General features: G+C 61.5%; 51 protein-coding genes and 1 tRNA gene (1 of these 52 only partly in view). 22 read left to right on the top strand and 30 right to left on the bottom strand.

Annotated features, from left to right (window positions below; translation table 11 throughout):
- Positions 1-381 carry the 3' portion of an outer membrane protein gene (locus FEV51_RS03040; RefSeq protein ID WP_138615747.1) on the top strand. 285 nt of this gene lie to the left of the window's left edge, so 381 of the gene's 666 nt are visible here — the last part of the coding sequence; its start codon lies off the left edge, out of view; its stop codon occupies positions 379-381.
- 61 nt (positions 382-442) lie between these two features.
- Here the strand turns inward: FEV51_RS03040 and FEV51_RS03035 are convergent, their stop codons facing one another.
- The 3 genes from FEV51_RS03035 to FEV51_RS03025 are packed head-to-tail and all read right to left on the bottom strand — an operon-like array spanning position 443 to position 3,387.
- Positions 443-934 (bottom strand): invasion associated locus B family protein, encoded by a 492-nt coding sequence (locus FEV51_RS03035; RefSeq protein WP_138615745.1) that lies wholly within the window; start codon positions 932-934, stop codon positions 443-445.
- Entirely contained in the window at positions 927-1,406 is a 480-nt protein-coding gene (locus FEV51_RS03030) for a GreA/GreB family elongation factor (protein WP_138615743.1), read from the bottom strand. The genes FEV51_RS03035 and FEV51_RS03030 overlap by 8 nt, the downstream gene beginning before the upstream one ends.
- 22 nt (positions 1,407-1,428) lie before the next feature.
- Entirely contained in the window at positions 1,429-3,387 is a 1,959-nt protein-coding gene (locus tag FEV51_RS03025) for a lytic transglycosylase domain-containing protein (protein ID WP_138615741.1), read from the bottom strand.
- Positions 3,388-3,482: 95 nt separating this feature from the next.
- Here FEV51_RS03025 and dapA point away from each other — a divergent pair, with 95 nt between their 5' ends.
- Positions 3,483-4,364, top strand: coding sequence for a 4-hydroxy-tetrahydrodipicolinate synthase (gene dapA, locus FEV51_RS03020; RefSeq protein WP_138615739.1), 882 nt, complete (start codon positions 3,483-3,485; stop codon positions 4,362-4,364).
- On the opposite strand, the gene FEV51_RS03015 is transcribed toward dapA, so the two are convergent.
- On the bottom strand, positions 4,361-5,440 hold the full coding sequence (locus FEV51_RS03015) for a succinylglutamate desuccinylase/aspartoacylase family protein (protein WP_246034406.1): 1,080 nt from the start codon (positions 5,438-5,440) through the stop codon (positions 4,361-4,363). The genes dapA and FEV51_RS03015 overlap by 4 nt on opposite strands.
- Before the next feature lie 109 nt (positions 5,441-5,549).
- On the opposite strand from FEV51_RS03015, the gene smpB reads away from it, so the two are divergent.
- From smpB to alaS, 7 genes are all read left to right on the top strand, one after another.
- The gene (smpB, locus tag FEV51_RS03010; protein ID WP_138615737.1) at positions 5,550-6,032 is read left to right on the top strand and encodes an SsrA-binding protein SmpB; all 483 of its coding nucleotides are present in this window, start codon (positions 5,550-5,552) and stop codon (positions 6,030-6,032) included.
- 135 nt (positions 6,033-6,167) lie between these two features.
- The gene (locus tag FEV51_RS03005) at positions 6,168-6,779 is read left to right on the top strand and encodes a DUF2062 domain-containing protein (protein WP_246034405.1); all 612 of its coding nucleotides are present in this window, start codon (positions 6,168-6,170) and stop codon (positions 6,777-6,779) included.
- Positions 6,776-9,253, top strand: coding sequence for a response regulator (locus tag FEV51_RS03000; RefSeq protein ID WP_246034404.1), 2,478 nt, complete (start codon positions 6,776-6,778; stop codon positions 9,251-9,253). The genes FEV51_RS03005 and FEV51_RS03000 overlap by 4 nt, the downstream gene beginning before the upstream one ends.
- Positions 9,254-9,409: 156 nt before the next feature.
- Entirely contained in the window at positions 9,410-10,471 is a 1,062-nt protein-coding gene (gene recA / locus FEV51_RS02995; protein WP_138615735.1) for a recombinase RecA, read from the top strand.
- A 211-nt stretch (positions 10,472-10,682) separates the two neighbouring features.
- A complete protein-coding gene (locus FEV51_RS02990) occupies positions 10,683-11,309 on the top strand; it encodes a glutathione S-transferase family protein (RefSeq protein WP_138615733.1) in 627 nt (208 codons plus the stop codon).
- 4 nt (positions 11,310-11,313) lie between these two features.
- Positions 11,314-12,147, top strand: a complete 834-nt coding sequence (locus tag FEV51_RS02985) for a class I SAM-dependent methyltransferase (RefSeq protein WP_171033018.1) — start codon at positions 11,314-11,316, stop codon at positions 12,145-12,147.
- 72 nt (positions 12,148-12,219) lie between these two features.
- Positions 12,220-14,883: an alanine--tRNA ligase gene (gene alaS, locus FEV51_RS02980; RefSeq protein WP_138615730.1), complete on the top strand. Its 2,664-nt coding sequence runs from the start codon at positions 12,220-12,222 to the stop codon at positions 14,881-14,883.
- A 22-nt stretch (positions 14,884-14,905) separates the two neighbouring features.
- Here alaS and FEV51_RS13100 read toward each other — a convergent pair whose 3' ends face one another.
- Together FEV51_RS13100 and FEV51_RS02975 are read right to left on the bottom strand one after the other, a co-directional pair.
- Positions 14,906-15,070, bottom strand: a complete 165-nt coding sequence (locus FEV51_RS13100; protein ID WP_171033017.1) for a hypothetical protein — start codon at positions 15,068-15,070, stop codon at positions 14,906-14,908.
- A 53-nt stretch (positions 15,071-15,123) separates the two neighbouring features.
- Positions 15,124-16,881 (bottom strand): cation:proton antiporter domain-containing protein, encoded by a 1,758-nt coding sequence (locus FEV51_RS02975; RefSeq protein ID WP_138615728.1) that lies wholly within the window; start codon positions 16,879-16,881, stop codon positions 15,124-15,126.
- Between FEV51_RS02975 and FEV51_RS02970 the strand changes: the two genes are divergently transcribed.
- Entirely contained in the window at positions 16,880-18,154 is a 1,275-nt protein-coding gene (locus FEV51_RS02970) for an FAD-dependent oxidoreductase (protein ID WP_246034403.1), read from the top strand. The genes FEV51_RS02975 and FEV51_RS02970 overlap by 2 nt on opposite strands.
- Before the next feature lie 6 nt (positions 18,155-18,160).
- Here the strand turns inward: FEV51_RS02970 and FEV51_RS02965 are convergent, their stop codons facing one another.
- The 4 genes from FEV51_RS02965 to FEV51_RS02950 form a co-directional block, all read right to left on the bottom strand.
- The gene (locus FEV51_RS02965; protein ID WP_138615726.1) at positions 18,161-19,822 is read right to left on the bottom strand and encodes a carbon-nitrogen hydrolase family protein; all 1,662 of its coding nucleotides are present in this window, start codon (positions 19,820-19,822) and stop codon (positions 18,161-18,163) included.
- The gene (locus tag FEV51_RS02960; RefSeq protein WP_138615724.1) at positions 19,822-20,490 is read right to left on the bottom strand and encodes a hypothetical protein; all 669 of its coding nucleotides are present in this window, start codon (positions 20,488-20,490) and stop codon (positions 19,822-19,824) included. The genes FEV51_RS02965 and FEV51_RS02960 overlap by 1 nt, the downstream gene beginning before the upstream one ends.
- On the bottom strand, positions 20,487-21,707 hold the full coding sequence (locus tag FEV51_RS02955) for an NADP-dependent isocitrate dehydrogenase (RefSeq protein ID WP_138615722.1): 1,221 nt from the start codon (positions 21,705-21,707) through the stop codon (positions 20,487-20,489). The genes FEV51_RS02960 and FEV51_RS02955 overlap by 4 nt, the downstream gene beginning before the upstream one ends.
- Positions 21,708-21,776: 69 nt before the next feature.
- Positions 21,777-22,706, bottom strand: a complete 930-nt coding sequence (locus FEV51_RS02950; protein ID WP_138615721.1) for a M48 family metallopeptidase — start codon at positions 22,704-22,706, stop codon at positions 21,777-21,779.
- A 330-nt stretch (positions 22,707-23,036) separates the two neighbouring features.
- Here FEV51_RS02950 and FEV51_RS02945 point away from each other — a divergent pair, with 330 nt between their 5' ends.
- Positions 23,037-24,416 (top strand): exopolysaccharide biosynthesis polyprenyl glycosylphosphotransferase, encoded by a 1,380-nt coding sequence (locus tag FEV51_RS02945; protein WP_138615720.1) that lies wholly within the window; start codon positions 23,037-23,039, stop codon positions 24,414-24,416.
- An 85-nt stretch (positions 24,417-24,501) separates the two neighbouring features.
- Here FEV51_RS02945 and FEV51_RS02940 read toward each other — a convergent pair.
- Together FEV51_RS02940 and cpdR are read right to left on the bottom strand one after the other, a co-directional pair.
- Positions 24,502-24,576 (bottom strand) — tRNA-Val (locus tag FEV51_RS02940).
- Positions 24,577-24,672: 96 nt separating this feature from the next.
- A complete protein-coding gene (gene cpdR / locus FEV51_RS02935) occupies positions 24,673-25,062 on the bottom strand; it encodes a cell cycle two-component system response regulator CpdR (protein ID WP_138615719.1) in 390 nt (129 codons plus the stop codon).
- A 110-nt stretch (positions 25,063-25,172) separates the two neighbouring features.
- Here cpdR and FEV51_RS02930 point away from each other — a divergent pair, with 110 nt between their 5' ends.
- A complete protein-coding gene (locus FEV51_RS02930) occupies positions 25,173-26,126 on the top strand; it encodes an N-formylglutamate amidohydrolase (RefSeq protein WP_138615718.1) in 954 nt (317 codons plus the stop codon).
- 217 nt (positions 26,127-26,343) lie between these two features.
- Here FEV51_RS02930 and FEV51_RS02925 read toward each other — a convergent pair whose 3' ends face one another.
- Positions 26,344-27,147, bottom strand: coding sequence for a SapC family protein (locus FEV51_RS02925; RefSeq protein WP_138615717.1), 804 nt, complete (start codon positions 27,145-27,147; stop codon positions 26,344-26,346).
- Positions 27,148-27,229: 82 nt separating this feature from the next.
- Positions 27,230-28,678: an FAD-binding oxidoreductase gene (locus FEV51_RS02920; RefSeq protein ID WP_138615716.1), complete on the bottom strand. Its 1,449-nt coding sequence runs from the start codon at positions 28,676-28,678 to the stop codon at positions 27,230-27,232.
- Between the two features lie 165 nt (positions 28,679-28,843).
- Between FEV51_RS02920 and FEV51_RS02915 the strand changes: the two genes are divergently transcribed.
- From FEV51_RS02915 to FEV51_RS02905, 3 genes are all read left to right on the top strand, one after another.
- The gene (locus FEV51_RS02915) at positions 28,844-29,416 is read left to right on the top strand and encodes a hypothetical protein (RefSeq protein WP_138615715.1); all 573 of its coding nucleotides are present in this window, start codon (positions 28,844-28,846) and stop codon (positions 29,414-29,416) included.
- 166 nt (positions 29,417-29,582) lie between these two features.
- On the top strand, positions 29,583-31,055 hold the full coding sequence (locus tag FEV51_RS02910) for a DEAD/DEAH box helicase (RefSeq protein ID WP_138615714.1): 1,473 nt from the start codon (positions 29,583-29,585) through the stop codon (positions 31,053-31,055).
- A 49-nt stretch (positions 31,056-31,104) separates the two neighbouring features.
- Positions 31,105-31,926, top strand: coding sequence for a sterol desaturase family protein (locus FEV51_RS02905; protein ID WP_138615713.1), 822 nt, complete (start codon positions 31,105-31,107; stop codon positions 31,924-31,926).
- Here FEV51_RS02905 and FEV51_RS02900 read toward each other — a convergent pair.
- Entirely contained in the window at positions 31,923-34,232 is a 2,310-nt protein-coding gene (locus tag FEV51_RS02900; protein WP_138615712.1) for a UvrD-helicase domain-containing protein, read from the bottom strand. The two genes, FEV51_RS02905 and FEV51_RS02900, sit on opposite strands and share 4 nt — an antisense overlap.
- A 122-nt stretch (positions 34,233-34,354) precedes the next feature.
- On the opposite strand from FEV51_RS02900, the gene FEV51_RS02895 reads away from it, so the two are divergent.
- Together FEV51_RS02895 and FEV51_RS02890 are read left to right on the top strand one after the other, a co-directional pair.
- Positions 34,355-34,933 carry a hypothetical protein gene (locus tag FEV51_RS02895; protein WP_138615711.1) on the top strand — a complete coding sequence of 193 codons (579 nt, stop codon included), beginning with the start codon at positions 34,355-34,357 and terminating at the stop codon, positions 34,931-34,933.
- Between the two features lie 264 nt (positions 34,934-35,197).
- The gene (locus FEV51_RS02890) at positions 35,198-35,638 is read left to right on the top strand and encodes a hypothetical protein (RefSeq protein WP_138615710.1); all 441 of its coding nucleotides are present in this window, start codon (positions 35,198-35,200) and stop codon (positions 35,636-35,638) included.
- Between the two features lie 11 nt (positions 35,639-35,649).
- Here FEV51_RS02890 and rsmD read toward each other — a convergent pair whose 3' ends face one another.
- The 3 genes from rsmD to FEV51_RS02875 are packed head-to-tail and all read right to left on the bottom strand — an operon-like array spanning position 35,650 to position 38,150.
- Positions 35,650-36,204: a 16S rRNA (guanine(966)-N(2))-methyltransferase RsmD gene (gene rsmD / locus FEV51_RS02885; protein ID WP_138615709.1), complete on the bottom strand. Its 555-nt coding sequence runs from the start codon at positions 36,202-36,204 to the stop codon at positions 35,650-35,652.
- The gene (locus tag FEV51_RS02880) at positions 36,201-36,968 is read right to left on the bottom strand and encodes a pseudouridine synthase (RefSeq protein ID WP_138615708.1); all 768 of its coding nucleotides are present in this window, start codon (positions 36,966-36,968) and stop codon (positions 36,201-36,203) included. Before FEV51_RS02880 ends, rsmD begins: the two co-directional genes overlap by 4 nt.
- Before the next feature lie 18 nt (positions 36,969-36,986).
- On the bottom strand, positions 36,987-38,150 hold the full coding sequence (locus FEV51_RS02875; RefSeq protein ID WP_246034402.1) for an aromatic ring-hydroxylating oxygenase subunit alpha: 1,164 nt from the start codon (positions 38,148-38,150) through the stop codon (positions 36,987-36,989).
- 73 nt (positions 38,151-38,223) lie between these two features.
- On the opposite strand from FEV51_RS02875, the gene FEV51_RS02870 reads away from it, so the two are divergent.
- Complete coding sequence (locus FEV51_RS02870) at positions 38,224-39,975, top strand: AmpG family muropeptide MFS transporter (protein WP_138615707.1); 1,752 nt, start codon at positions 38,224-38,226, stop codon at positions 39,973-39,975.
- On the opposite strand, the gene FEV51_RS02865 is transcribed toward FEV51_RS02870, so the two are convergent.
- From FEV51_RS02865 to purB, 11 genes are all read right to left on the bottom strand, one after another.
- Positions 39,976-41,265 carry a bifunctional folylpolyglutamate synthase/dihydrofolate synthase gene (locus tag FEV51_RS02865; protein WP_138615706.1) on the bottom strand — a complete coding sequence of 430 codons (1,290 nt, stop codon included), beginning with the start codon at positions 41,263-41,265 and terminating at the stop codon, positions 39,976-39,978.
- A gap of 8 nt (positions 41,266-41,273) precedes the next feature.
- Entirely contained in the window at positions 41,274-42,122 is an 849-nt protein-coding gene (gene accD / locus FEV51_RS02860) for an acetyl-CoA carboxylase, carboxyltransferase subunit beta (RefSeq protein ID WP_138615705.1), read from the bottom strand.
- Positions 42,119-42,937 (bottom strand): tryptophan synthase subunit alpha, encoded by an 819-nt coding sequence (gene trpA / locus FEV51_RS02855; RefSeq protein WP_425466588.1) that lies wholly within the window; start codon positions 42,935-42,937, stop codon positions 42,119-42,121. Before trpA ends, accD begins: the two co-directional genes overlap by 4 nt.
- A gap of 186 nt (positions 42,938-43,123) precedes the next feature.
- Positions 43,124-43,513, bottom strand: coding sequence for an endonuclease domain-containing protein (locus FEV51_RS02850; RefSeq protein WP_246034401.1), 390 nt, complete (start codon positions 43,511-43,513; stop codon positions 43,124-43,126).
- An 81-nt stretch (positions 43,514-43,594) separates the two neighbouring features.
- Positions 43,595-43,960: a hypothetical protein gene (locus FEV51_RS02845; RefSeq protein ID WP_138615704.1), complete on the bottom strand. Its 366-nt coding sequence runs from the start codon at positions 43,958-43,960 to the stop codon at positions 43,595-43,597.
- Entirely contained in the window at positions 43,957-45,168 is a 1,212-nt protein-coding gene (gene trpB, locus FEV51_RS02840) for a tryptophan synthase subunit beta (protein WP_138615703.1), read from the bottom strand. The genes FEV51_RS02845 and trpB overlap by 4 nt, the downstream gene beginning before the upstream one ends.
- Positions 45,165-45,806: a phosphoribosylanthranilate isomerase gene (locus tag FEV51_RS02835; RefSeq protein ID WP_138615702.1), complete on the bottom strand. Its 642-nt coding sequence runs from the start codon at positions 45,804-45,806 to the stop codon at positions 45,165-45,167. Before FEV51_RS02835 ends, trpB begins: the two co-directional genes overlap by 4 nt.
- A 29-nt stretch (positions 45,807-45,835) precedes the next feature.
- A complete protein-coding gene (locus FEV51_RS02830; protein ID WP_138615701.1) occupies positions 45,836-46,630 on the bottom strand; it encodes an SIMPL domain-containing protein in 795 nt (264 codons plus the stop codon).
- 72 nt (positions 46,631-46,702) lie between these two features.
- The gene (gene pyrF, locus FEV51_RS02825; RefSeq protein WP_138615700.1) at positions 46,703-47,377 is read right to left on the bottom strand and encodes an orotidine-5'-phosphate decarboxylase; all 675 of its coding nucleotides are present in this window, start codon (positions 47,375-47,377) and stop codon (positions 46,703-46,705) included.
- Positions 47,374-47,751, bottom strand: coding sequence for a DUF1049 domain-containing protein (locus tag FEV51_RS02820; RefSeq protein WP_138615699.1), 378 nt, complete (start codon positions 47,749-47,751; stop codon positions 47,374-47,376). The genes pyrF and FEV51_RS02820 overlap by 4 nt, the downstream gene beginning before the upstream one ends.
- 57 nt (positions 47,752-47,808) lie before the next feature.
- Positions 47,809-49,128 carry an adenylosuccinate lyase gene (gene purB, locus FEV51_RS02815; protein WP_138615698.1) on the bottom strand — a complete coding sequence of 440 codons (1,320 nt, stop codon included), beginning with the start codon at positions 49,126-49,128 and terminating at the stop codon, positions 47,809-47,811.
- A gap of 158 nt (positions 49,129-49,286) precedes the next feature.
- Here purB and FEV51_RS02810 point away from each other — a divergent pair, with 158 nt between their 5' ends.
- A complete protein-coding gene (locus FEV51_RS02810; protein WP_138615697.1) occupies positions 49,287-52,106 on the top strand; it encodes a DUF3857 domain-containing protein in 2,820 nt (939 codons plus the stop codon).
- 31 nt (positions 52,107-52,137) lie between these two features.
- Here FEV51_RS02810 and radC read toward each other — a convergent pair whose 3' ends face one another.
- Complete coding sequence (gene radC, locus FEV51_RS02805; RefSeq protein ID WP_138615696.1) at positions 52,138-52,848, bottom strand: RadC family protein; 711 nt, start codon at positions 52,846-52,848, stop codon at positions 52,138-52,140.
- Positions 52,849-52,904: 56 nt separating this feature from the next.
- Here radC and FEV51_RS02800 point away from each other — a divergent pair, with 56 nt between their 5' ends.
- The 3 genes from FEV51_RS02800 to FEV51_RS02790 are packed head-to-tail and all read left to right on the top strand — an operon-like array spanning position 52,905 to position 56,805.
- Positions 52,905-56,129: an intermembrane phospholipid transport protein YdbH family protein gene (locus FEV51_RS02800; protein ID WP_246034400.1), complete on the top strand. Its 3,225-nt coding sequence runs from the start codon at positions 52,905-52,907 to the stop codon at positions 56,127-56,129.
- A 17-nt stretch (positions 56,130-56,146) separates the two neighbouring features.
- Positions 56,147-56,401: a YnbE family lipoprotein gene (locus tag FEV51_RS02795; protein ID WP_342773722.1), complete on the top strand. Its 255-nt coding sequence runs from the start codon at positions 56,147-56,149 to the stop codon at positions 56,399-56,401.
- A gap of 11 nt (positions 56,402-56,412) precedes the next feature.
- Positions 56,413-56,805 carry a YdbL family probable chaperone protein gene (locus tag FEV51_RS02790; protein WP_138616349.1) on the top strand — a complete coding sequence of 131 codons (393 nt, stop codon included), beginning with the start codon at positions 56,413-56,415 and terminating at the stop codon, positions 56,803-56,805.
- The last annotated feature ends 107 nt before the right edge of the window (positions 56,806-56,912 follow it).

The following is a 56,912-nucleotide window of genomic DNA, read 5'->3' as shown; positions in this document are numbered from 1 at the left end:
GAATTCAGCAATGGCGATTTCGAAGGCTTCGGCTTCGGCAGCGTTGATGCAGGCCGCGATCTCTACATCGGCGCGCGCGTCGGTGCCAAGGTTGCCCCTGACGTCCTGCTTTATGCCAAGGGCGGCTACACCAATGCCAAGCTGAACATTTTGACAAATGACGGCACGACCGAAACGCGCCGCGATTTCAAGCTGGACGGCTGGCGCGCCGGTGCGGGCCTGGAATATGCCATCAATCCGCGCACCTATGTGAATTTCGAATATCGTTATTCGAATTATCAGGACGGTGAAGTTGTATTCGCCAGCGGCGCAACCACGCCAGACTTCAACGTCGATCTCGACCGTCATCAGATCATGGCCGGTGTCGGCATGCGCTTCTAAGCGTTTGTTCTGAAGTCATTACAGGAGCCGGGGGCGCTTGAGTGCGCTTCCGGCTCTTGTGCTATCTGCTGCTTCGTGAACAGGCGACGGTGGCCGCATCCATCGCAGTAGCGGCTCCGCCCAGGCTATAGCTGTTGGTGAAGCGCCGCCCTGCGCTGTCAGTGGCGCTAAGCGCCATACTGGTAGCCGACCGCATGGCAGCGACAATTGCGGCATCCATGCGGCGATCGGCGGACCAGGCATCTGCACCGCCGCCTGTCAGGCGAAAACTCTGCCGACCGATTTGCAGACTGATCCGTGCGCCTTTGGCCAATTGCCGCGACAGGCGGAAATGGACTTGCCCGCGAATGCCGTGTTTCGGCCAGGTGGCGATGGTGGCGAAGGGTTCGAAGTCGCGCGCGGCGCGGCTCGCGGCGGGCATGGCGATGGCATAGCAGCGCGGCACAGTCGCATCGCGGAATGCGCCCCATCCGGAAAACACGCCAAGGCTGTCCTTGGCTGCCAAGGGTGCCGCAAGCGCAAGCAACATAACAACGGGCAGCATTTTACGCATAGGCGATTGCCACCAATTCCCATTCCTTCACGCCGCCGGGCAGACGCACGGTGCGCAGATCGCCCACCGCCGCGCCTTTCAGCGCGCGGGCCATTGGCGAAGACCAGCCAATCCGGCCCGCCACAACATCCTGTTCGTCATCACCCACCAGCGTCACGCTTTGCTGTGCATCATTCTCGTCAGCCAAAGTGACGGTCGCGCCGAAGAAGGCCAGGCTCTTGTCGGGTTGTTCCGCAGGCACCAAAACCCGTGACGATTTCATCCGCCGTGAGAGATGCGCCAGCTCGCGGTCGATCTCGCGCATCCGTTTACGGCCATACAGGTAATCGCCATTTTCGCTGCGGTCACCATTGCCCGCCGCCCAGCTGACGATTTCGCAAATCGCCGGGCGTTCGGTGCCCAGCAATTGGTCATAGCGCGCTTTCAGCGCTCTATAGCCAGCTGGCGTAATCGGATTGCTTGGCGCAGACATCTGCCTGCTGCTTTAGCGCATCTTACCGTAGGAAGTCACTCACCGTGCGCGGTTTGCCATAACGCACCTGCGATGGATTGAGCTGTTCGTAAACGGCGGCATTTTCGAGCACGCGCTGGACGTAATTCTTGGTCTCGTAGATCGGGATTTCCTCGATCCACCGCAGCCAGTCGATATTGCCCTGACGCGGATCGCCATTGGCGCGGATCCATTTGTTCACATTGCCCGGCCCGGCATTATACGCCGCGACGGCCAGCGGATAGGAGCCACCGTAATAGCTCATCATTCGCGCGAAATACCCATTGCCCAGCTGGATATTGTAGCTGGGCGAATCGATCAGGTTTGCGGACATATAGCTGATGCCCAACTTGCCAGCCTGTTCGCGCGCCGTGCCCGGCATCAACTGCATCAGGCCGGTCGCTCCGGCATGGCTGATGGCGTTTTCCGCGAACTGGCTTTCCTGCCGGGTGATCGCGTGAACCATCGTCCAGTCCGCGCCTGACGGCACCGGCATGGTGGGAAAGCCTTGGACGACAAAGCCATCCAGCCCGTCAGCGCCCGCTGCCTCGGCCACGTTAACGGCCAGATCGCGCCGACCAACCTGCCGCGCAAGCTCGGCCACCAATGCGTGTTCTTCCGGCGTATCGGCACTTTGCGCCAGCGCGCGGTAGAACTGGATGCCGGTGCGCCACGGCGCGCCGCGTGCCACTTCGCGAACCGCGGCGACCACTGGCTTGCGTTCGAATTCAGCGCGTAGCTCGGCGCTGGGGAGGGCGGGGGCACCGCCGCCGATTTGCGGCAGCGCACGGCCCAACTCCTTGTGAGCCAGCTGGCCATAGAAACGGTCGGGATAGCTTGCCGCCATCTCGAAATACCGCGCTGCGTCGGCAGCATTGCCCGAACGGCGTGCAGCCAGTCCGGCCCAGTAAAAACCCTTCGAGCGGGTTTGCGGAGTCTGCGCCGCAGCACCGTAGCGATAGAACAGGGGGGCAGCGCGATTGCCGTCACCAAGCTGCCACAGCGCTTTGGTGCCGCCCAGCCACATCAGCGACGTGTAATCATCGCGCAGCCGGTAGGCCATCTTGCTGACATCCGCGCCGGGCGCGAACAGATCGTCGACATTGGCGGCAATGCGTGAGGCAGGATCGGCGCCTGCACCCTTGGCGATCCTCAGTGCTTCACCAATGAAATCCTCGGGATCGAAAGCGGGTGCGGTAAAGCCGGGACGGTTGGCCAAGGCGTTGACTGCCTGCGCCAATTGCCCGCTGCTGCGGTAATATCGTGCGAGATTGTAGACATAGCCCGCATCGCTGCGCGCATCGCCGGGCACCGACAGGCCGGACTGCTGGGGTGAGCCGCCCTGAACCAGCGCCAGCCGCGCCATCGCCAATTGGCGCATAGCAGGGGAGACGTTGACGATCTGGCGTGCAGCGGCCTCGGTCTCGCTCTGCCACAGCAGCGCATCCATACGGGCGTCATGATCGGCAGGCGTCAGACGCGCGCCGAACAGGCCCTGTATATAGGCTTCTGCAGGGCCGCTCATGCTGCCGCCGCGCCACGCATCGCGCGCCACGTCAAAGGCATTGGGCCGCTGCATTGTGGCCAGCGCCAGCGCATAACGCGCCTTGGCACCGTTGGTGATCGGCGGGTTGCGTTCAAAAAATGAAACCAGTGCCTGCGGCGTTACCGCATCACGGTCCAGCGCAGCTTCGGCGCGGCGCTGCATTTTGTCTTCCTGCGGGAAGCCGGGATAGGTGGTGATGAAGCCGGCATATTCGGCAAAGGACAAATTGTCCCGGCCAATCAGATACTCCCAGCGACTGATGGCGCCAGCAATCTGCCCGGACTGGTTGGCCACCAGATTTCCCCGCGCCCGGTCCCAGCTTGCACCGTCCTGTGCTGCGGCAATGGAAGGGGTCGCCAGCGCGGTGCCGGCGAGGAGTGCGAAAGAAACTGCTGTTTTGAGGTCCATGCTGGACATAATGCCTTGCGGCTCCTTATCACGCGCTGAATGAAATCGTCCCGATCGCGCTGAAACGCGAATGCGATCATGGACCTAACGCAAGGCAACGGTAAATGTTCTCTGGCTCGATTCCGGCTCTGGTGACTCCTTTTCGCGATGGGACGTTGGACGAGGCTGCGTTCCGCCGATTGATCGATTGGCAGATCGAGCATGGCAGCAAGGGTCTGGTCGCCTGCGGGACGACGGGGGAGGCTTCCACCCTGTCCAATGCCGAACACCACCGGGTAATTGAAATCTGTGTTGAACAGGCCGCCGGGCGCGTGCCGGTAATTGCGGGCTGCGGGTCGAATGATACGCAGAACGCGCTGCTGCATATGCGGTTTTCCAGAAAGGCCGGTGCGGCAGCGGGCCTGTGTGTGGCGCCCTATTACAACCGTCCGGGCCAGGCCGGTCTGATTGCGCATTTCAGCCATCTGGCGGAAAATTCCGACCTGCCGATCATTCTGTATAATGTGCCGGGCCGTACAGTAACCGATATCGAACCCGAAACGGTGTGCGAACTGGCCACCAAATATCCGCACCGGATAGCCGGCATCAAGGATGCCAGCGGCGATCTGTCGCGGGTGGTCGACCACCGCATGGGCATTTCCAAAGATTTCTGCCAGTTGTCGGGGGACGATGAACTGGCGCTGCCCGCCAGTGCCGCAGGCGCCGTGGGGTGCATCTCGGTAACCGCCAATGTCGCCCCGGCGCTATGCTGCGAATTTCAGCAGGCCTGTGCCGACAATGATCTGGTCAAGGCGCGCAAGCTGAACGACCGGCTCTATCCGCTGCATTACGCCATGTTCGAAGATGCCAGCCCCGCGCCGGTGAAATACGCGCTGAGCCGCGTGCACGACTGGATGACCCCGCAGGTGCGCCTGCCGTTGGTCGAATGCTCCGACGCCGCTAAAAAGGCAGTGGACGAAGCGCTGGAGCACGCCGGGCTGGTTTAATGCACTTCGTCCTCGTCCAGGAGCGGCTCTGCGGGGAAGGGCGGGGCGCTGACGGAAATAGCCTCGATGATCGAACCGGCCTGCTTTCCCGCATTCTCGAAATTGGCGACCTCTGCCACATGGAACAGCGCATCGCCCTGATTGACTACCGGCAAGGTGGTGTGACCGATGATAATCCCGTCCAGCGGGCTGAGGACATCCATCAGGTCTTCGCCAAACAGCCCGCCGACTTGCGCCAACACATCACCGCGGTGAACGATATCGCCAGACCGGTGTCTGCGCCGTGACACACCCCCTCGCGGCGCGCGAACCCACAACGACCGGTTTGCTCGCAACGGAATCCCGATGTGAGACAACCCGTCATCCGCCGCAATCATCCCGATATGCGCCAGCACACGCAACACGCCCGCCGCACCGATCGCGATTGAATGGCGGTCGAACCGCAGCGCCTCACCCGCTTCGAGCAGCAGCATCGGGGTCTCGCGGTCAGCGGCCAGCGCGCGCATCGAACCGGGGCGCAGCGGACTTTCGATAATGATCGGCGCGCCAAACGCCATTGCCAGCTCGATCAGATAGGGGCTGCCCGATGCCACTCTGATCTGCGGCAGATTGTAACGGTGGATGGCTGCGGTGTGGATATCGATCCCCAAACTGCACCGGTCGATCACGTTCTCAAGGAAGCAATACGCCAGCTGCGAGGCCAGCGACCCGCCCGGATTGCCGGGGAAACTGCGATTGAGATCGCGGCGGTCGGGCAGATAGCGGCTGTGCTGGACAAAGCCGTAAATGTTGACCGCAGGCGCAAGGATGACCGTACCCGACAGGGTTTCGGGATGGAGCAACGCGGTCAACCGCTGGATCACAGCGGTGCCGATAATTTCATCGCCGTGGATCGCTCCACTGACGAAAATGCACGGGCCGCGTTGCTTGCCGTGGATCACTTGCAGCGCAAGATTGGCCGACAGACCGGACACGCTCTGGCTCACCGGAATGGCGATATTCTGGCGCGTACCGGCCGCAATCACCTCGCCAGAGATTTCGTACGGGTCGGGAGCGGAACTATCGGTTTGCATCATGCGACATTTGCACGTCAGCCCACCGCACACCATCGTGTTGCGTATTTGGCACCGCAATTTGTGCGCGGGCTTTCCATATCTCCCGCCAGCCCCTACATGGCGCGCCATCATGGCCCGGCCCAAACCTGTAACCTTCGACAAGCAGAAAACCGTCGCCGACAACCGGCGCGTGCGGTTCGACTATTTCGTCGACGAAGTGTTCGAGGCCGGTCTGGCGCTGCAGGGCACCGAGGTGAAGGCGCTGCGTGCGGGCGAGGCGAGCATCAAGGAAAGCTATGCCGAAGTGCGCGACGGGCAGGTGTGGCTGGTGAATGCCAATGTCCCGGAATACAGCCACGGCAACCGGATCAACCACGAACCGCGCCGTCCGCGCAAGCTTCTGTTGCATGAACGCGAGATCGAAAAACTGGTCGGCGCGGTCGAGCGCAAGGGCATGACGCTAGTGCCGCTATCGGTCTATTTCAACGCCACCGGGCGCGCTAAGGTCGAGCTGGCGCTGGCCAAGGGCAAGCAGAACCATGACAAGCGCGCGACCTCCAAGGATCGCGACTGGAAACGCGACAAGGCCCGGTTGATGCGCGAGAAAGGCTAAGCGCAAAAAGGTGCGCGCTGCACCCTTTACCGCAGCCGCCCCCATACCCACATCGACTGCCATGACCAGCTCGCCGCGAAACCCCTTGTCCCCCTTGCACTTGGCCCGCGTGCAGCGCATGGCTGGCGCGTTACGATGAGCGAGCGCAAACCCAAATCCTTCTGGCAAAATATGCTGCGTCCGCGGATGCCGACCCGTGCCGAAATGGCGAACAATCGCTATCTCGCCCCGATCGCGCCGCGGTTTCTCAGCCCTGAATTGTGGCGCTTCACCCGGCGCAGCGTCCCGCGCGGCGTGGCACTGGGCCTGTTCGCCGCGTTTATCGTGCCATTGGGGCAGATCTTTCTGGCGGCGTTTCTGGCACTTCCAGCGCGCGCCAATGTGCCGCTGTCGGCGCTGACCACCTTCATTACCAACCCCCTTACGCTGCCGTTCTGGTTGATTGTGGCCAATAGGGTCGGAGCCTTTGTGCTCAATATCGACGCTGCGGTTGGCGGGATTGCGGGCGAGCAGCTGGCACATGAAAACGGAATGCTGGCGTTCTGGTTCGAGACTGCCGGAGTGACTGCATTCGGTTTTGTTGTGCTGGCGGTGATCTCGGCGTCGATTGGCTATCTGGCGGCAGGGTTCATCTGGCGGTTTGTGGTGGCGCATAAGCGTGGCCGCCGTCTGGTGCGGATGGAGCGCCGCTTGAACGCGCGCATCGAAGATAGTCTGGAAGAAGGGCTGGACGAGGACCGCCCGTGATCGTCGAGCAGGACGACCCGATTTTGCGTCTGCCGCCGCTGCCGCTCTTGCTTGGGCTGCTGGGCGCATTTTTCCTTTCGGTTGGCCTGATCTGGGTGCTGGGCGGCACATCGGTGACCGCGCTGGCCTATGGCGGCGCGCTGCTTACTTTGCTGCTGACGATCCTGCTCGCCGCCCGCCTGCGCAGCACTCCCGAAGCCGATGGGGCCGCCGTCCCTGACTGGTCTGTCACCAGCGCCGCGATCGAGAATCGCCGCCGCGCTGTGGCAGTGACGGACAGAGCCAACCGCGTCACCTGTGCCAACACCACCTATGACAGCTGGTTTGCAGCCGATTGCGCGCCGACCGAACTGCCCTTTGATGATGCCGCCCGTCAGACGCTGATCGACGCATCGCGCGCCGCCTGGCGCGATGGCAGCGCCGATGCCGAGGCGCTGGCCAGTGTGACCGGGGACCGCCGCTATCGGATGTCGGTAGAGCGTGCGGGTCGGGGGGAGGATTACCTTGTCTGGCGGTTCTCCGAGATTGTTCAGGAGCGCAATTACGACGGTATGGCAGACCGCATCGCCGGGCCTGTCGGCGAATTGATGTCACGTGCTGGGGTTGAAGTGGCGCTGGTCGATCCCGAGGGGATCGTGCTGTCGGTAACTCCCGGACTGGCCGAACGCTCCAGCGGGCAAGCGGCGACATCGCTTATTGGACAGGAATTTGTCCAATTGCTGCGGTCGGATGACCGTGACCGCATTTTCTTCGCGCGCGAAGGGCAGCAGGGCACCCCGCAAACGCTGGTCCACGTCCCGCTTGAGGCACCGCGCGGGACCAAGCCGAGCGATGCCAACAAGGTGCTGTCAATGATGCTGCTGGTCGACAGCGGTGTTGGCATCGGCGGCGGCTGGGACGGCAGCGGCAAGGCCGCGATCCCGCAGCTGGAGGCACTGCTTTCCGCCCTGCCGCTGGGTCTGGCCCTGACCGACCGCGACGGGCGCTTCCAGTTCGCCAACAAGGCATTCCTGCGCGCGGTTGAGCGCGAGGATTCCGGCCTGCCGCAATTCCCCAGCGATCTGGTCGTGCGCGAAGACAAGGCGGCGATGGCTGACACCGTGCGCCGCTTTGCCAAGGGTGCCACGGTCAGCGGTGATATGGCGGTGCGGCTGGCGGGCGACAAAGAGGAGCCGGTTTCGATCGGCCTGGCCGGGGTGCGCGGGTTGGGTGATGCGGCAGTGTTGTTGTCGATCACCGATTCCACAGAGGAAAAGCGGCTGCGGCGGCAGGTTGCCCAGGCCACCAAGATGCAGGCCGTGGGCCAGCTGGCGGGCGGCGTTGCGCATGATTTCAACAACGTCCTCACCGCGATCATCGGCTATTGCGATCTCATGCTGCTCCGCCACACGCCGGGCGACAGCGACTATGATGATATTCAGCAGATCAAGGCCAACTCCAACCGCGCCGCCAGCCTGACACGGCAATTGCTGGCCTTCAGCCGCCAACAGACCTTGCGCCCCGTGGTGCTCCAACTGCCCGATGTGGTGAGCGAGGTCAGCCAGCTGCTCAAGCGGTTGATGGGTGACAAGGTCGAATTCTCGGTACGCCATGACCGCGAGCTTGGCCCGGTCCGCGCAGATCCTCAGCAGCTGGAACAGGTCATTATCAACCTCGCCGTGAACGCACGTGACGCGATGCAGGCGCATGCCACCAAGAGCGGCAAGGTCGACTGGAAAGGCCGCCTGACGCTCGCCACCCGCCGCGTGCTGGCGCGCGATGTGCGCAAGATGGGCATCGATATCATGCCTGCGAACGATTACACGGTGCTCATCGTGCAGGACACTGGCGGCGGGATCCCGGCGGAGCATCTCAACAAGATCTTCGAACCGTTCTTCACCACTAAGGAACAGGGCAAGGGCACCGGCCTGGGCCTCTCCACTGTCTATGGCATCGTAAAACAGTCGAACGGTTTCATCTTCGCCGACAACGTGCGCGGCCCAGATGGTGCACCGGCGGGGGCACGCTTTACGGTCTATCTGCCGGTCCACAAGGGCGCAATGCCCGCGATCCAGCGCAAGGAAGAACCCGAAGAAACCACCGCCAGCGAATGGTCGGTAGGCGGCAAGCTGCTGTTGGTAGAGGATGAAGACATGGTCCGCGCCGTTGCCGAACGCGCGCTGGTCAGGGCCGGTTACACCATAACCACCGCTGCCGATGGCGAGGAAGGGCTGGCGCATATCGCCAATGGCAAGATCGAGTTCGACCTGATTGTATCTGACGTGGTCATGCCCGCTATGGATGGTCCCGCAATGGCGCGCGCCATCCGCCGGGTGAAGCCGAAAATCCCGATCCTGTTCATGTCAGGTTATGCCGAAGAGCAGCTTAGGAACGACATCGACATCGACAATATGCACTTCATCCCCAAGCCCTTCAGCGTCCAGCAGATCAGCGCTAAGGTGGCAGAAGTGCTGGCTGAACAGCGCAAGGACTGAAGCGGTCCAAAGGGTCGGATGGCCATCTGACACCGCCATTATTCCACGCCTCAGAAATAATTTTGTTCTTCTCTTGTTCTTTTGGAACAAAGCCGATACATACTACCGCAGTTGAAGAGTTGAATGTGGCTCTGGTCAAGTCTAGGAGGTAATGTCATGGCGGCTAATCTGAAGCTGGTAGAAGGGAAAGCAGTGAGCGCAGACCGTCAAAAGGCACTCGATGCCGCACTTGCCCAAATCGATCGCGCATTTGGCAAGGGTTCGGCGATGAAGCTGGGCCAGAAAGAAGCCATGCAGGTCGAATCAATTTCGACCGGCTCGCTCGGTCTGGATATCGCGCTGGGCGTGGGCGGCTTGCCGAAAGGCCGCGTGATTGAGATTTACGGTCCGGAAAGCTCGGGCAAGACCACGCTGGCGCTGCACGTGCTGGCAGAAGCGCAGAAGAATGGCGGCACTGTCGCCTTCGTCGATGCTGAACACGCGCTTGATCCCGGTTATGCCAAGAAGCTGGGCGTCGATATCGACGAACTGATCGTGTCGCAGCCCGATACTGGTGAGCAGGCGCTCGAGATTGTCGACACATTGGTGCGTTCCAATGCAATTGATGTGCTGGTGATCGACTCGGTCGCCGCACTGGTGCCCCGCGCCGAGATCGAAGGCGAAATGGGTGACAGCCATGTCGGCCTGCAAGCGCGGCTGATGTCGCAATCGCTGCGCAAGCTGACCGGTTCGATTAACCGTTCGAAATGCATGGTGATCTTTATCAACCAGCTGCGCATGAAAATCGGCGTGATGTACGGCAATCCCGAAGTCACGACCGGCGGCAATGCACTCAAATTCTACGCTTCAGTCCGTCTCGATATCCGCCGCACTGGCCAGATCAAGGATCGTGACGAAGTTATCGGCAATTCGACCCGGGTCAAAGTGGTCAAGAACAAGGTCGCACCGCCGTTCAAGCAGGTCGAGTTCGACATCATGTATGGCAAAGGCATTTCCAAGATTGGCGAGATACTCGATCTGGGCGTGAAGGTCGGCGTAGTCGAAAAGTCGGGCAGCTGGTTCAGCTATGATAGCATCCGCATCGGCCAGGGCCGCGAAAACGCCAAGAGCTTCCTCGAAGAAAACACCGAACTTTGCGACAAGTTGGAAGCCGCCATTCGCGGCCGCACCGACGAGGTCGCCGAGGAGATGATGACCGGTCCAGACGCGGAAGACTGATCAGATCCTTCTCAAGCGGCGGCGTAGCTGGTCCATCCATCCCGGACCTCTGTCCCCAAACGCTGCCGAAAACCCGGAAAGCCGGTGCGCGCGTTATTATTCGCCGCACCGGCTTTTCCGCTTCTGGGCTCTGGCCGGTGTCGGGCCGCAAGCCTAGGTTCTCCGCGAATCGCATCCATTTTGCCAAATCTCACCTGCAAAGGCGCCGCGCATGACCATTACCGTCCACCACCTCAACAACAGCCGATCACAGCGTATCCTCTGGCTACTCGAAGAATTGGGCGCCGAGTATGAGATCAGCCATTACCAGCGCGATGCGACTACGAATCTTGCGCCGCCTGAGCTGGGCAAGGTTCACCCTCTGGGCAAGTCGCCGGTAATCGAAGACGGTGGCCGCATGATTGGAGAGAGCGCGGCAATCCTCCAATATCTGTGCGAACGGCATGGCGGCGCAGATTGGCTGTCGGCTCATGACAGCGAAGACTATCCCGGCTTTCTGGAATGGATGCATTACGGCGAAGGCAGTTTCATGACGCCTGTGCTGATCAAAATTTATCTCGGCACAGTGGGCGAGGCCGCAGCACCGGTGCTGGAGCGCAACGAAGCATCGCTGAAAAAGCATGTCCAGTTCATGGAGGACAGCCTCTCCGACGATCTCCATTTTGTCGGTAGTGACTGGACTGCAGCGGATGTGTTGATGAGCTTCCCCGCCGAAGTGGCGATCATGCAGGGGCATGGTGAAAATTGCCCGAAACTCGCGCGGTTTGTCGAAGCTGTCCACGCCCGCCCGGCATGGCAGCGCTCCCGCGAAAAGGGCGGAGCCTACTTCATCTGGTGACAGCATGACCGAGCAATCCGAATGGACTGGTCGCGTCGGCGCGAGCTGGGCGCATGAATGGCAGCGGACCGATCGCAGTTTCGGGCCGTTGACGGAACGCCTGCTCGCCACTGCTCAGGCGGAACCCTTCGCATATGCAGTCGATATCGGCTGTGGGGCTGGTGAGGTGACTTATCGCCTCGCGGCAGACGCACAATCAAGCCGCGTGCTGGGCTTGGATGTCAGCGAGGAATTGGTCGCAATTGCTCGGCAGCGGATTGGTGACCTGACCAACGCATCTGTCACGCTCGGCGATGCGGCAATGTGGCAGTCAGGCGATAGCGCGCCTCCCGATCTGCTCGTATCGCGTCACGGGGTGATGTTCTTCGCCGATCCCACCGCGGCGTTTGCACATATGCGATCACAGTGCAGCGCCGGTGCGCGGCTTGTATTCTCGTGCTTCCGGGAACGCGCAGCAAACCCCTGGGCGCTGGAGCTATCGGGGATCCTGCCAGCGGAAGAAAGCGCCGCTCCTGCCGATCCGAACGCTCCCGGCCCCTTCGCATTTGGTGATCGCGGGCATGTGTCCAAAGTTCTGATCGACGCAGGCTGGAGCGATATCGCATTCGAAGCTATCGATTACGCGATGGTAGGCGGGAATGGTAAAGACGCGCTGGAAGATGCGCTGTCCTATTTCCAGCGCATCGGCCCTGCTGCGCGTACGCTTGCCGAGCTTACAGGCGTTCCGCGTGACGCGGCTCTGGCGCATTTGCGCAGGCTGCTGGAAACCCATCACACCGGCGATATCGTATCTCTCGACGCATCTGCATGGATCGTGACGGCCCGCGCTCCTGCCTGATTGACTGGTCCGCTGTCTGTGTGCGGGCTTTCCGGCTTGTCGCTGCACGCCTGATTGCCTAACTGCGCATCCATGACTTCGACCAATGAAATTCGCCGCAGCTTTCTCGACTATTTTGCAGCCAATGCGCATGCCGAGGTGCCGTCTGCGCCGCTGGTGCCATATAGCGATCCGACGCTGATGTTCGTCAATGCGGGTATGGTGCCGTTCAAAAACGCCTTTACCGGCCTGGAAACGCCGCCCAGCGCGCGGGCGACCAGCAGCCAAAAATGCGTGCGGGCGGGCGGCAAGCACAATGATCTGGACAATGTCGGTTACACCGCGCGGCATCACACATTCTTCGAAATGCTCGGCAATTTCAGCTTTGGCGATTATTTCAAGGAACAGGCGATCACTCACGCCTGGACGCTGCTCACCAAGGAATGGGGCATTCCCGCCGACCGGCTGACCGCGACTGTCTATCACGACGATGACGAAGCGTTCGATCTGTGGCGCAAGATCGCTGGCCTGCCTGAAGAACGGATCATCCGCATCGCCACGGCGGACAATTTCTGGTCGATGGGGGACACCGGGCCATGCGGGCCGTGCTCGGAAATCTTTTACGATCACGGCGAGCATATCGCCGGAGGTCCTCCCGGCAGCCCGGATGAGGATGGCGACCGTTTTGTCGAGATCTGGAATCTGGTCTTCATGCAATTCGACCAGGCTGCCGACGGTACACGAGAAGCCTTGCCCAAGCCCTCGATCGATACCGGCATGGGCCTCGAACGTATCGCTGCGGTCCTCCAGGGTGTGCACAACAATTACGATACTGACACTTTCAAGGCGCTGATTGCTGCGAGTGAGAGCCTGACCGGCGCGGCCACCGATGACGAAAGCGTCGCGAGCCACCGTGTCATTGCCGACCATTTGCGCTCGACCAGTTTCCTGCTGGCCGATGGCGTGCTGCCGTCCAATGAGGGGCGCGGTTATGTGCTGCGCCGGATAATGCGCCGCGCCATGCGGCACGCGCATCTGCTCGGTGCGTCCGAGCCTTTGATGCACCGTCTGGTGCCGTCGCTGGTGACAGAAATGGGGCAGGCATTCCCTGAGTTGGTTCGCGGGCAGGCCCTGATCGAGGAAGTGCTGGAGCGCGAGGAGACACAGTTCCGCCGCACGTTGGACAAGGGCCTCCGCCTGCTCGACGATGCGACAGGCGGCATGGCCAGCGGCGGGACACTGGATGGCGAAACCGCGTTCAAACTCTACGACACATTCGGCTTCCCATACGACCTTACCGAGGACGCTCTGCGCGGACGCGGGATCGCGGTGGACCGGGCCGGTTTCGACGCTGCGATGGACAGGCAGAAAGCCGCCGCGCGCGCCGCTTGGAAGGGCTCTGGCGATGCCGCGAGCGACGGCGTTTGGTTCGACATTGCCGAACGCGAGGGTTCGACCGAGTTTACCGGCTATGCCTCCACCACTGGCGAAGCGCGTGTTATTGCGCTGGTCAAGGATGGCCAGCAGGTTGATCAGGCGGGTGAGGGCGAGGATGTCACTGTGCTCACCAACCAGACACCATTCTATGGCGAGAGCGGCGGGCAAACGGGCGATGCTGGCCGTATCTGGACCCCGGAAGGGTTGGAGATCGCAGTCGAAACCACGGGCAAACCGCTTGGCCGACTGCACACGCATAATTCGCGCATTACCAAGGGCAGCGTTAAGGTGGGTGACACCGTGCATCTGGCCATTGATGCCGACCGCCGCGATCATATCCGCGCGAACCATTCGGCGACGCATCTGATGCACGCGGCGCTGCGGCACCGTCTGGGTGAACATGTCACGCAAAAGGGCTCGCTGGTTTCAGACGACCGATTCCGCTTCGATTTCTCCCATCCCAAGCCGCTGACCAGTGAAGACATCGCTGCGGTCGAAGCTGAGGTGAACGCCGAAATCCGCGCCAATGAGCAGGTGTCGACGCGGCTGATGACGCCGGACGATGCCGTGGCCGCAGGCGCGCTGGCGCTGTTTGGCGAGAAATATGGTGATGAGGTCCGGGTGTTATCAATGGGCCGCAAAAGCGAGGCCGGACCGAATTATTCGGTCGAGCTGTGTGGCGGCACACACGTCAACGCGACTGGCGATATCGGGCTGTTCAAAATCATTTCCGAAAGCGCGGTATCGAGCGGCGTGCGCCGTATCGAAGCGCTGACGGGCGAAGCTGCGCGCCAGTGGCTGGGCACCCGCGATGAAGCGCTCAAGGCAATTGCCGGAACACTCAAGACCTCGCCTGAAGAGGCTGCGGCACGGGTTGCGGCGCTGGTCGATGAGCGCAAGCGACTCGACAAGGAATTGGCCGAGGCCAAGCGGGCGCTGGCGCTGGGCGGCGGCAGTTCTGCGGAAACCGCGTCCGCTGATGAGGACATCGGCGGCGTGGCGTTTTCGGGCCAAGTCATCCAGGGCCTCGACCCGCGCGAATTGCGCCCGCTGCTCGATGAAACGAAGCAGCGCATGGGATCAGGCATAGCAGCCATTTGTGCGGTGAATGACGGCAAGGCCGCGTTTGCTGCGGCGGTAACTGACGATCTGACGGAGCATTACAGTGCGGTGGATCTGGTGCGCGTCGGTGTTGCAGCATTGGGCGGTAAGGGCGGCGGCGGCCGGGCCGACATGGCGCAAGGCGGCGGACCCGATGGCAGCAAGGCAGCCGAGGCCATCGCAGCGGTCAGGGACGCGCTAGCGAAAGCTCCGGCCTAAGCTCTGGACTAAATTTCTGGCATCAACCGCGATGGTTGCTTGAATTGCGTGTTTCGGTCTCGCTACCACGCGCGATATTGTTGCCGCCGGTATCAGCAGGGCGCTGCACGTCGCCCTTTGGATCGTTCTTCACGTTCTGCGGCTTGAACTTTTCGGCATTCGAACGCGGGGTGGTTGGATCGGTCATGAAAGTCTCCTCTGCCCAACCAACGCACGGGCGCGGGGAAGGTTCAGAAAAGCTTACTCACCCGTACTGGTTCTGAGCTTGGGCTTGTAATCCAGCGCCCCGTCTTCCTCGATCTGGCCGCGAAATTCGTCACGCTTTTCGTGGATCGAAGCGATGACCGGCCCCATCGCCACGCCGATATCCACCAGCACCGCTTCTGATAGCTGTAGCGAGCTTTCGAGCGTTTCGGGCACGGCATGGCTGGCCCCGGCGCGGTAGAGTGCGGCGGCGTGGCTGACGTCGCGCGCACGGCCCACGATCAGCAGATCAGGGTGCTCCTTGCGCAGCTTGGTCACCAGCCGCTGTGCCAGCACTGGTTCGTCCATCGTCAGCACCACGGCCAGCGCATTGCCGATCCCCAGCCGATCCAGCGCATCACCGCGCACGGCATCGCCAAAAACTGCGCGGTAGCCCTTGCGCTTGGCGCTGCCGACCAGATCAGCGTCGGAATCGATCGCGACATAGGGCTTGTCATGCGCATCGAGCATTTGTGCGATCAGCCGCCCGACGCGGCCAGCACCGATGATGATGACGCGCGGCGTGTCTTCATTGCCTTGCTCCAACTCGGGCACCGGCTCCACCCGGCGCGCAACGGAGCGGCCCAGCAAGGCCAGAATTGGGGTGACTGTCAGGCCAATGGCCGTGACAATCTGCCAGAATTGCGCAGTGCCGGGCTGGATCACCATGGCCGAGCTGGCCGCAGTGAGCACGATTAGTGTGGTTTCCGAAGGGCTGGCCATCAGCACGCCGGTCTCGGTGGCGGTGCTTCGCCGCGCACCCATCCAGCGCAGCAGCATCCCGGTTACCAGCGCCTTGAACACCAGCACGCCGACAACTGCTCCCACGATCAACCAGAGATATTCCCAGATCGTGGCAAGGTCGATGCTCATGCCCACGGTGATCAGGAAAATACCCAGTGCGAGGCCTTTGAACGGTTCCATGATCGTCTCGACCTCGCCGTGGTACTCAGTCTCGGCGATCAGCAGGCCCGCGATCAGCGCGCCAACGATAGGCGACAGGCCGACAGCGGCAGTGGCCAGGCTGGCACCGATGACGACCAGCAAGGCAGCCGCCAGAAACAGCTCAGGGCTTTTGGTGCGCGCTGCCTGCACGAACAGGCGGGGCAGCAGCATTCGCCCGGCTATCAGCAGCACTGCAATCACCAGACCGCCTTGCCACAGCGTGGTCAGCAATCCGGTCCAGCCTTCGCCCTCCATATTGGGGGCCATGGCGCCCAGAACGAAGATAATCGGGACAATCATGATGTCCTCGAACAACAGCATCGACAGCGCCGCCCGCCCAACTGGACTGGTGGTGCCCGAAATGGGAAGCACGATCGCGGTGGAGGAGAAGGCCAGCGCAAAACCCAATGCCAGCGCGCCCGTCCAATACTGACCCATCATCGCCAGCACGATGGCCAGGGATGCGCCGATCAGCAGCAACTCCAGCGCGCCAAGCCCGAACACCAGCCGCCGCATCTGCCACAGTCGGTTAAAGCTCAGCTCCAGCCCAATGGTGAACAGTAGCAGGATGATGCCGAATTCGGCAAAGGGCTCCAACGCCTCGGGATCGGTGATGGTGATATGCGCCAGCCACGGCCGCTCGAACACCAGTTTGCCCAGCCCGAACGGGCCGACCGCAATGCCGATCAGGATAAAGCCGATAACGGGCGTGATGCGGAAGCGGGTGAAGATCGGAATCACCAAGCCCGCCGCGCCAAGAATGACGAGCGCGTCCGAAATTGCGGGTGAAGCGAGTTCTCCAGAAGCCATGGGCTGGGATGTATGCGGGACACGTGGCAATGTCACCCTCATGCAGGACGAGAATCGCGATGTAATTGTGGTTGGCGGCGGACCGGCGGGGATGATGGCCGGTTTACTGCTCGCGCGCGCCGGGGTGCGGGTGACGGTGCTGGAGAAACACAGCGATTTCCTGCGCGATTTTCGCGGGGACACTGTCCATCCTTCGACATTGGCGTTGTTCGCTCAACTGGGCCTGCTCGATGCGCTGCTAGAGATCGAGCACAGCCGGATCGAGCAGGTTTCGCTGCATGTTGCCGGGCGCGTGATGCGGATCGCCGATTTGCGCGGCTTGCCGGTGCCCGCTTCCTTTATCGCAATGATGCCGCAGTGGGATCTGCCCAATTTCATGGCGGCGAAGGCTGCGCGCTATCCGGGCTTTGATTTGCGCATGGCCAATGAAGCGGTGGGCGTGACGCTGGACGGGGCAGGGCGGGTCTGCGGCGTGCGGCTCGCGGACGGTAATGACTTGCGCGCCCGGCTGGTGATCGCAGCCGATGGGCGGCGTTCCGTCCTGCGCGATGATGCGCAGCTGCCCATTGAAGTGCTGGGCGCACCGATGGATGTGTTTTGGTTCCGGTTGAACAAGCCTGATCCGGCGATGGGAGGAGAGAGTTTTGGCGCGCTTGCGGCGGGCAAGTTCCTCGTGCTGATCGACCGGCAGAGCTATTTCCAATGTGCCTATGTTTTCCGCAAGGGAGGGGCTGAGACAGTGCGCGCGGCTGGCATGGCGGCGTTTCGCGCGGGGCTGACCGGTCTGGTGCCGCAGCTGGCGGGATCATTGGCCCAGCTTACCGATTGGGATCAGGTGAAGCTGCTGGACGTCGCGCTGGACCGGCTGACGCGGTGGCACCGGCCAGGTTTGTTGGCGATCGGCGATGCGGCGCACGCGATGAGCCCAATTGGCGGTGTCGGCATCAATATCGCGGTACAGGATGCGGTGGCGACGGCCAATGTGCTGGCCGCGCCGCTGGCGCGCGGGGAGAATGTCGATCCGCTGCTGGCGGAGGTGCAGCACCGGCGGTGGCGTGCGGTTACGCGGATGCAGGCCATCCAGAAATTTGCGCAGGACCGCGTAATCCAGCCGATGCTGGCGCGCCGCTCTCCCATCCGCAAGCCCCCGCTGCTGGTGCGGATCATCAATGCAGTGCCAGTTCTACGAAAAATTCCCGGCCGGGTGATCGGGCTGGGCTTCGACCGGCAGGTGATCGAAAGCCCCAACGCCTATCCTGAAATCCGTGACTGAACCCGGTCAGCCGCCGCCCGGTCCCGTGGGGCCAAGCGGCTCGCGGCGCGGGCGCGGTTTGCCCGGATGTTTACCCAGCTCGTCCCACTCGATCCGGTAAAGGTCAAAACGCCGGTCGGCCAGATTGCGCACAGTGCCTTCCGCGCGCGCCCATTGCAGATCGGCCAGATTGATATCGCTGATCGTCAACGTCTCGACATTTTCAGTTGCCTCGGCCGCAATACCGTCGCGTGCGAAGGGGAAGTCGCAGGGCGTCAGGATGCAGCTTTGGGCATATTGAATGTCCATATTGCCGACATTGGGAAGATTGCCGACATTGCCCGACATGACCACGAAGCACTGGTTTTCGATAGCCCGCGCCTGCGAGCAATAGCGCACGCGCAGATAGCCTTGGCGGCTGTCAGTGCAGAACGGCACGAAGATGATCCGCGCGCCTTCATCCGCCAGGCGGCGGCTGAGTTCGGGGAATTCGCTGTCGTAACAGATCTGCACACCAATCGGGCCGCAGTCAGTCTGGATCACTTCAACGCTATCGCCGCCCTTGATGTTCCACCAATACCGCTCGTTCGGAGTGGGGTGGATTTTCTCCTGCGCATGGATCGCGCCGTCACGCAGGCAGACATAGGCGACATTGTGGATGTCCCCGTCCTCCATCCGCGTGGGGTGCGACCCGGCGATGATGTTGATGTTGTAGCGCATCGCCATGTCGGAGATATCGGCGCGGAGGCGGGGAGTGTATTCCGAGAGGCGCTCGATAGCTTCGACCGGGGACAGCTCTTTCTCCTCGAAGCTAAGCAGCATCAGCGTGAACAGTTCAGGGAAGACTATGAAGTCTGCCTCGTAATCGCTTGCGACATCTACGAAATATCTGATCGCATGCATAAACTCTTCATAATCGGCAACCGCGCGGGCCTGTAGCTGGCAGGTTGCGACGCGCACCGATTCAACACCGCGTGGCAGGCGCTTTTTAACCGGCTGATCGCGCTCGACATAGGGATTGCGCCACACCATCAACACGGCATTGGCTTCGGATTTCTTATCCTCGGGCAGATAGCCATGCAGCACCCGGTCAGGCTCAAACCCATTGGCGAGCTGGAAGCGCAGCACCGGATCATGCAGCTTGCCGGCGACGACCTGCTCCAGGTAATCCTCGGGCCCTTCGACCTTGCGCTTGTTACGCCGGTAATGTGGCATCCGCCCGGCGAATATGATGCCGGTCAGCTCTCTCTCTTCGGCCAGAGCGCGGCGTTCTTCATACAGTCGCCGCCCGATGCGCACGCCGCGCACCTTGGGATCGACGCACATTTCATAGCCGTACAGCCAGTCGCCAGTGGGATCGTGCCGGCTGCCAAAGCCATTGCCGGTGATCTCGTCCCAGGTGTGATCCTGAAATGCCAGCGCCTCGGCCAACTGCATGGTCGCGCAATAACCCACGATTTGGTCATCAAGCAGCGCAACGAAGGATCCCTCGCGGAAATTGTTGATCTGTCCGCGAATCTCGCCGTGAGTATAGGCGGGCATATCGTCATAAACGCGGCGCACCAGCGCTGCGATGCCAGGAATATCCTTGGCCCGCGAGTTGCGGATTTCCAGCCGCCGCTGGCCGAATTTCTCTTCGGTTTTGCGGCGCGCAGGCTTCTTCGTGCGCGCTTGGTCAGACTTAGCCATTATTTATCCGTTTGGAAAAGCGCGTCTACAGAGCCACCATTTTGCGCAAGGGTATCAGCGGCGCGGCGACGTCCTTCATAATACGACAAGGCTGGATGGTACTGCCCTTCATTTGCAAGCTGGCGCGCCTGATCATCGCTGAGCGAGCTTTCCTGCGCTACGTAATCGCAATATCCCTCGACTTTCCAATCAGGTAACATCGCGCTTCCGACAATCCCATAGCGGCGCCGGATCATGCCATGCGTAAATTCATGGGCCAGAACGCCAGAAAGCGTGCGCTCTCCACCTATCGCGCGCCCGTTACGCACAATACCGCTTACCGGATCAGTGTGGTTGATCACCACCGCTTTTGTAACCCGCCGCGTGATCGCAAAGGAACCCTGCGAGAGGTTCGCGAGCCAGTACCACCGCCAGCCGCCACGTGTCACAAAGATGGGGCGACGTTCCGAACTGGCTGCTAATGGGCTTGCTGAAACCAATGCATTTGCCCGCGCGGTAACGCGGTCAAGCATTTCCGGATCAAGCGGCACGTCTGAACGCACATTCCCCAACTCGGTCTCTGCCGAGTGAGGGAATGCGAGAAGCTGCGGAGCGAACAGCGGTGACGCAAAAATCAGCGCTGGGATCGCCCATACAGGCGATCCCATGATGCGCCGAGGCTTGCTCACGCCCAGTTTGCCATCTCGGTTTCGAGATTGCCGACGATTGCTTCGAAGAACTGTTCGGTGGTCATCCAGTTCTGCTTCGGACCGATCAGCAGGGCGAGATCCTTGGTCATATTGCCCTTCTCGACCGTCTCGATGCAGACCCGTTCCAGCGTTTCGGCAAATTTCACCACGTCAGGCGTGTTGTCGAACTTGCCGCGATACATCAGCCCGCGTGTCCAGGCGAAAATGCTGGCGATCGGGTTGGTGCTGGTGGCTTTGCCCTGTTCATGCTGGCGGTAATGGCGCGTCACAGTGCCGTGCGCGGCCTCTGCTTCGACCGTTTTGCCATCGGGGGTCATTAACACCGAGGTCATCAGACCTAGCGAGCCGAAGCCCTGGGCGACGATGTCCGACTGAACATCGCCGTCATAGTTCTTGCAGGCCCAGACGAATTTACCGCTCCACTTGAGCGCGGCGGCGACCATGTCGTCGATCAGGCGGTGTTCGTAGGTGATCCCGGCCTTGTCGAACTTGGCCTTGTATTCGGCGTTGAAGATTTCCTCGAACAGATCCTTGAAGCGGCCATCGTATTTTTTAAGGATGGTGTTCTTGGTCGAGAGATACACCGGCCAGCCGCGGTCGAGGCCATATTGCAGGCTGGCGCGGGCGAAGTCGCGGATCGAATCATCGAGATTATACATCGCCATCGCGACGCCGGGGCTTTCAAACTCGAACACGTCGAGATCGATGTTCTTGCCGTCAGCGCCTTCGAAGACCAGCCGCAGCTTGCCGGCGCCGGGGATCAGCGTGTCGGTGGCGCGGTACTGGTCACCAAAGGCATGACGACCCACCACGATGGGGTCGGTCCAGCCGGGGACCAGACGCGGCACATTGTCGATCACGATGGGCTCTCGGAAAACCACGCCGCCCAGGATGTTGCGGATCGTGCCATTGGGGCTACGCCACATCTTCTTGAGGCCGAATTCCTCAACGCGCGCTTCATCAGGAGTGATGGTGGCGCATTTGACGCCCACACCGTGTTCCTTGATCGCATTGGCGGCATCGACGGTAATCTGGTCGTCGGTTTCGTCGCGCTTCTCGATCGACAGATCATAATATTTCAGATCGATATCGAGATACGGCAGGATCAGCCGTTCGCGAATCCACTGCCAGATGATTTTCGTCATTTCGTCGCCGTCGAGCTCTACGACGGGGTTCGCCACCTTGATCTTGGCCATCGGTATCCTGCTGTTGCTTTTGAAGTTGGGCGGGCTTTAGCAGAGCAGCGCTCAAGGGCAAGGCAGGGGCTAAGCTGCGGGCTTGATCGCGATATCTGCGCAGTCGGGAGGACCTGCGGCCGCCAGTTTCGTCAGCGCTCGATAGCGGACCTTGCTATTGCGATGGGTGAAGGTTGGCAGGAAGCCCAGAAGGCGGGTGGAATCGTAACGTAGCCAGAATTTGCTCGCCTGCGCGAGGTCGTAACCCGCGCAGACCGCCAGTTCAGCGCCCAGCCTGTCGGCCTCGTCTTCCTTGCGCTTGCGCCGGATTTGCAGCCGGTCATGCCGGTCCAGCAGCATGATATGCGCCAGTTCATGTCCGGCGATCAGCGCCAGCTCGTCATCATTCTGGGCAAACTCGACCATGCCTGTGGTCAGCGCCAGATTGCTTTGATCACTATAGGCGTCCACCTTATCGGAGACGGCCAGAATGCTGCGAGCAGCGCAGCGGGGTAGTGGAGTGATCGCCAGATCGATTGCATCGCCGCCGCGTTGCACGGATATCTGCGCTGGCTTGGCGATTGGCAGCCGGGTCAACAGTGCCTCAATCTGATCGGCGCGCGGGATGTCGACTGCGGGATCATACAGGCTCGCAATGGCTGCGCCGTTGATCGCGGCCAGATTATCGCCCGCTTCAAGGCCCGCCAGCTCACCTGGACTGCCCTTTGCCACCGCTGCGATTTGCAGAAGATCGGTCATATTCAGCGCCGCCGCGACCGCTGGCCGCTCGGCCTCGGGATAGGCAGAGATGCTGTCGAGTGCGAGGCCGAACCCGGCGGCAATGCGCGCGCATCGCTGCGGCGCGACGGTCGCCAGCCGCCAGTCAATTTCGGCGACGCGGACAAGCTGGCCGCGCAGGGTGACGGCCCAGTGCGGCTCATGCGCAGATACCAGTGTTGCGCCCGTTACGGCTGCCACCGACAGCAGTGCAAACAACAGATTTTTGATCCGAAAGGGCATCACTATCGCCTATTAGGGGAGCGCATGAGGTGCAAGCCAAGCCGCCTGCGTCGCGCCGTAGATTGCCGATAGCACCTTGATAAATACTGAATTTGCATGTGCTGCAAAAGCTACAATGAATTGCTCGCAACCAGCCCGAAAGGGAAAAACTGTTGATCAACCTGCCAGTGTGGTGCATTTCACAGCCTCGGCCGAAGCACAAAGGGTTGCCGAACAAGCGAATTGTTCAGTGCGGGTCCGGCTCATGTACATATTCGTGGTATAGAAGGACGGTAAGCGCTTTGCGCGGGATTGCATTCATGTTTCTCGACAAGCCAACCGAATGCACCGATGCTTGAACGTAGCACTAACCCGGTGACCGCTTACCGCCCGATGGCGATGTCGCTGGAAAAGCGGCGAATTGCGGTACACCTTGTGACGATGGCGGTTGATGCTGCGATTATCGTGGCGTCGTTCCAGCTCGCGGCGGCGCTGTATATCGGCGTGTTTCCGTCCAGCTTCGCCTTCTCGCAGACAAATATGTTCGTACCGATTTTTGCGGTGCTGGCGCTTTATAACAGCGCCTATTCGGTCGAGAGTCTGCTCAGTTTAAGACTGTCTGTCGCGCGCGTGGTATCCGCAGCACTTCTGACAGCGGCGATGCTGATTTTCATCACCTATTTCATGGATGCGACCGGCAGGCTGTCGCGGGGTTTGCTGACGCTGGGGATTACTGCGGCCTGCGCCATGATGACGCTGTTTCGCGGCATTTTGCATACCGATATTCTGTGGCGTGTAGTGCCCGACATCAACAGCGTGCTGGTGATACGAGATGGTGGGCCAGAGATCGAGATACCCAAGGCTATTGTGATCGATGTCGCGGATCATGATCTTGATGTCAGCGTTGACGATCCCGCATCGCTCAACCGCTTTGGCGAGCACGTCCAGAACGTGGATCGCGTGGTCGTCAGTTGCCCCGTTGAAAAGCGCGCTACATGGGCCTTTGTCATGCGGGCGGCTGGCGTCGATGGCGAAATCGTCTCGCATGCATTGCGCGAATTGCGTCCGATCGCACTGCGCCGTGATGGCAATTTCATCTCTCTGGTGGTGTCATCACGCCCGCTGGGCTTTCGCCAGCGCGTTATGAAGCGCGCGATGGATTTCGTACTGTCGGGCCTGGCGCTGGTGGTGCTCAGCCCGATTTTCCTGCTGATTGCCATTGCGATCAAGATCGACGATCCCGGCCCGGTGTTTTTCATCCAGCGCCGGATGGGCCGTGGCAATCGGTTTTTCGATATGCTGAAATTCCGTTCGATGAAGGTGCAGAAGCTGGATCATGAAGGCGCCCGCTCAGCGTCCAAGGACGATGACCGGATTACCCGCGTCGGAAAATTCCTGCGCAAGACCAGTCTGGATGAAATCCCGCAGCTGGTGAACGTCGTAATGGGCGATATGAGCCTTGTTGGCCCGCGCCCCCATGCGCTGGGTTCACTGGCTGGCGACCGGCTGTTCTGGGAGGTCGAGAGCAATTACTGGCGGCGGCATTCGCTGAAACCGGGTCTGACCGGGTTGGCGCAGATCCGCGGTTTGCGCGGCGCGACCGATGAAGAACAACATCTGACCAAGCGGCTGGATTCCGATCTGGAATATATCGCAAACTGGTCACCCTGGCGCGATTTATGGATCATGCTGATGACCGTGCGCGTGCTGGTTCACGACCGGGCATTCTGATCCCCGCCGGTGCTGGCGAAACTCACCAGTCCCAAAACGCAAAAAGCCCGCATTGCAGCGGGCTTTTTCGTGTCTGGCGGTCCGATGGTGGGCGTACCAAGGATTGAACTTGGGACCCCTACGATGTCAACATAGTGCTCTACCACTGAGCTATACGCCCACGCTATCGAACATGCCGCTTTCGGGCGACAGGCGCGCGCTTTAGCGAGGCCTTCGCGCCCATGCAAGCGGCTATAACCGAATTATCGAATACCCATTAAACCCGCGCGCTTATCCGGTCTTCGACGACCCGTTCAACTTCAAGCACGAGGTCGCGCAGGTGGAACGGTTTGGAGAGAACCTTGGCGTGCGGCTGTTCGCGGCTTGCCTTTAGCGTAACTGCAGCAAAGCCGGTGATGAACATCACCTTTGTGCCGGGGCTCAGCTCGTTACAGCGCTGGGCGAGTTCGATCCCGTCCATTTCGGGCATGACGATATCCGACAGCAGCAGATCATAGTGATTCGCTTCGAGCAACGGCACCGCAGCAGTCCCCCGATCCACCGCATCGACGGCATAGCCCGCGTTCTGCAGAGCGCGCTCCAGATAAGTGCGCATGGCATCATCATCTTCGGCAAGGAGGATTCGCGTTTTGTGAGTGTCGATCATGGCGCTGGCTCTATCGGATTGAGCTTAAGAAATCTTTGGCCAGTTTGGAGGCGTCCCCCTTTGGTGCAGGATTCTTTGACTTGGGTGCGCCGAACGCCCAGAATCGCGTGATGGCAAGCGATGAAAAAACGGTCGAATTGCAGGATTCGGCGGCCAGTACCGGGGGTAAGATCGCGAGCGGCGGAGCGCCAGCCTATCGGCTGTGGGGAGTCGACAAGGCGCCGCTACCCATTCTGATCGCGGTTCCGCACGCGGGTCGCGCCTATCCTGTGGCGGTGATTGGGGCGATGCGCGATCCTGCCAGATCGCGCTTGCGGCTTGAGGATCGCCATGTCGATGCGCTGGCCCGCGAGGTTGCAGCGCAGACTGGGGCGGCCTTGATTATGGCAGAGGCTCCGCGGGCGATGCTCGACCTCAACCGCGCCACCGATGATGTCGATTGGGGCATGATTGCCGGAGCGCGCGAACGTGAAGGACGGCATTCGGCGGCAAATCGCCGCGCCCGCAGCGGGTTGGGACTGGTGCCGCGCAGACTACCCGGATCGGGAGAAATCTGGCGCGGCCCCCTGCCGCGTGAAGAACTGAACAGCCGCATTGCCGGGATACACCGACCTTACCACACAGCATTGGGCACCGCGCTGGAGACATTGCGTGACCGTTGGGGCGCGGCCTTGCTGCTGGACCTGCATTCGATGCCGCCGTTGAAGGCACGTTTCCCGGATGAACATGCGCCGGAATTTGTGATCGGCGACCGGTTCGGAATTTCCTGCAACCCACTGCTGTCGGCGGCTTCGCTGCGCTTTTTTGCCGGAGCGGGCAGGGCGGCTGCGCACAATCGCCCCTATTCGGGCGGTTATGTCTTGGACCGTCACGGCGCCCCGGCACGCGGGATGCACGCTTTGCAACTGGAGGTCTGCCGCACGGCCTATCTGGATGCGCGGCTCGACGAGCCAAGCGCGCGCCTGCCTGGCGTGGCGCGGTTGCTGGTGACGCTGGTCAGGACGCTGGCAGACAATGTTGTCGCGCTGGCGCGGCAGGACGGCCTTTCGCAAGCCGCCGAATAATCCGCGCGTGCCATAAAAAACCACCTCGCGCTGGAAAGCACGAGGTGGCCAAGGTTCAGGGAGGATAACGCGCTCTCGCGCATTAACCGAACGGGCCATGAGGGCGGCACCGCCCGGCTCCTCCAAAGTAAGTCTCGCAGCCACGCTCTTCAAGGTGCGCAGGGGTGGCAGTTTGCGCCGGATCGGCGCAAATCCGCCACCTCTTGCCGCGAAAAGCTTAGGCGTCGGTGGCAGGGGCGTCTACGGCGGATGCCGCAGGGGCGGCCTGCGGTGCCTTGCCCTGCTGGACCTGACGACCAAAGATATTGCGCATCATGTCGAGCGAGAACAGGTGAGCGTGGATAAGCATCAGCAGGCCGTTCTGCTCCCACGTGCGCAGCTGGTCACCGCGCATTTCGCGCAGCTTTTCCTGATTGACCATCTTGAAGCCGCGATAGACGAAAGGCTGTTCGGTGCCGTCCTGCTGGATCGCAACCTCGCCGTCCATCAGCAGATCGTGCTTCTGCAGCTCTTCGATGAAGGTCTGGGTGCGGCGGCCAGCGTGTTCGAACTGCTCGCAGAATTCCAGGACGCTCTTGGTTGCGTCGGTGGTTTCACCGGCGTCATTGAACAGCGCATCGCCGTCCTTGAACTCGCCAACCGAATCGGCGGTCGGGTCAAAGCACAGTGACAGGTCTTCAGCGTCAGGCTTCAGCTTGGCGAGCATGAAGGGGTAACGGCGGATGTAGGCTGGCAAATAAGCCGCTTCAGGCATCTTGCCATCATCGTCGACAAAGGTGTTCACACCTTCGTTGAGGCCCATCAGCGCCAGCGGCAGCGGCTGTTCGCCTGACGAGAAAACGATCGGGAAATTGCGCTGCGCCTGAACGAATTCGTCAACGGTCAGCGGAATGGCGTGCTGCTTGGCCAGCCAAGGTGCCTTGTCGACCGACTTGGTGTGATACTTGGTGTGATCCTTGCTGTTGAGCGGCATCAGATCGTTGTAGAACAGGGGCAGGTTGGGCTGCGGCGCGCTGGCCATGAATTCTCTCCGAAAAATTAAGCGTCAGGAATGGTTTTGGCGGCCTGCCATCAGGGCACGCACGCGCTTGAAGTCGCGCGCTTTACGGGTTTGTGCCGTCAGGTGCAAGCGGCACCAGTTTGCCCGGATTGAGAAGACCTGAAGGATCAAGCGCGTGCTTGACGCTGCGCATCATGGCCAGCGCCACCGGATCGCCCAGCCGGCCCAATTCGTCGCGCTTCATCTGGCCAATCCCGTGCTCGGCGCTGATTGATCCGCCCCATTGGGTGACCAGATCGTGAACATAGGCACTGATCGCCTTGCCCTGCGTCTGCTCCCACTCACCGCGCTCGGCATGGGGCGGGGCCAGCACGTGAAAATGGACATTGCCATCGCCAAGATGGCCGAATGCGACGGCAGTCGTGCCGGGGAAGCGCGTCTCCACTTGCGGCGCGGCTGCGGTCACGAAATCCGCCATAGTTGCGACTGGCACCGAAATATCGTGCTGCATCGCTGGGCCAATTGCCCGTTCGGCAGGCGCGACACTGTCACGCAACAGCCAGAACGCCTCTGCCTGCGCCTCGTTCGCGGCGATAGTTGCGTCGTCCAGCAGGCCTTTCTCCAAGGCGCTGGACAAGACACGCTCGGCCAGGTCGGGCAGGGCATCGGCGCTGGTGACATCGCCGACCAGTTCGATCAGGGCGTGCCATGCGTGGTTGTCGGCCAGCGGGGAGCGGGCATCGGGCAAGTGGTCGAGGACAGAGGCAAGGCAGTGTGCGGGCATCACCTCAAACCCCTCAAGCGTATCGCCCGCAGTTGCCTGACAGTGCAGCAGCAATTGCCGCGCAACGGCGAGCGAGGGGAGACCTGCCCATAGCACCGCCCGTCCGCCAATCTCTGGCACCAAACGCAGCGTCGCCGCGGTGACGATGCCCAACGTCCCCTCCGATCCGATCAGCATTTGCTTTAGGTCGAACCCGCGATTGTCCTTTTTTAGAGGGGTCAGCGCGTCAAATACACTGCCATCGGCAATCACTGCCTCTATCCCCAGTACTTGAGCACGCATGGTGCCGTGGCGCAGGACCTGCGTACCACCGGCATTGGTGGAGATCAGCCCTCCGACAGTCGCCGATCCTTTGCCGCCCAAAGTCAGCGGAAAGCGCAGTCGCTGCGTCTCCGCCAGCTTATGCAAGGTCTGGAGAATGACACCCGCCTCGCAGGTGATCTGCTGAGCCTCGACATCGAACGTGCGGATCGCATCCATCCGGCGCAGTGACAGCACCACGGCCTCGCCGCTGTCATCCGGTGTGGCACCGCCCGACATTCCGCTGTTCCCACCCTGCGGCACAATTGGCACGCCATGTTCGCCGCACAGCCGTACAAAAGCGGCAACTTCAGCAGTGTTCGCAGGCGAGGCAAGACCCAGAGCGCGTCCGGTAAAACGCCCGCGCCAGTCGGTCAGCCAGGGCGTCACCAGATCGGCATCAGCTGTGAACCCGCGCGGGCCAAGCAGGCTTTGCGCTGCGGTGAGGAAAGTGTCGTGATCGGTCATTGCGGCATCATTGCCACAGCAGGTAGGGGAAACGCCACCACTTGCCATCACACGACAAGCAATTAAGCCAGTATTCAACCATGCAGGCACATTGGTGGCGCGAGAACCGGGCTGCCATAGCCCATATTCATGGCTCAGGAGCCGTTTCCGAACCTGCCAATGCCGATGCTTGCCACCCTTATCGCACCGCTCGCGCTCGTGCTGTCCCCTGCGGGACCTGCTGCTCCGGTGGCGGATGATGTGACGGCGCAGCAAGTGCGTGACGAAGATGGTGAGCGGACGCGTGGCGGCTTCTCGGAACAGGTTGCCGACTGGCTTGGCCTGCAGGGTATGGGCGAAGTGCCCACTGCGGGGCAGGTACGGATCGAACGGCGGGTCATCCTGAGGATCAGCCCCCGTCCGGGTCCGGCGCGGCGCAGCATGATGGCCGAATTGCCGCAACAGCCGATGCAGACGCGGATGGTTGAACAACCGATGGGCAAATGCATCAAGGCGGGCGACATTGTTGGCGTTTCCGATCGCGGCAACCGCCTGTTGATGTTTATGCGCGATCAGCGGATCGTCGCGGCGCAGCTGGAAAAAGCCTGCTCTCCGCGTGACTTCTATCGCGGGTTCTATCTGGAACCCAATGGCGACGGCAATCTGTGCGTTAAGCGTGATCGCCTGCTGTCGCGCGCTGGGGCCAAGTGTCAGGTTACCGCACTGCGCCGACTGGTTGCAGTGCAGCAGGCCCGCTGAGGCTGGTCCTTAACGAGCGACCTCCCCTCGGGGCCGAACCCGCTCTTTCCTTGACTTGAACAGCCAAACCGGCAAAGGCCGCGACGGTCGGCACGCGTCTCGCGTCGCTGGCAATTGCGCGTGCACTATTTGCTGCTGCATTAATCATAGGACAATACGAACGCATATGAGCTTCGCCGATCTCGGCCTATCCGAAGAACTGCTGCGGTCTGTGGCCGACGCCGGCTATACAGAGCCGACGGCCATCCAGGCGCAGGCCATCCCGCCCGTACTGATGATGAAGGACATCATCGGTATCGCGCAGACGGGAACCGGCAAAACCGCCAGCTTCGTGCTGCCGATGATCGACATTCTCAATCACGGCCGCCGCCGCGCGCGGATGCCGCGCAGCCTGATCCTTGAACCGACCCGCGAGCTGGCCGCTCAGGTGGCGGAAAATTTCGTTAAATATGGGCAGAACGCCGATCTGAAAATGGCGCTGCTGATCGGCGGCGTGCAGATGGGTGACCAGATCAAGGCACTGGACGAAGGCGTCGATGTGCTGATCGCCACGCCGGGCCGGCTGATGGATCTGTTCGAGCGTGGCAAGATCATGCTCAACGGCTGCGAATTGCTGGTGATCGATGAGGCTGACCGGATGCTCGACATGGGGTTCATTCCCGATATCGAGTTCATCTGCTCCAAGCTGCCTGAAGCGCGTCAGACGATGCTGTTTTCTGCAACGATGCCGCCGCCGATTGAAAAGCTTTCTCGCACTTTCCTCAACAATCCCAAGCGGATCGAGGTTAGCCGCGCGGCCAGCACCAATGCGGATATCACCGCGTTCAAGGTGCCGGTGAAAAGCCGTCAGAAGCGTGAAACCCTGCGCTGGCTGCTCAACAATGATCTGGTCGAAACCGCGATCATCTTCGCCAACCGCAAGACCACCGTGCGCGATTTGAACAAGACCCTGCAGAGCTACGGCTTCTCCAGCGCCGAAATTCACGGTGATATGGACCAGTCCAGCCGCATCAAGGAACTGGACCGGTTCAAGGACGGCGACGTCAATATTCTGGTCGCCAGCGATGTCGCGGCACGCGGTCTCGACGTCAAAGGCGTCAGCCATGTGTTCAATTACGACACGCCGTGGCATCCCGATGACTATGTCCACCGCATAGGCCGGACCGGCCGTGCCGGTGCCAAGGGGCGGGCATTTACTCTGGTGGCCGACGAAGACGCCGAAGCGATCGCCAATGTTGAAAAGCTGACCGGTGCAAAGATTCCCGTGTTTGGCAAAAAAGACGTACGGATCGAACTCAAGTCCGAAGAGCCGAAAGTTCAAAAGACCAGGAGCGCGGCGAAAGCCCAGCCCAAGGCAGAGCCCGATAGCGAACCCGCTGCCGAGCAGGATGCCAAGCCTCGGCGCGCAGCTGCCAAGCCGCGCAACAAACCGCAGCGTGAAGAAGCGCCAGCCCCAGTTGTAGAGGCGGAGGCCGAGAAACCACGCCCGCGCAGCCGCAAGGCTGAGGCTCCGGCTGCCAAGACCAGCCAACCCAAGCCCGAAAAAGCCAGCGCGCCACGCAAAACCGCGCGTGATGACGAAGACAAGGGTGATTGGAACGGCCCGGTGCCGGGTTTCCTTGGCGTTACGTTGGGCTGAGCCAACCGATTTAACGCATTTCTAACCATCCATCCGCCATTGCGGTGTGATGGAGATGTTCGCCGATCACGCAATGGGAATGCTGACAACAGTCGGCGTAATGGCGGTTGTCTTTGGCCTGTTGGCGCTCGCCATGAAACGCGCGGCCATCGTTCAGGCCATGCACGGTATGCGCGGCGAGTTTGCCACCAATCTTGGTATGGCAATTATCAACCTGATCCTGCTGGCTCCTTTGTTCACATTGTCTCAGGGCACGTTGCATGGCTTGCTGGGCGCGCCGGCATCCTTTGTGGCATTCTGGGACGGGATGAACGAATTGCTCGTGCTGGTTCTGGCCATCCTCGTTTATGATTTCGTCGCCTATTGGCGTCACCGGCTTGAGCATCACCCGCTGCTATGGCGCATTCATGCGACGCATCATGCCGATACGCAGCTGCATTGGCTGTCCTTACTCCGCAAACATCCGCTGGCGCACTTCCTTGCGATGGCGCTGGACCTGACGTTGCTACTGCTGCTGGGGTTCCCGGCATGGGCGGTGGGTCTGGCGAGCTTGATCCGCAGCTTCTGGGGTTATTTCATCCATGCTGATGTGCCGTGGACTTTGGGCCTCGCCGGACGCTGGCTGATGTCGCCAGCGGCGCACCGTTTGCATCATATTCGTGATGAGGAATTGATGGGTTCCAATTATGCCAACACGGTCACGCTGTGGGACCGATTGTTCGGCACCTATGTCGATCCCGCGCCTTATCTGGGCTGTGAAACCGGCATTGCCGAGGGAACGCGCGGGCTGCTGGGCGAGTTGGCCCGGCCGTGGGAAAAACGCTATCGCCGCAGCGCGAAAGCTGCCGCCGAGCACAAAGCCGTCGCTTAATCTGCCAGCTTTACGAAGCTGTCGATGACCCGCTTGGTCCCGGCGTGCTCGAAATTGATTTCCAGCTTGTTGCCTTCCTGACCGGTCACTGTGCCGTAACCGAATTTGTCATGAAACACGCGCGCGCCCAGCGCGATATCGCTGCGCGGTTTGGCAGCGAAGCTGGCGGCGCTACGGCCCGGTTCGGCAAGCCGCTTGGGCGTTGCATCATAGCCGGTGGAGACTGCGCGCTGCCAGCCGGGACCGCGCGTCTGGGTGCGCGCCGGTGCATCCCGCGCGACATGGGCGAAGGGATCGTCATGTTCGGACCAATTGGCCCGCCACAGGCTGGCCCCGCCGGTCATCGAGGTTTCACGGGCGATCATATCTTCGGGCAATTCTTCGACAAAGCGGCTGGGGATCGAACTGGTCCACTGGCCGTAAATCCGCCGGTTCGCAGCGTGGAGGATGGTGCAGCGCCGGCGCGCGCGGGTGATCGCGACGTAGGCGAGGCGGCGTTCCTCCTCCAGACTGGCCAGACCGCCTTCGTCCAGTGATCGCTGGCTGGGGAACACGCCTTCTTCCCAGCCGGGCAGGAAGACATTGTCGAACTCCAGCCCCTTGGCCGCGTGCATGGTCATGATCGTGACCTTCTCACCATCATCGCGCGCGTCATTGTCCATCACCAGACTGACGTGTTCGAGGAAGTCGGTGAGTGTGTCGTACTCCTCCATCGCGCGGGCGAGCTCTGACAGGTTTTCCAACCGTCCGGCGCTTTCGGGGCTACGATCTTTTTGCAGCATATCCTCATACCCGCTTTCGGCCAGCACCATGCGCATCAGATTGGCGGGCGTCTCTTGCTCCGCCGCCTCCCGCCAGTGGACAAACAGACCGAGCAGGCCGATCAGCGTGTTGCGCGCGCGCGCAGGCAATTCGTCGCTATCGGCCAGATCGAGAGAGGCTGCGGCCAGCGGCAATTGGGTGGTGCGCGCATGGCGGCTCATGGCGTCCAATGTCTTGGCACCCAAACCGCGCTTGGGCTGGTTGTAGATGCGTTCGAAAGCCAGATCATCCGCCGGCTGTTCAATCACGCGCAGATAGGCGAGGGCGTCGCGGATTTCTGCACGTTCATAAAAACGGAAGCCGCCGACAATCCGGTAATTCAGGCCGATCTGGATGAAGCGATCTTCAAATTCGCGAGTCTGGTATTGCGCGCGCACGAGGATGGCGACCTGGTCCAGCGGGGCGCCCTCGCGCTCCAGCCGCTCGATTTCCTCGCCGACGCGGCGCGCTTCCTCGGGTCCGTCCCACACCCCGACCACGCGGACCTTGTCCCCCGCAGGCAATTCGGTCCACAGCGTCTTGCCAATGCGTTCGCTATTGGCGTCGATCAGCCCGGAAGCAGCGGCGAGGATTTGCGGGGTGGAGCGATAATTCTGCTCCAGCTTGACCACCGCCGCACCGGGAAAATCCTTTTCAAACTTGAGGATATTGGCAACTTCTGCGCCGCGCCATGAATAGATCGACTGGTCATCATCGCCCACCACGCAGATGTTCTTACGCTCCTGAGCCAGCAGGCGGAGCCATAGATACTGCACCTGATTGGTGTCCTGATATTCGTCCACCAGGATATATTTGAAGCGCTGCTGATACTGCGCCAGCACATCGCGATGTTGCCGCAGGATGTTGAGCACGTGCAGCAACAGGTCGCCGAAATCACAGGCGTTCAGGGTCTTCAACCGCTCCTGATAAAGCTTGTAGAATTCCTGCCCCCGGCCATTGGCATAGGCTTCGTTTTCAGCCGCATCGAGATCGGCAGGGTTTAGCCCGCGATTTTTCCAGCGGTCGATCAATCCGGCAAGCTGGCGCGGCGGCCAGCGCTTTTCGTCAAGATCGTTGCCGACGATCAACTGCTTCAAAAGCCGCAATTGATCATCGGTATCGATGATTGTGAAGTTCGATTTAAGGCCGACCAGTTCGGCATGGCGGCGCAGCATTCGCGCGCCGATCGAATGGAAAGTGCCCAGCCACGGCATCCCTTCGACCGCATCGCCAATATGCCGCGCAACCCGGTTGCGCATCTCGCGTGCGGCCTTGTTCGTGAAGGTGACGCACAGGATTTCCGACGGCCACGCCCGGCGCGTTGCGATAAGATGTGCCAGCCTTGCGGTGAGCGCCGCTGTCTTTCCGGTCCCTGCTCCGGCCAGCATTAGCACCGGTCCCTCGGTGGTCAGGACCGCCTGTTTCTGCGGCGCGTTAAGACCCGCCGCATAGGGCGGAATTGTGCCATTTTCGGGCACTTGGGAGGGAGTGGAAAGCGGTCTCATGTAAGCAGGAACAGCTAGGGAACGCAGGGCACGAACGCAAGCCCTGCCGGGCGGGGCATCTGTGGAACCGTGTCGCGGGGTGCCGCGTTGTCAGGGCGATCACAATCGTGGAGACACCCAAGATGAGAAACCTTATCCTTGCTGGCGCTGCAGCGCTGGCTTTTACCGCCGCCCCCGCAATTGCGCAGGATGTTGCCGTTGATGCCAATGGCAATGTTTACGTGCTGACGACCGATCAGCAGACCATGTACGAGGGCTGGCCCGCCGAACGCCGCGTGATGTATGATGCATGGCCCTATGGAGTTCAGGAATATTACTGGACACTCGCTCCAACCGAAGTTGACGGCTGGTGGGTTCTGAATGACGAACAACGTGTGCGTATCTTCGAGATGACGCCGCAGCAGCGCACCGTGGCATGGTCGCAAATTGCGACTCAGATGGGTGCCGCACCGGCTCCAGCTTCGCGCCCTGCCACTGGCACCATGCCGCGCTTTGTGACTGGTGAGGTTGCCCAGACAACGCCTGCCGCCATGACGCCAGCGGGCGGTGAGTACCCGCCGTGCAAGGGCGATCAGCAAGACAATTGCATCAACCCGCGTGAAGCTGGTTTGAATTATGGCAATCGTCCGCTTAACTATTGGCCGGGCAAGCCCGCCAGCGAAATCGCAACGCCGTTGCCCGCGAAAAAGCCGGGTAGCTAAAATCTGACATCAGCCGCGCCGCCATTGTGTAGCGTAGCCGCTTGGAGAGGCAGGACCGCTAAAGTGGTCCTGCCTTTTCGCGTTATGCGCAATATATCGCCTTGCCGCATTTGATGCACAGCCGCCGACTGGACGTGAGACTGGCGCGGTGGCGGCGTGTCCAATGGGTTGATTAACGCGCGGCAATGGCGGACTGTCTGGGCGCTCCTGATGGGCCAGGAGTAGATCACGTTCGTCACGCATGTCGAATGCAAGGAGCATCACATGCGCAATACTTTCTGGTATATAATCGGTGGCCAACTCGCCACCATATCCATTCCCGCTATGGCGCAGGAACCGCCGCCGACCGAGGCGGAGGCGCCGCTGGCCGACGAAACAGTGCCAGCCATGATGACAGCTGAACAATCGGCCATATATGCCGGATGGACAGCTGAAAAAAGGGCAGAACATGATGGCTGGGCGGACGATATCCGGGCATATTTCTGGACGCTGCCCGCAGCGCGTCAGGACATTTTCTGGCGGCTCACACATAACGACAAATCAGCTTTGACCGCAATGGTGGACGCTGACCGGGTGGCCATCTGGGATATGCTCGAAAAGCGTATTGAGAGCCAATCAGCGGTTACGCCTCCAGCATCGGAGCCTACTGTGGTGGAGCCTATGGCCGAACCTGAGCCAGAACCAGCTCCGGAGCCTATGCGCTAACCTGCCAGCATTCAGTCCGCGTCGGGGGTTAGCCTTAGCAAAGTCAGCTTGGCCTTCCCGACGCGGCGTTCTGCCGCAGTGCTCAGGAGACGAATTTCGACATCTTCGTTGAATGCCGTTTCCAGCGCGATCCAAGTGGCGGGACCAATCCAGCCAAGCCGGATCAGCCGATCAAGCGCCACTGCGCCTGCTCCGGTTTGGTAAGGTGGATCGAGCAGAATCAGATCATGCACATTTCGGGCGGGGCCGAGGCTCATCACAGAGGCTTGCTGCACGGTGGTTTTGGCACGCGCGTCAAGCGTTTCAATATTGCTGCGGATGGCCTTCACTGCCGCCGCATCATGTTCGACAAACAGGCAGGACGCCGCACCGCGCGACAGTGCCTCCAACCCCAGTGCGCCCGAACCGGCAAACAGATCCGCTACGCTCAGCCCTTCAAAGCTGCCCAAGCGGCTGGTCAGCATATTGAACAGCGTTTCTCGCGTGCGGTCGGCGGTTGGCCGCGTGGCTTCCCCGGCAGGCGCAGTCAGTTTCCGCCCGCGCCAGTCGCCCGCAGTCACTCTCATTTGCGTTTGCCGCCCAGCAATTGCTTGCGAAACAGCTCGACGTCATTCTGTTTGATCTCGGCAGCGCGACCGCGCGGCAGATCGGCCAGTTCGAACGGCCCATAGGCGAGCCGCATCAGGCGGTTTACCTGCAAGTCGAGATGTTCGAGCACCCGGCGGACCTCGCGGTTCTTGCCTTCGGTGATGGTCATTTCGATCCAGCGATTGCGGCCAGTCGAGCGGTCCAGATCAGCCTCGATCTTGCCATAACGGATGCCGTCGATGGTGATGCCTTCGATCAGTTCGTCAAGCTGCGCCTGCGTGACATCGCCAAAGGCGCGCGCGCGGTATTTTCGCGGAATGCCCGATGACGGCAGCTCCATCGCCCGTTTCAGCTCGCCATCATTGGTCAGCAGCAACAGCCCTTCAGTGTTGTAGTCGAGCCGGCCGACCGGCATCACGCGGCCCGCATCCTTGGGCAGGGCGTTGCGCAGCGCATCATAGATCGTCGCGCGCCCCTTGGGGTCGCGTTCGGCGGTCAGCAGGCCAGACGGCTTGTGGAACGCGAACAGCCGTGCCGCAGCCGGTTTGCCCACCTGCTTGCCGTCAACGGTCACGCCTTTGAGGCCGGTCATCTTGAAGGCGGGCGTGTCGAGCACCTTGCCATCCACGGCCACACGGCCATCGGCAATCATCCGCTCAACCTCGCGGCGGCTGGCTACGCCCGCACGCGCGAGCAGCTTGGCGATCCGGTCGCCTTCTTCGGGAAGTTTGTTGTCGGGCATGGCCGCGCGGTTAGGCTCTCAATTGGCGGCGCGCAAGGCTTCCGCGACGGTCTTGTGATAGTGGCTGATGCCGCTCTCCAGCGTGCCCAGCGTCAGCTGCGGCACCGCGCCGGTGGCCAAGCCCTGTTGGCCCAGCTCCGCCGCGCGGAAATCCTCGCCGGCAAAAACGCCGCCATCCAGCAGCGCCCAGCTGCGTTCCCAATGATCGCGCGCCTTGTCGGTGGCGGGTTGTTCGGGGATCAGCATGAAGTCTTCCACCAGCGTGTGGTCATGCGCCTGCGGCATCAGCACCATCAGATTGATATAGTCAGGGCTGGGGATAATCAGCGCCCCTGGCAGGGTCTGATAAGCAAATGTGATGACCCGCCGCAGCGCCGCCATATCGGTGAGGTCGACCCCGTCCATCTCCTCCAGCCGTCCGACTGCAGAGCGGTGATGAAGCCCGATCATATCGCCGCTGGTCACACCGTCCTTGAAGAACGGTCCGATCGTCTGCGCGTGCAGGCGCGTGACGTGATAGCTTTCAAGAAAAGCATCCATGATCAGCTTCCAATTGGCCGCCACATCATGCGTCTTGCGGCGAAACAGCACACCGTCGCCCATACCCAGCGCATCGAAATCCGCGCCCAGAGTCTCGGCGTCAGAAAAGTCAGTGGGGCGCTGCTCCGGGCAGAACCAGATCAGACCGCCAGTTTCCTTTGATGGCAATTCCACCAATCCCATTGCGCCCTTGTCCAGACCGGGAAAGGCATCAGGGCGGGGCAGGGCAAGCAAGCGGCCATCCACCGCATAGGTCCACGCGTGATAGGGGCAGACCAGCTTCTTGGTGCATTGCACCTCGCTCCCCTCGACCAGACGGGTGCCGCGATGGCGACAGACGTTGAGGAAGACATGCGCCGCCCCATCCGCATCGCGCGTGATCAGCAGCGGGCGTCCGGTGACATCGTGAGGGACCGCCATCCCCGCCTCTGGCAGCAACACCGACGGCGCAAGGATTTGCGGCATGCGGTCGAATATCGCCGCCTTTTCGTGCGCGAACCAGTCAGGGTCAGTATAAGCTGATGCGGGCACCTGAGAGACCATATCGGCGGGCTTGGAACCGCCTGCCGCGACCTTGCGCGCCAGCGCCAGCTGGCCTGCTGTCGGACGCTTGCTCGCCGAAGAGACGTGGGCAGTGCTCATGATCGCTGTTCCTCTCACCCCTTGCAGCCGCTAGTGTCGCAAAAAACAGCGATAAACGGAAGGACGCCAGCTTATGGCCGAAGCGGTTGCAGAACAGAAGAAATCAGCATGGCGCACATTGGGATTGGCGCTGACCAACCGCAAGTCGGGCTTTATGCTGCTGTTCGGCTTTGCCCAGGGCCTGCCCCCGGCGCTGTTCCTCGGCACACTCTATGCATGGCTGTCCGAAGCTGAAGTCGATCTTGAGACTATGGGCGTCTTCTCGCTGGTCGGGCTCGCTTATGCCTTCCAGTTCCTATGGTCGCCGCTGCTCGACAAAGTCGACCTTCCCGGCCTCCGCAGGCTTGGGAAACGCAAGCAGTGGATCGCGCCGATGCAGCTGATCGTCGGCATCGCATTGCTGATCATGAGCTTCCTCGACCCCAAGAGCGCGCTTGGCTGGTTCAGCCTGCTGGCGGCAATCGGCGCGTTCGCCAGTGCCACTCAGGACATCGCCATCAATGCCTGGCGCATCGATGTCGCGGACGAGACTGCCACGCTGGATATTCTCTCGACCATTACTCAGATGGGCTTTCGCCTCGCTGCGCTGATCGGCGGCGCGCTGGGTCTGATCATTGCTGAACGGATCGGCTGGCCGCAGACTTATGTCATCATGGGCGCAATCATGTTGGCCATCGGCATAGCAAGTCTGTTTGCCCCCGATGCCGATGTGGAGAAACGCTCCGCCGCAACGGTAGCGGCAAACGACGAAGAGGTTGCCGAGCTCTACAATGCTGGTGAAGTTACCGAGAAAGTCCGCATTCGCGCGCTGATCGCTGTGGGCGTACTCTGGGCCTGGGCCATCGTCACGGTGGTTGTCTTCATGGTTCGCTCCATGACTGCGCTGCCCGATGACCGTCCTGATGTGACATTGTTTACCGCGACTTACGGTCCTCTGATCGTCATCGCGACAGTTGTGCTGCCGGCATTCATTGCGGCCTGGGTCGCCAAGCAAAAGCGTGACGGCACCAACGTCATTATCGCCGCGCCGGGCGTAGGTGCCGGGCACAAGGTGAAGTTCAGCGATCATCTATACCGCGCGCTGGTGTTGCCGCTGGTCGAGTTTGTCGGCCGCATGGGCTGGTCGCTGGTGCTGATCCTGGCGCTGGTTCTGACCTATCGCATTTGCGATTCAATCTGGGGCGTCTTCGCCTATCCATTTTACCTTGGAGAGCTGGAATACACCGGCGACCAGGTGGCATTCGCATCGAAATTCTTCGGGGTGTTCGCGATTCTTCTGGGCCTTGCGCTTGGCGGGTGGATCATCACGAAGTTCGGCCGCATGTTCACGCTGACGCTGGGGGCAACGCTGGCAGCGGCGACGAACCTGCTCTACGCCGATCTCGCAGTGGGCGGCGCCGCCATGCAGGCGGGCAGCGACTTTGTTGGCTTCACTGCGCTGGTGAATTTCATCGCAGGCATTTTCCAGATGACCGACATTGATGGACTGGCGCGTCTGACGTTCACGATCTTCTGGGAGAACCTGGCCATCGGCATCGCCGGAGCGGCTTATATCGCATGGCTCAGCTCCATCGTGGCGAAGGAATACGCCGCCGTGCAATATGCGCTGCTCGCGTCGCTCACGCTGCTGATCGGCACGATCGGGCGCGGCGCGCTGGGCCAGATGATCGAGGATCGCGGCTATTATTTCGTCTTCATCTTCACCACGATGATTGGCGCGGTGGCGGTGGGGCTGTGCATCCTTGAATGGATCCGCGAATCGCGCGGCAAGGCGAAGGCGGGGATTGTCGCACCGGAGGCTGGCGAGGTCATGCGCGCCGATTGATCAGCCGGGAATTTCGTTGTTGAGGCGCAAGACCTCACCCGCGAGATAGAGCGAGCCGGCGATTAGCACCGGCAGGCTGTCGTCGGGCAGCGAGGCCAGGGCATTGGCGACATCGCCAGCCTCTCGCGCGCGCTCTCCAAAGGTGCTGGCGGGGTGCCAGTCGTGGCTAGGTACAGGCACTATTGTGAGGGTTGCGATGGATTTCGCGAGAGGCGCGGTCAGCGATGCCGGGTCCTTGGCCTCGAGCATTCCGAGGATGAGATGTAGCCGCTGACCGGCAAAATGTCCGGCCAGCATCGCGCCCGCGCTGGCATTGTGGCCGCCATCGAGCCAGACCTCGCGGTCTCCCACCAGCGGACCGGGGGCGAGCAATTGCAATCGACCGGGCCAGCGCGCGTCGCGGATACCCTGCGCCATTGCTTCGGGCGTGACGGTAATCTGGTCCTGATGCCGCAGCAGCGCGGCCGCCAGCGCGGCATTCTCCGTCTGATGCGCGCCGGTGAGGGTGGGCAGCGGCAGCACCAGTGCTCCATCCCGGTCCTGATAATTTAATCCGCTGACATTCACGCTGGCGTGCCAGTCGCGGCCCCGCATCGCCAGCGGTGCGCCAGCGGCGTGAGCCGCGCGTTCAATCTCCAGCGATGGACCTTCAGGATATGAAAATGTCACCAGCGGGCTGCCCGATTTCGCGATACCAGCCTTCTCGAAAGCGATGCGGGAGAGTGGCTCTGTCGGCACGCCTTCTTCGGGTACCAGCAGGAACCGTTCGTGGTCGATCCCCAGCGCAGCAATGGCGCAGGCGGCGGGTTGCGTGATGACATTGGTCGCATCAAACCGCCCACCAAGCCCGACCTCGACCACGCAGGCATCCGCCGGAACGCGGGCGAATTCGCAGAATGCGGCGGCCATTGTGACTTCGAAAAAACTGGGTGCCAAATCCTCGCCCGCGTCCAGAACCTCGGCCAACAGCAGTGCCAGCCGCTCGTCGGAAATCAGCGCGCCAGCGACCCGAATGCGTTCGTTATAGCGCACCAGATGCGGGCTGGTGGTGGTGTGGACGCGGTGGCCGCTGGCCTCCAGCATTGCCCGGAGGAAGGCGCAGGTGGACCCCTTGCCATTGGTCCCCGCGACATGGAAAACCGGCGGTAGTCGCAGCTGCGGATCGCCCAGCCGGGCCAGCAATGCGCGGATCGTCGTCAGCCCCAACCGCCCGTCCGGAACGCTCAGCGCGCCCAGCCGGTCAAGCTGGCGCTGCACCGCAGGACTGTCGGAGCGGGCAAAGTCCCGCATCGTGTGGGTCAGGCCGCCTGCTTGGGTGAGAGATAGTCGGTCACCGTGGCCAGCATATCGCGCAAATCATGGCGGTGCACCACCATGTCGACCATGCCGTGCTTGCGCAGATATTCGGCGCGCTGGAAGCCATCGGGAAGCTGTTCGCGAATGGTGTCCTGGATCACCCGCTGTCCGGCAAAGCCGATCAGCGCGCCCGGTTCGGCAATGTGGATGTCGCCCAGCATGGCATAGCTGGCGGTCACGCCGCCAGTGGTCGGATCGGTCAGCACCACGATATAAGGCAGGCCCGCCTCGTGCAGCCGCCGCGTCATCACGGTTGCCTTGGGCATCTGCATCAGGCTGAGGATACCTTCCTGCATCCGCGCGCCGCCCGCTGCGGTGACCACGATATAGGGACAGCGGCGGGTCAGCGCGCGTTCGGCGCCCTGACAAAAGGCGGTGCCCACGGCCATGCCCATGCTGCCGCCCATAAAGCCGAAATCCTGCACGCCGATCACTGCCGGCCTGCCGTCAATCGCGCCAGAGCCCACCAGAAACGCATCGCGGTGCGGGTTCTTGGCGCGCGCCTGTTTCAGGCGGTCGGTGTATTTCTTGGTATCGCGGAACTTGAGCGGGTCTTCCTTGACCTCGGGGACCGGCAGCACCTCGAACCCATCGTCCAGCAGCATCGCCAGCCGCGCATCCGCGCCGATGCGGCCATGATGATCACAGCGCGGGCAGACGGACTGGTTTTCGTGATACTCCTGCCCGAACACCATCTGCTGGCAGCTGGGGCATTTGACCCACAGATTCTCATCCGTCGCGCGCTTGGGCAGGAAACGGAGATTGTTACGGACTTTGGTGAACCAGTTCATGTTGAAGCCTTTGCCGCCGAATGCACCGCCTTGGCAAGACTCTCGGTGAGTTCGCGAAGATGGCGCGGAGCGTCCTTGCCATGCTTGCCAACCAGCTCGACCAGTGCGGAGCCGACGACCACGCCGTCCGCAACTCTGGCAATCTCGCCCGCCTGATCGGGAGTGCGCACGCCGAAACCGACGGCCACGGGCAAATCCGTGGCAGCCTTGAGCCGTGCCACCGCCTCCGCAATAGAGCCCTGTGCCGCCTGTTGCAGGCCGGTGATCCCGGCAACCGAAACGTAATAGAGAAACCCGCCCGACCCTTCGAGAACCTGCGGCAGGCGCCGCGCATCAGTGGTCGGCGTGGCCAGCCGGATCGGCGCCACCCCGGCCGCGCGCAATTGCGGGCCAAGCGCGTCGTCCTCCTCAGGCGGAATATCCACGCAGATCACGCCATCGACGCCAGCGGATTTGCACTGATCCGCAAACCAGTCCGCCCCGCGCCGCACCATCGGATTGGCATAGCCCATCAGCACCAGCGGGGTGTCAGGATGGCGCGTGCGAAAGGCGGAGGCGATGGCGAACACATAGGCAGTGGTCGTCCCCGCGCCAAGGCTGCGCAAATTCGCCGCCTGGATCGCCGGACCATCGGCCATCGGGTCGGTGAAGGGCATCCCCAATTCGATCACGTCCGCGCCGCCCGCGACCAGCGCGTCGAGGTTGGCCGCGGTGTCGCCATCCCCTGCGGTAAGAAAGCAGATGAGGGCGGGGTGCGGTTTGCCGAAGGTTGAGGAGAGGCGATTCGAAGCGGTCATGGCGGGATTATCGTTCATCTAACTCTGCTTGAAGCTGAGACATGGACCGGGTGTTACACAGTTCAAGGGTAAAAAATCCGGGCAGGGCGAGCGAAGGCGATTTGGCGCGTAAAGAGAAGTGAGGCATCGTCATTTCGTCACTATCGCACGGGCGAAGCGCTGTAGGACAGGGGGACTTGGCGAAACCGGAGGAGAGGCGGGTTATCAGGCCCTCTCCCCTTCAGGGGAGAGGGTTGGGAGAGGGGAATATCCCATATCCACAACAACCTCCGTCAAGCGCTCTAACACGCCATCCATATTCCCGATGACATCGGAATTCATAAACCTGACCACCCTGTATCCCTGATCTTCCAGATGTCGGCTTCTCGCAGCGTCATAGGTATCGCGCCCTGTGTGCGTATCGCCATCCAGTTCCACGACAAGTTTGGGATCGTTCGATGCAAAATCGGCGATAAACTTTCCGATCACCTTCTGGCGGCGAAACTTGATCCCGCAGAAACGACCAGCCCGCAACTCCAGCCACATCCGCATCTCCGATTCCTGCAGATCCTTGCGCATGGCTTGGGCGTGCTTCAGCGAGGCGTGGTCACGCATCCCCCTCTCCTCCCGCCGCTGCGCGGCTCCTTCCTCTCCCCTGAAGGTGAGAGGGTAAGAACAAGGCGGCGAAGAGGCGGGTCATACGTTCACATGCTCCGTGAATACGCCAATGAGGCCGATCAAAATTGAACCTCCTGCCGTAAACAGAGCCGCGTCAGTCATTGATATGTCCGCGCCAAAAATTGCGTCGATACTTAGAGTGAGTGGGAAGATCAGCAAGCCCAAAAAGAAATAAAGAAGACCACGCTTAGGGTTGAAATCAAACAGTTTGCTCGCCGGATCGGGTGGTGCACGCAATTGCCAAAGCGACCACCCCAAGATGCCAAGGATTGGCAACCAGACGAACCAAGGCGTCTCAAAGTTGTCGCCGAGAACCCACGTTTGGAACAATAGCAAAACTGAACACAGACCTATTGCAATGAACGCGAGCCTTGTTTTGGTCAAATCTCCACTCCCAGCTTTTCAGCCACGGTGAAAATATCCTTGTCGCCGCGCCCGCACAAATTGGCGAGGATAATCGCGTCGCGGTCCATGTCCTTCGCTCGCTTCGCAACAGCCGCAATCGCGTGGCTGGGTTCCAGCGCGGGGATGATGCCTTCGGTGCGGCAAAGCAGCTGGAAGCCTTCCAGTGCCTCGTCATCGGTCACGGCGGTGTATTCGACTCGGCCGGTGTCTTTCAGCCAGGCGTGTTCGGGGCCGATGCCGGGATAGTCGAGGCCCGCGCTGATCGAGTGGCCTTCGGAGATCTGGCCGTCTTCGTCTTGCAGCAGATAGGTTTTGTTGCCGTGCAGCACACCGGGTGATCCGCCCAGCAGGCTGGCGGCATGTTCCTTGTCCAGCCCGTGGCCTGCCGCTTCCACGCCGAGCATTTTAACATCCGCATCGTCGAGGAAGGGGTGGAACAGGCCCAGCGCATTCGACCCGCCGCCGATACAGGCGACCAGCAGATCGGGCAGGCGGCCAGTGCGTCCGAGCATTTGCGCGCGCGCTTCGATGCCGATCACGCTCTGGAAATCGCGCACCATTTCGGGATAGGGGTGCGGCCCGGCGGCGGTGCCGATGATGTAAAAGGTGTCGTGGACATTCGCGACCCAGTCGCGCATCCCTTCGTTCATCGCATCTTTCAACGTGGCGGCGCCGCTGGTTACCGGCACCACTTCTGCACCCAGCAGCTTCATACGGAACACATTGGGTGCCTGCCGCGCCACATCGGTCGCGCCCATATAGATCACGCAGGGCAGGCCGAAGCGCGCGCAGACGGTGGCGGTTGCCACGCCGTGCTGGCCCGCGCCAGTTTCCGCAATGATGCGCGTCTTGCCCATCCGCATCGCCAGCAGGATCTGGCCAATGCAATTGTTGATCTTGTGCGCGCCGGTGTGGTTCAATTCGTCACGCTTGAACCAGACCTGCGCCCCTCCGAGAGCCTCGGTCAGCCGCTCCGCAAAATAGAGCGGGCTGGGGCGGCCAACATAATGTTCAAGCAGGTCGTCAAATTGCGCCTTGAACGCGGGATCGGCCTGCGCCGCGCGGTATTCGCGCTCAAGATCGAGCACCAGAGGCATCAACGTTTCGGCGACATAACGCCCGCCGTAATCGCCGAAATGGCCGCGATCATCTGGCTGGTTGCGGAAGGAATTGGGGTTCTGGGTCATGGCCGCGCGGCTTTGCAGAAGGCTGCGATTCTGTCCACGTCCTTGACACCGGGAGCACTTTCGACGCCCGAAGACGTGTCGACCAGCGCTGCGCCGGTCTGGGCGATGGCGTCTGCAACATTGTTCGGTGTCAGGCCCCCTGCCAGACCCCAGCGTGCTTTACCGCGATAGCCTGACAGCAGCGACCAGTCGAACCGCAGTCCCATTCCGCCGGGTAAAGCCGCATCTTTTGGCGTCTTGGCGTCGAACAAAATGAGGTCGGCGATATCATCATATTGACGCGCGCGTTCGACATCGGCGGGTGAAGCGATCGGCAGCGCTTTCCAAACTGTCAGGCCGAAGCGGGCCTTCAACTGCGCGGCGCGCTCTGGCGTTTCCTCACCGTGCAATTGCAGCGCATCAAGCTGTGTCGCGTTCACTGCATCAGCAATCAAGCTGTCGTCGGCATCCACAAACAGCCCCACTTTGCCGATCCGTCCTGTGGCGCGTTCTGCCAGTGCGCGCGCATCACCCAGTGCAAGATTGCGCGGGGAGGGCGCAAAGAACACCAGCCCGGCATGGTCCGCACGCGCGCCAATTGCGGCGTCGAGCGCGGCGGGATCGCTGATCCCGCAGATCTTGATCTCAGGTGAGTTCATCGGGTGTGACTAGGGCAGCTGGAGCGCGATCAGGGCGCAAGTTCGTACTGGATCGAGACATTGGCAGACATCTGCATCTCGCCCGGCTGTATCGGTGCGGGCGGTGGTGGCGGTGCGGCCATTCTTGCGGACTCGCCAAACATTTGTGGCGGGCGACCATAATAACCGCCGCTCTCGCTGATCGACACCACACGAACTATGCGCAGGCCCGCAGCACTGGCATACAGTTCGGCCTTGGCGCGCGCGCTGCGTACGGCGTCACGGCGCGCTTCATTCAGGGCAGGCTCGGGGTCGTCCATCTGGAACGCCGGGCCATTGATTTGATTGGCCCCGGCAGTTGCCAGCGTGTCGATCACCTTGCCATAATCGCCCAGCTTGCGCTGACGGACTGACACAGTGTTGTTAGCGGTATAGCTGATAATCCGGGGAACACGGTTTTCTGGCGACGGGGCGATATAGGGCTGTCCGCTGGCACGCGCGGCCATCATCGCGTCACGTTCGGGATTGGCATAGACCGGGCTGATCGACAGATTGCTGGTCTGGATATCACGCTCCGCAATCCCGGCGCGTTTGAGCGAGGCGATAACCTGCGACATCTTGCGTGAGTTTTCGCCCAGCGCCTCGGCAGCGCTCGCACCCTGCGTGGTAACACCGGCGCTGAACACTGCCAGTTCGGGTTCGCGCAGCGTCTTGCCCTCGCCATTGACGGTCAGCAGCGTGTGCCCGGCGGTGATTTCCGTGCCCGCAACATTCTGCGCGGCCAGCGGGGCGAGCGGCAGTGCGGCGGCAATACCGGCCAGCAACAGTGGGAGTGCTTTTCTCACAGTGATTTCTCCAGATGTCAGGATTTCAAAACCCGCAAGCGGCGGCAATCGTTCCGCCGCATTGGCGCGGTGTCAGAGCGTTCCCTCGATCGCGCGCGCGGCGGCGGCTGGATCCTCGGCGCGGCTGATCGGGCGGCCGATAACCAGCACGCTGGCCCCGTCATCGCGTGCCTGACGCGGAGTGACAACGCGCTTCTGGTCGCCTGCCGCACTGCCCGCAGGGCGCAGGCCCGGCACGACGAAGAAACCGTCGCGCCATTGCTTGTGCACGGCCTTTACCTCGTGACCCGAGCAAACGATCCCATCCAGCCCGGCATCCTTCGACAATTCGGCCAGCCGCATCACATGGTCATGCGCGGTTCCCTTGATCCCGGTACGCTCCAGGTCGCGGTCATCCATACTGGTCAGCATGGTAACGCCGACCACCTTGGTGTGTTCTGCCGCAGCGGCCTTGGCGTCTTCCAGCATCGCGCGGCCACCGCTGGCGTGAACGGTGACAATCGCCGGTTCCAGCACATGGATCGCCTGCATCGCAGCGGCCACGGTATTGGGAATGTCGTAAAGCTTGAGGTCGAGGAAAATCGGCAGTCCCAGCTGGCCAATCATGTGAACCCCGTGCGCGCCGTGGGCACAGAAGAATTCGAGACCCAGCTTTATCCCGCCAATGTGCGCCCTGGCCTTCTCTGCCAGCGCCAGCCCGTCACGAAGGTGGGGCACGTCGATTGCGAGATAAATCGGATTGGTCATAGGGGCCGGGTAGGTTCCGGATCGATAGGATTGGCCGGCTCAGGCGGCAGATCGCGCGGCGATACCGGTGCTGGTGGCGGGGTTTCCGTAGCGGTGCCGGGGGTAACCGGCTTGCTGGCGGCGGGCGCGCTCATCTTGGTGGTGGCGGTTTCCAGCGCGGTGATGCGCCGCGTCAGGCGCCACTTGCTGCCGCGGTGCAGCAGCCACATCGGGACCAGCCCCAGCAGGAAGGCGACCACGACCAACGCGGGCAGTTTGGTTTCCAGTACCAGATCCGACCAGATCTGCACTTCGACCGGTTTCCAGTTGAAGAACGAGAATGCCACCAGGGCGAACAGCAACACGGCCCATAAGATTGTGCGGACGATCTGCATTTGGTGCGTTTCCCCTGTTGTCTGTCCTGACTTGCTAGGCGCGCAAACGCGCTGCGTCTAGCGCGGGTTGCCGAATACGCGGGCGAAGATCGTGTCGACGTGCTTGAAGTGATATTCGAGATCGAAGCGGTCTTCCAGTTCGGCATCAGACAGCGCGGCGGTCACTTCCGCGTCCTGTTTCAGCAAATCGAGCAGCATCATGCGGCCATCCGATTCCCACACCTTCATGGCGTTGCGCTGGACCAGCCGATAGGCGTCCTCGCGGCTCACCCCGTTCTGAGTCAGTGCCAGTAACACCCGCTGTGAATGGATCAGGCCGCCCATGCGGTCCATGTTCGCCTTCATGCGGTCGGGATAGATCAGCAGTTTGTCGACCACGCCGGTCAGCCGCGCCAATGCAAAGTCGAGTGTGACAGTCGCATCGGGGCCGATGAAACGCTCGACAGAAGAATGCGAGATATCGCGTTCATGCCACAGCGCCACATTCTCCAGCGCGGGCATAGCATAGGCGCGGATCATGCGCGCCTGACCGGTCAGGTTTTCGGTCAGGATCGGGTTGCGTTTGTGCGGCATCGCGCTCGAACCCTTTTGCCCGGGGGAGAAATATTCCTCAGCTTCCAGCACCTCGGTGCGCTGGAGGTGGCGCACTTCGACAGCGACCCGCTCGATGCACCCGGCGATCACTGCCAGCGTGGCGAAATACATGGCGTGGCGGTCACGCGGGATGACCTGGGTCGAGACAGGCTCAATTGTCAGGCCGAGCTTTTCGGCGACGTGGGCCTCAACCTCAGGGGCAATATTGGCAAAAGTACCGACCGCGCCAGAAATTGCGCAGGTCGCGATTTCTGCGCGTGCAGCCAGCAGGCGGGTCTTGCACCGGTCGAACTCGGCGTAGGCCTGCGCCAGCTTCAGTCCGAAAGTTACCGGCTCGGCATGGATGCCGTGGCTGCGGCCAATGGTGGGCGTGTATTTGTGCTCTTCCGCACGGCGTTTGATCGCTGCCAACAATGCGTCGAGATCGGCAAGCAGCAAATCGCTGGCGCGCGCCAGTTGAACCGCCAGCGTGGTGTCCAGCACATCGGAGCTGGTCATGCCCTGATGCATGAAGCGTGCCTGCTCGCCGACATTCTCCGCCACCCACGTCAGGAAGGCGATCACGTCATGCTTGGTCACAGCTTCAATCGCGTCGATGGCATCGACATCGATTTTTGGATTGGTCGCCCACCAGTCCCACAGCGCCTTGGCGGCGCTTTTCGGTACGACGCCCAGCTCGCCAAGCTTTTCAGTGGCGTGCGCTTCGATCTCGAACCAGATGCGATATTTCGCTTCCGGTTCCCACAGGGCGGTCATTTCGGGGCGGGCGTAGCGGGGGACCATGTTCGGGGACTCCGGCGAAAAGCGGCAGGGCAAGGTGTGCCCGCGCCGCTAGGCAAGCTGCGGCAAAGTTGCAACCATGCAGGCTGGGCGCGGTCTAAATTCGGCTATTGTCGCAAATGTCATAGCTCACTGGACGAAGCTGCGATAAGCTGTTCCTTATGAGCGATAAAATTACAAAGCGTATCTCGGTACCGGCCTTCGCCATTGGCATTTCAATGTTGGCCCTGTGGGCAAACCCGGCGGTTGCTGGCGATACTGTTCTGTATGGCAGTCCGCCGAGCTGGGTTGAGCCGGCGAAGCTTACCAAAAGCGATGTCAAGGACGGACCCGCTGACCTGCTGTATGATTGGCAGCACCGGCTCGAAAATGGCGTGGTCTCCACTTACGAAGACACGGCGATCCGCCTCGATGATCCCGATTCGCTCATGGAAGCGGGCACGGTGACGGTCAATTGGCTGCCCGACAAAGGCGATCTGACCATCCACCGTATCGAAATCCTGCGTGGTGACGAGACGATTGATCTGCTCGCCGCCGGGGAGCAATTCGATGTGCTGCGCCGTGAGGAAGGGCTTGAGAACCGTCTGCTAGACGGACGGCTGACCGCGACACTTGCCGTGCCCGGCCTGAAAATTGGCGACGTCCTGCGCGTCACGCACAGCACGACCATTGCCGATCAGGCGCTGGGCTCGGAAATGCAGGCGCTGCAATATCTGCCGTCCGATCCGTGGCGGGTGGGTTTCTCGCGCGCTATCGTCAGCTGGCCCGAAGGTGAAGACGTGTTCTGGCGCGCTGAAGAGCGTGCCGGGGTCGAAGCGCCGGAACTGGTCAACGGCTACCGCCGCATCGAAGTCACCTTGCCGCTCGCCAAGGCCAAGGAAATGCCCAAGGATGCACCCTCGCGCTTCCTGCGCACGCCGATGCTGCGCGTGGGCACCTATGCCGATTGGCAGGAACTTTCGCGCACGATGCACCCGCATTACGATGCCGCGGCAACATTGTCCCAGGGCAGCGACGTCAAGACCGAAGCTGCAAAGATCATGCGGGCGACGTCCGATCCGCTTGAACGCGCTGCCCGTGCGATCCGGCTGGTGCAGGATGATGTCAGCTATTTGCTGAACGGTCTGGATGGCGGCAATTACCTGCCGCAGGACGCCGACGAGACTTGGGAAAAACGCTATGGCGATTGCAAGGCCAAATCGGTCCTGCTGCTGTCGCTGCTGCGCGAGATGGGAATTGCAGCTGTCCCGGTTCTGGTGACCACCAAGGGCGGCGATGCCTTGCCCGAATTGCTGCCGGTCCCGGGCAATTTCGATCACATGATCGTGCGCGCGCAAATCGGCGGGGTCGATTACTGGCTCGACGGCACCAGCGCCGCCACGCGGATTACCAATCTGGGCGAGGTTCCGGCGTTCTATCACGCCTTGCCGCTGACTGCTGCGGGTTCGGATCTGGTCCCCATGACCCAGCGCGAGCAGCCTTATCCCGATATGGTGATGGAGCTTGAAGCGGATTACTCTGCGGGTGTCGATCTGGCGGGCCTGATGACGCTCGGCATGAAAATTTATGGTCCCAGAGGCGCCTCGCTGCGTCAGGTCGCCGCTGCCGATGATGACGAAGCACTGCGCAACATTGCCAAGTCGATCACCTCTGGTGGGGATGGGATGAGCGTCGTAAGTTCGGTGTCCATTGATTATGACGAGGACGCAGGAGCGGCGTCGATTGTCATCAAAGGGGTCAGCGACAGCGAATTCAGCTGGGAAGATGGCCGTTACGTTCTTGAAAACGACAGTGGCAGCGACTTGCAATTTTCAGCCGACCGCGCACGGCGTGACTGGCGCGAAATTCCTGTCAGCACCCAGGGTCCGGGACGCAATCTGGTAAAGGGTGTCGTTGTCCTGCCCAAGGATGTCGATGGCTTTACGCTGACCGGAAAAACCGAAGTTGCGGGCGGTTTTGGTAATGTGAAACTGACCGGCTATTCCAAGCTGGTCGGCAACAGGCTGATGTCGCGGGCCGAGGTAATTAATCTGCTTGGCGAAATCGCTCCGGCAGAATTGCCAGAGGTGAAGCGGGCTGCGCGGCGATTGGCCGCTACTCCGGCGCGGTTGGTTGCCCCGGTTGATATTCCGCTGCGCTGGGACCTTGCGCCCAAGGATTTGCGGAAACGTACCAAGCCGGTGCTGGACGCCTTTGCCAAGGCCATCGATTTTGCCGATGCCGACGATCAGCAGCCGCTCAAGCAACGGGCGTATTTCCTGTCGCGAATTTATGAGCGCGAGGCGGCACTGGCCGATTTCAACAAGCTGCTGGATGAAGTCCCGTCCTCAGGCCTTTATCTGTGGCGCGCGTCGGTGCTGGAATCGCTGGGCCGCAATGAGGCTGCGATTGCCGATATTTCAGCCTCTTATGACCTTGAGCCAGAGAACGATACTGCGTTCCAGCTGGCGCAAATGATGGCCTATTCCGGCCGCACTGACGAGGCGATGGATCTGCTCGAAGAACTGGTCGTCGGTGATGAAGAGCGGGCTGGCTATGCTGACAGCTATGCCACTGTCGCCGGATTGAGCGGCGACACTTCTGCGGCCATCGAACTGCTTGAGGATGAGGTTGCCGCCAAGCCGCAAGACGCCTCGCTGCTGAATTCCGATTGCTGGTTCCGCGGATTGTTCGGAGTGGCGCTGGAAGATGCGCTGGAACGCTGCACGCGCGCTGTCGAGAATTCAGGCGGCAGTACTGCTGCCGCGCTCGATAGCCGCGCGATGGTGCGTTACCGGCTGGGCGATGCGGCTGCTGCGATTGCGGATCTTGATGCCGCGCTGGCTTTGTCTCCCGGACTTTCGGCATCGCGCTATTTGCGCGGGATCATCCTGCTCGAACAGGGCGACGCAAAGGGCAAGCGCGAGATTGAAACGGCGCTGCGCATTTCTCCCGAGCTTGCCGATCGCTATGCCCGTCACGGGGTGAAGCCGAAAATGTGACCGATCTGGGCCGGGAGGATTGGGGCGGGGGTTAGATCAGCCCCTTGGCCCGCAGCGACACATGGCTGCCACGCCCAACGATCACGTGATCGTGAACAGTGACATCCAGCAAACGGCCAGCCTCGGCAATTCGCTTGGTGATGGCGATATCGGCGCGGCTGGGTTCGGGGTTGCCGCTGGGGTGGTTGTGCACCAGAATCAGCGCAGTCGCGCCCAGATCGAAAGCTTTGCGGATGACCTCGCGCGGGTGGATCGCCGCCTCGTCGATGGAGCCATCCCCCACGTGATGGTCGTCGATCAGCCGGTTGCGCGCATCCAGATACAGCACACGCACCCGTTCGCGCGTCAGATGCCCCATATCGATGGTCAGATAGTCGATTAGTGCCTGCCAGCTGCCCAGAACAGGTTTGTCCTCCACCGCCCCGCGCGCCATCCGCCGGGCCGCCAGCGCCACGCTTTTCAGCGCCGCTGCACCCGCTTCGCCCATGCCCTTAACCTGCATCAAAGCATCAGGCTCAGCATTCAGAACCGCGGCAAGCGAGCCGAAATGTGCAATCAGCGCCTTGGCAATCGGCTTGGTATCGCCTTGCCGCATTCCGGCGAAGAGCAGGAATTCCAGCAGCTCATAATCGGCCAGTGCCTCCGCGCCGCCGGTCAGCAGGCGGTGGCGCAAACGCTCGCGATGGCCCGCGCCGGAATGGGCGAGCGGGTTTTTGTCAGGCTGTGGCAACCAAATCCCCATTAGGTGGGTTCCAAGGCATTGCATTGCCTTTGCATTGCAATTCGCACAAGTGTTGGATGATGGACGGGGTCACGAACGAACCAGATGGTGTGGACGAGGGCGAATATCGCTCCGCCCGTTCGCGCTGGCGCCGCAAGCGCTGGCTGGTGCCCGGCGTGTTGGCGTTGGTGCTGGCGGGATTGCTGGCCTTTGCCTGGTTCACGCGTGAGAGCATCGCTGACGATTTCGTCGCCGACCAGCTCGAAGCATACGACCTCCCCGCAACTTACCAGATCCAGCGGATTGGCCCACGCACGCAAATCCTGTCAGATGTGCAAATTGGCTCTGCCGATGCTCCGGACTTCACTGCCAAGCGTGTGATCGTGCGGCTGCGGCACCGCTTCGGCGTGCCCTCGATTGACAAGGTCACGCTGGTCGAGCCGCGCCTCTATGGCCGCTATCGCAATGGGCAGCTCAGCTTCGGCTCGCTCGACAAGGTGATTTTTGCCGACAGCGGCGGCCCGCCGGGGCTGCCCGCAATCAATCTGGCGATCCGCGACGGGCGCGGGCTGATCGATACGGATTTCGGACCTGTCGGCTTGAAGCTGGCAGGTGCCGGGCTGCTGCGGGACGGTTTTGCCGGGATCATCGCCGCCAATGCGCCTGCGCTGGCCTTCGCCGATTGCGCCGCTGAGCGTGTGACGGCTTATGGCAAAGTATCGACCAGTGACGGGAAACCGAAATTTACCGGGCCGCTGCGGCTGGGCGCGCTGACTTGCAAGGAGCAAGGCATCCAGCTTGCCGATTTCGACATGGAGATGGAAGCCAGCGCGAATGCCGAGCTTGCCAATCCTGCTTTGGTAGCGCGGATCGACGGCGGCGCGATGCGCTATGGCGACAACAAGGCCGGGGCGCTGCGCGGAACGGTGCGCGCGCAGATGCGCGATGCGTTGGTCACGGCACGCTACACGCTTGCTGCGCGCAGCGTAGAGACACCGCAGGCACTGGCCGCAGTGATGACCGCCGAGGGCGTGCTTCGCGGGCGTGACGGGTTTGAACGGATCGAGGTCGAGAGCGCGATCGAGGGCAATGGCTTGCGGCTTGGCCCTCAGCTGGTGGCATCGATCAATTCCTTGTCGCGCAGCGGGCAGGGCACCCTGGTTGCACCAATCGTCAGCCAGATCGCGGCGGCCTTGCAGCAAGAAACCCGCGGCAGTGCGTTGGAAGCCGATGTGCGGTTGCGCAAAACCGGCGACGCGCTGAGCCTGCTCGCCCCCCGCGCCGAATTGCGCGGTGGCAGCGGCGCCCGCATTCTGACGCTGTCGCGCGTGGAACTCACCAGCGAAGGCAACGCACCTGCGCGCATCGCCGGGAATATCGCTACTGGCGGCCCCGGCATCCCGAAAATCAATGGCCGGATGGAACGCAGCGCGTCCGGCGACAGCGCTTTCCGCCTGGCGATGGCGCCTTACACGGCAGGCGGTTCCTCGCTTGCAATTCCGCAAATGACGGTGGCGCAGGGGGCTGGCGGCGCATTGGGCTTTTCAGGCCGTGTCGAGTCCAGCGGACCATTGCCCGGCGGGGCAGCGCGCGGTCTGCGCGTTCCCGTAAGCGGGCGCTGGACGCCGGGCGGCGAATTGGCGCTGTGGACCAAATGCACCGCCATCGCCTTTGACCGGCTGGAACTGGCCAATTTGCGGTTCGAAAAACGCGGGCTGACGCTGTGCCCGGCATCGGGACGCCCGATCTTGCAATATGGCAGTGGCGGGCTGAAAATCGCTGCTGGCGCGCCGTCGCTCGATCTGGCGGGTTATCTTGGCGAAACTCCGATCACGCTGTCGAGCGGGCCGGTCGGCTTTGCCTATCCCGGCGTCATGAAGGCGCGTGCTGTGGATATTGCGCTTGGCCCGAAGGCCACTGCCAGCCGGTTCCGCATTTCCGACCTCACCGCGCGGTTGGGCGACAATATTGCGGGCAGTTTCGATGATGCCGAAGTCACGCTGGCGGCAATCCCGCTCGATATTCGCAATGCCAGCGGCAATTGGGACTACACCCGCGGCAAGGTCGCGCTGACCGATGGCGCATTCCGCTTGCTTGATCGTGAGGAGCCCGACCGTTTCGAGCCGCTGGAGGCGCGTGACGGGACGCTGACGCTGATCGACAATATCGTGACAGCGCACGCCGACCTGCGCCATCCGGGCACCGACCGCATCGTGACCATTGCCGATATTCGCCACAGCCTTGAGACCGGGTCAGGCTATGCCGATCTCGATGTGCCGGGCCTGCAATTCGACAGCCAGCTCCAGCCCGACCAGCTGACGACGCGGGCGCTGGGCGTGATCGCCAATGCGCGCGGCACTGTGACCGGGACCGGGCGGATCGACTGGGCGAGCAATGGCACAATCACCAGCACGGGCGAATTCACCAGCGACGAATTCGATTTCGCAGCAGCATTTGGCCCGGTTCAGGGCGCCAGCGGCACCATCGTGTTCAGCGATTTGCTGGGCATGACCACTGCGCCGGGCCAGAAAATCCGTATCGCTTCGGTCAATCCGGGCGTTGAAGTGCTGGGTGGCGAGATCGAGTTCGAATTGCGCGGCGGGCAATTGCTGGCGGTTTCTGGCGGCAGCTGGCCGTTTATGGGCGGACGTCTGATCCTGCGTAATGTCGATCTCAATTTCGGGGTCAGCGAGCAGCGCAGCTATATTTTCGAGATTGTCGGACTGCAGGCGGACGAATTCCTCGCGCAGATGGATCTGAAAAACATCTCCGCCGATGGTACATTTGACGGGACGATCCCTATTATCTTCGACACCAGCGGCAATGGCCGCATCGATCGGGGCGTGCTGATCTCGCGCCCACCGGGTGGCAATATCTCTTATGTTGGGGCGCTGACCTATGAAGATATGTCGCCCATGGTCAATTTCGCATTCGATGCGCTCAAGAGCATGGATTACACGCAGATGTCACTGGCGATGGATGGTCCGCTGACCGGCGAAATCGTGACCAAGGTCCGTTTCGACGGGGTCAAGCAGGGCGAGGGCACCAAGCAGAATTTCATCACCAAGCGCCTCGCCGCGCTGCCGATCCAGTTCCGCATCAACATCAAGGCGCAGTTTTACCAGCTGATCACATCGGTAAAGGCGATGTATGATCCCGCCTCCGTGCGTGACCCGCGCGATCTGGGGCTGCTGTCCGATGACGGCAAGCGCCTGCTGCGCCGTTCGATCACCGGCGAGGAAGCCGAACCCGATATCGACCCGGAAGACCTCATTCCGGATGAACCCCCCATTCAGGAGTAGGAAAGCGAGAACGCCCTATGACAGCCAAGAAATTGACGGACCGCGCAAGGCTTGCGAGAACCTGTGACATGCAGGGGAAACGGCTTTTGAACGGGACAGGAAAGTTGGCGGTGCCGGTGTTGGCCTCGCTCGCGCTCGCCGGATGCATTACAGTCAATGCGCCCGAAGATGCGATCGTGATCGAGCTCAACGTCAATATCCGCCAGGAAGTGATTTACCGCCTTGCCGAGGACGCGGGCAGTACGATTGAGAAGAACGCAGATATTTTCTGATGGGTGATGTGATGAAAACTCCGAATTCCAAGCTGTTCATGGCCGCTCTCGCCGCTTCGGTGGCGCTGGGCGGTTTTGCCGCGCCCGCCTTTGCTCAACGTGATCCCGCCTACGCGGCGGCCCGTTCGGCTGGCCAGGTGGGCGAGAAGATGGATGGCTATCTAGGCATCGTCGGATCGGAAACCCCAGCGCTGCGGGCGATCGTCAACGACATCAATATCAAGCGGCGTGCCGTGTATTCCCAGCGTGCCCAGGCAACCAATGCCACGTTGGAAGAATATGCGCTGACCGCCGGCTGCCAAGCCATTGCCGCAACGTCGGCGGGTGAAAAATACCAGGCGCCCGATGGCAGCTGGCAGACCCGCACCGCCACCGCACCGATGCGCGATTCGCGCTGCCCGTAAGCTTTCGCGGCCCAATTCGCACCGTTAACAGCAGCCTGCCGTGTTGACTCGCCAGTGACCCCCTTCTAAGGGGGCGGCGCCCTCGGCGGGCAAGTCTGTGCCCGTGC

Source organism: Qipengyuania marisflavi (genome assembly GCF_005884405.1).
GTDB lineage: Bacteria > Pseudomonadota > Alphaproteobacteria > Sphingomonadales > Sphingomonadaceae > Qipengyuania > Qipengyuania marisflavi.
This window is presented reverse-complemented; position numbering and strand designations above follow the sequence as displayed.

What these genes read in the sequence shown, in the direction of transcription:
- FEV51_RS03035 (WP_138615745.1), bottom strand. Translation starts at nt 934, where the DNA reads ATGCGTAAAATGCTGCCCGTTGTTATGTTGCTTGCGCTTGCGGCACCC.
- FEV51_RS03030 (WP_138615743.1), bottom strand. Translation starts at nt 1,406, where the DNA reads ATGTCTGCGCCAAGCAATCCGATTACGCCAGCTGGCTATAGAGCGCTG.
- FEV51_RS03025 (WP_138615741.1), bottom strand. Translation starts at nt 3,387, where the DNA reads ATGTCCAGCATGGACCTCAAAACAGCAGTTTCTTTCGCACTCCTCGCC.
- dapA (WP_138615739.1), top strand. Translation starts at nt 3,483, where the DNA reads ATGTTCTCTGGCTCGATTCCGGCTCTGGTGACTCCTTTTCGCGATGGG.
- FEV51_RS03015 (WP_246034406.1), bottom strand. Translation starts at nt 5,440, where the DNA reads ATGATGCAAACCGATAGTTCCGCTCCCGACCCGTACGAAATCTCTGGC.
- smpB (WP_138615737.1), top strand. Translation starts at nt 5,550, where the DNA reads ATGGCCCGGCCCAAACCTGTAACCTTCGACAAGCAGAAAACCGTCGCC.
- FEV51_RS03005 (WP_246034405.1), top strand. Translation starts at nt 6,168, where the DNA reads ATGAGCGAGCGCAAACCCAAATCCTTCTGGCAAAATATGCTGCGTCCG.
- recA (WP_138615735.1), top strand. Translation starts at nt 9,410, where the DNA reads ATGGCGGCTAATCTGAAGCTGGTAGAAGGGAAAGCAGTGAGCGCAGAC.
- FEV51_RS02990 (WP_138615733.1), top strand. Translation starts at nt 10,683, where the DNA reads ATGACCATTACCGTCCACCACCTCAACAACAGCCGATCACAGCGTATC.
- FEV51_RS02985 (WP_171033018.1), top strand. Translation starts at nt 11,314, where the DNA reads ATGACCGAGCAATCCGAATGGACTGGTCGCGTCGGCGCGAGCTGGGCG.
- alaS (WP_138615730.1), top strand. Translation starts at nt 12,220, where the DNA reads ATGACTTCGACCAATGAAATTCGCCGCAGCTTTCTCGACTATTTTGCA.
- FEV51_RS13100 (WP_171033017.1), bottom strand. Translation starts at nt 15,070, where the DNA reads ATGACCGATCCAACCACCCCGCGTTCGAATGCCGAAAAGTTCAAGCCG.
- FEV51_RS02970 (WP_246034403.1), top strand. Translation starts at nt 16,880, where the DNA reads ATGGGCTGGGATGTATGCGGGACACGTGGCAATGTCACCCTCATGCAG.
- FEV51_RS02975 (WP_138615728.1), bottom strand. Translation starts at nt 16,881, where the DNA reads ATGGCTTCTGGAGAACTCGCTTCACCCGCAATTTCGGACGCGCTCGTC.
- FEV51_RS02965 (WP_138615726.1), bottom strand. Translation starts at nt 19,822, where the DNA reads ATGGCTAAGTCTGACCAAGCGCGCACGAAGAAGCCTGCGCGCCGCAAA.
- FEV51_RS02955 (WP_138615722.1), bottom strand. Translation starts at nt 21,707, where the DNA reads ATGGCCAAGATCAAGGTGGCGAACCCCGTCGTAGAGCTCGACGGCGAC.
- FEV51_RS02950 (WP_138615721.1), bottom strand. Translation starts at nt 22,706, where the DNA reads ATGCCCTTTCGGATCAAAAATCTGTTGTTTGCACTGCTGTCGGTGGCA.
- FEV51_RS02945 (WP_138615720.1), top strand. Translation starts at nt 23,037, where the DNA reads ATGCTTGAACGTAGCACTAACCCGGTGACCGCTTACCGCCCGATGGCG.
- cpdR (WP_138615719.1), bottom strand. Translation starts at nt 25,062, where the DNA reads ATGATCGACACTCACAAAACGCGAATCCTCCTTGCCGAAGATGATGAT.
- FEV51_RS02930 (WP_138615718.1), top strand. Translation starts at nt 25,173, where the DNA reads ATGGCAAGCGATGAAAAAACGGTCGAATTGCAGGATTCGGCGGCCAGT.
- FEV51_RS02925 (WP_138615717.1), bottom strand. Translation starts at nt 27,147, where the DNA reads ATGGCCAGCGCGCCGCAGCCCAACCTGCCCCTGTTCTACAACGATCTG.
- FEV51_RS02920 (WP_138615716.1), bottom strand. Translation starts at nt 28,678, where the DNA reads ATGACCGATCACGACACTTTCCTCACCGCAGCGCAAAGCCTGCTTGGC.
- FEV51_RS02915 (WP_138615715.1), top strand. Translation starts at nt 28,844, where the DNA reads ATGCTTGCCACCCTTATCGCACCGCTCGCGCTCGTGCTGTCCCCTGCG.
- FEV51_RS02910 (WP_138615714.1), top strand. Translation starts at nt 29,583, where the DNA reads ATGAGCTTCGCCGATCTCGGCCTATCCGAAGAACTGCTGCGGTCTGTG.
- FEV51_RS02905 (WP_138615713.1), top strand. Translation starts at nt 31,105, where the DNA reads ATGGAGATGTTCGCCGATCACGCAATGGGAATGCTGACAACAGTCGGC.
- FEV51_RS02900 (WP_138615712.1), bottom strand. Translation starts at nt 34,232, where the DNA reads ATGAGACCGCTTTCCACTCCCTCCCAAGTGCCCGAAAATGGCACAATT.
- FEV51_RS02895 (WP_138615711.1), top strand. Translation starts at nt 34,355, where the DNA reads ATGAGAAACCTTATCCTTGCTGGCGCTGCAGCGCTGGCTTTTACCGCC.
- FEV51_RS02890 (WP_138615710.1), top strand. Translation starts at nt 35,198, where the DNA reads ATGCGCAATACTTTCTGGTATATAATCGGTGGCCAACTCGCCACCATA.
- rsmD (WP_138615709.1), bottom strand. Translation starts at nt 36,204, where the DNA reads ATGAGAGTGACTGCGGGCGACTGGCGCGGGCGGAAACTGACTGCGCCT.
- FEV51_RS02880 (WP_138615708.1), bottom strand. Translation starts at nt 36,968, where the DNA reads ATGCCCGACAACAAACTTCCCGAAGAAGGCGACCGGATCGCCAAGCTG.
- FEV51_RS02875 (WP_246034402.1), bottom strand. Translation starts at nt 38,150, where the DNA reads ATGAGCACTGCCCACGTCTCTTCGGCGAGCAAGCGTCCGACAGCAGGC.
- FEV51_RS02870 (WP_138615707.1), top strand. Translation starts at nt 38,224, where the DNA reads ATGGCCGAAGCGGTTGCAGAACAGAAGAAATCAGCATGGCGCACATTG.
- FEV51_RS02865 (WP_138615706.1), bottom strand. Translation starts at nt 41,265, where the DNA reads ATGCGGGACTTTGCCCGCTCCGACAGTCCTGCGGTGCAGCGCCAGCTT.
- accD (WP_138615705.1), bottom strand. Translation starts at nt 42,122, where the DNA reads ATGAACTGGTTCACCAAAGTCCGTAACAATCTCCGTTTCCTGCCCAAG.
- trpA (WP_425466588.1), bottom strand. Translation starts at nt 42,937, where the DNA reads ATGAACGATAATCCCGCCATGACCGCTTCGAATCGCCTCTCCTCAACC.
- FEV51_RS02850 (WP_246034401.1), bottom strand. Translation starts at nt 43,513, where the DNA reads ATGCGTGACCACGCCTCGCTGAAGCACGCCCAAGCCATGCGCAAGGAT.
- trpB (WP_138615703.1), bottom strand. Translation starts at nt 45,168, where the DNA reads ATGACCCAGAACCCCAATTCCTTCCGCAACCAGCCAGATGATCGCGGC.
- FEV51_RS02835 (WP_138615702.1), bottom strand. Translation starts at nt 45,806, where the DNA reads ATGAACTCACCTGAGATCAAGATCTGCGGGATCAGCGATCCCGCCGCG.
- pyrF (WP_138615700.1), bottom strand. Translation starts at nt 47,377, where the DNA reads ATGACCAATCCGATTTATCTCGCAATCGACGTGCCCCACCTTCGTGAC.
- FEV51_RS02820 (WP_138615699.1), bottom strand. Translation starts at nt 47,751, where the DNA reads ATGCAGATCGTCCGCACAATCTTATGGGCCGTGTTGCTGTTCGCCCTG.
- purB (WP_138615698.1), bottom strand. Translation starts at nt 49,128, where the DNA reads ATGGTCCCCCGCTACGCCCGCCCCGAAATGACCGCCCTGTGGGAACCG.
- FEV51_RS02810 (WP_138615697.1), top strand. Translation starts at nt 49,287, where the DNA reads ATGAGCGATAAAATTACAAAGCGTATCTCGGTACCGGCCTTCGCCATT.
- radC (WP_138615696.1), bottom strand. Translation starts at nt 52,848, where the DNA reads ATGGGGATTTGGTTGCCACAGCCTGACAAAAACCCGCTCGCCCATTCC.
- FEV51_RS02800 (WP_246034400.1), top strand. Translation starts at nt 52,905, where the DNA reads ATGATGGACGGGGTCACGAACGAACCAGATGGTGTGGACGAGGGCGAA.
- FEV51_RS02795 (WP_342773722.1), top strand. Translation starts at nt 56,147, where the DNA reads ATGACAGCCAAGAAATTGACGGACCGCGCAAGGCTTGCGAGAACCTGT.
- FEV51_RS02790 (WP_138616349.1), top strand. Translation starts at nt 56,413, where the DNA reads ATGAAAACTCCGAATTCCAAGCTGTTCATGGCCGCTCTCGCCGCTTCG.